44 protein-coding genes and 1 pseudogene are annotated in these 50,547 nt (G+C 59.8%); 22 read left to right on the top strand and 23 right to left on the bottom strand.

Annotated elements, in window-relative coordinates; translation table 11 throughout:
* Both B7Y89_RS13860 and sucC read right to left on the bottom strand, forming a co-directional pair.
* Window positions 1-174 (bottom strand): annotated as a pseudogene (locus B7Y89_RS13860) (electron transfer flavoprotein subunit beta/FixA family protein); the annotation flags it as partial.
* A gap of 174 nt (window positions 175-348) precedes the next feature.
* Entirely contained in the window at window positions 349-1,548 is a 1,200-nt protein-coding gene (sucC, locus tag B7Y89_RS13855; RefSeq protein WP_292939086.1) for an ADP-forming succinate--CoA ligase subunit beta, read from the bottom strand.
* 223 nt (window positions 1,549-1,771) lie between these two features.
* On the opposite strand from sucC, the gene B7Y89_RS13850 reads away from it, so the two are divergent.
* Window positions 1,772-2,551: a 3'(2'),5'-bisphosphate nucleotidase CysQ gene (locus tag B7Y89_RS13850; protein ID WP_292939085.1), complete on the top strand. Its 780-nt coding sequence runs from the start codon at window positions 1,772-1,774 to the stop codon at window positions 2,549-2,551.
* Here the strand turns inward: B7Y89_RS13850 and B7Y89_RS13845 are convergent.
* The gene (locus tag B7Y89_RS13845) at window positions 2,548-3,543 is read right to left on the bottom strand and encodes an aldo/keto reductase (RefSeq protein ID WP_292939084.1); all 996 of its coding nucleotides are present in this window, start codon (window positions 3,541-3,543) and stop codon (window positions 2,548-2,550) included. The genes B7Y89_RS13850 and B7Y89_RS13845 overlap by 4 nt on opposite strands.
* Window positions 3,544-3,676: 133 nt before the next feature.
* Complete coding sequence (locus tag B7Y89_RS13840; protein WP_292939083.1) at window positions 3,677-4,369, bottom strand: OmpA family protein; 693 nt, start codon at window positions 4,367-4,369, stop codon at window positions 3,677-3,679.
* A 176-nt stretch (window positions 4,370-4,545) separates the two neighbouring features.
* Between B7Y89_RS13840 and B7Y89_RS13835 the strand changes: the two genes are divergently transcribed.
* Window positions 4,546-5,874 carry a hemolysin family protein gene (locus tag B7Y89_RS13835; protein ID WP_292939082.1) on the top strand — a complete coding sequence of 443 codons (1,329 nt, stop codon included), beginning with the start codon at window positions 4,546-4,548 and terminating at the stop codon, window positions 5,872-5,874.
* Between the two features lie 234 nt (window positions 5,875-6,108).
* Here the strand turns inward: B7Y89_RS13835 and B7Y89_RS13830 are convergent, their stop codons facing one another.
* The 4 genes from B7Y89_RS13830 to B7Y89_RS13815 form a co-directional block, all read right to left on the bottom strand.
* Window positions 6,109-7,542 carry a glutamate synthase subunit beta gene (locus B7Y89_RS13830; RefSeq protein ID WP_292939081.1) on the bottom strand — a complete coding sequence of 478 codons (1,434 nt, stop codon included), beginning with the start codon at window positions 7,540-7,542 and terminating at the stop codon, window positions 6,109-6,111.
* Between the two features lie 13 nt (window positions 7,543-7,555).
* Window positions 7,556-12,196, bottom strand: a complete 4,641-nt coding sequence (gene gltB / locus B7Y89_RS13825; RefSeq protein WP_292939080.1) for a glutamate synthase large subunit — start codon at window positions 12,194-12,196, stop codon at window positions 7,556-7,558.
* Between the two features lie 222 nt (window positions 12,197-12,418).
* Window positions 12,419-14,437, bottom strand: coding sequence for a hypothetical protein (locus tag B7Y89_RS13820; protein ID WP_292939079.1), 2,019 nt, complete (start codon window positions 14,435-14,437; stop codon window positions 12,419-12,421).
* A gap of 61 nt (window positions 14,438-14,498) precedes the next feature.
* Window positions 14,499-15,728 carry a TIGR04063 family PEP-CTERM/XrtA system glycosyltransferase gene (locus B7Y89_RS13815; protein ID WP_292939078.1) on the bottom strand — a complete coding sequence of 410 codons (1,230 nt, stop codon included), beginning with the start codon at window positions 15,726-15,728 and terminating at the stop codon, window positions 14,499-14,501.
* Between the two features lie 68 nt (window positions 15,729-15,796).
* Here B7Y89_RS13815 and B7Y89_RS13810 point away from each other — a divergent pair, with 68 nt between their 5' ends.
* Window positions 15,797-15,961, top strand: coding sequence for a hypothetical protein (locus B7Y89_RS13810; RefSeq protein WP_292939077.1), 165 nt, complete (start codon window positions 15,797-15,799; stop codon window positions 15,959-15,961).
* Window positions 15,954-17,342 carry a putative O-glycosylation ligase, exosortase A system-associated gene (locus B7Y89_RS13805; RefSeq protein ID WP_292939076.1) on the top strand — a complete coding sequence of 463 codons (1,389 nt, stop codon included), beginning with the start codon at window positions 15,954-15,956 and terminating at the stop codon, window positions 17,340-17,342. Before B7Y89_RS13810 ends, B7Y89_RS13805 begins: the two co-directional genes overlap by 8 nt.
* Here B7Y89_RS13805 and B7Y89_RS13800 read toward each other — a convergent pair.
* Window positions 17,326-19,200: an acyltransferase family protein gene (locus tag B7Y89_RS13800; protein WP_292939075.1), complete on the bottom strand. Its 1,875-nt coding sequence runs from the start codon at window positions 19,198-19,200 to the stop codon at window positions 17,326-17,328. The genes B7Y89_RS13805 and B7Y89_RS13800 overlap by 17 nt on opposite strands.
* 194 nt (window positions 19,201-19,394) lie before the next feature.
* On the opposite strand from B7Y89_RS13800, the gene B7Y89_RS13795 reads away from it, so the two are divergent.
* Window positions 19,395-19,856: a MaoC family dehydratase gene (locus tag B7Y89_RS13795; protein ID WP_292939074.1), complete on the top strand. Its 462-nt coding sequence runs from the start codon at window positions 19,395-19,397 to the stop codon at window positions 19,854-19,856.
* Window positions 19,857-19,954: 98 nt separating this feature from the next.
* On the opposite strand, the gene B7Y89_RS13790 is transcribed toward B7Y89_RS13795, so the two are convergent.
* Complete coding sequence (locus B7Y89_RS13790) at window positions 19,955-20,902, bottom strand: family 16 glycosylhydrolase (RefSeq protein ID WP_292939073.1); 948 nt, start codon at window positions 20,900-20,902, stop codon at window positions 19,955-19,957.
* 232 nt (window positions 20,903-21,134) lie between these two features.
* Window positions 21,135-22,391, bottom strand: a complete 1,257-nt coding sequence (gene phaZ / locus B7Y89_RS13785) for a polyhydroxyalkanoate depolymerase (protein ID WP_292939089.1) — start codon at window positions 22,389-22,391, stop codon at window positions 21,135-21,137.
* A gap of 162 nt (window positions 22,392-22,553) precedes the next feature.
* On the opposite strand from phaZ, the gene B7Y89_RS13780 reads away from it, so the two are divergent.
* The 4 genes from B7Y89_RS13780 (at window position 22,554) to B7Y89_RS13765 (ending at window position 25,921) form a co-directional block, all read left to right on the top strand.
* Window positions 22,554-24,341: an ABC transporter transmembrane domain-containing protein gene (locus B7Y89_RS13780; RefSeq protein WP_292939072.1), complete on the top strand. Its 1,788-nt coding sequence runs from the start codon at window positions 22,554-22,556 to the stop codon at window positions 24,339-24,341.
* Window positions 24,342-24,368: 27 nt separating this feature from the next.
* On the top strand, window positions 24,369-25,181 hold the full coding sequence (locus B7Y89_RS13775) for an undecaprenyl-diphosphate phosphatase (RefSeq protein ID WP_292939071.1): 813 nt from the start codon (window positions 24,369-24,371) through the stop codon (window positions 25,179-25,181).
* 105 nt (window positions 25,182-25,286) lie between these two features.
* On the top strand, window positions 25,287-25,553 hold the full coding sequence (locus tag B7Y89_RS13770; RefSeq protein WP_292939070.1) for a GlsB/YeaQ/YmgE family stress response membrane protein: 267 nt from the start codon (window positions 25,287-25,289) through the stop codon (window positions 25,551-25,553).
* 92 nt (window positions 25,554-25,645) lie between these two features.
* Window positions 25,646-25,921, top strand: a complete 276-nt coding sequence (locus tag B7Y89_RS13765; RefSeq protein WP_292939069.1) for a hypothetical protein — start codon at window positions 25,646-25,648, stop codon at window positions 25,919-25,921.
* A 98-nt stretch (window positions 25,922-26,019) separates the two neighbouring features.
* Here the strand turns inward: B7Y89_RS13765 and phhA are convergent, their stop codons facing one another.
* Complete coding sequence (gene phhA, locus B7Y89_RS13760) at window positions 26,020-26,910, bottom strand: phenylalanine 4-monooxygenase (protein WP_292939088.1); 891 nt, start codon at window positions 26,908-26,910, stop codon at window positions 26,020-26,022.
* Window positions 26,911-27,134: 224 nt separating this feature from the next.
* Between phhA and rpmG the strand changes: the two genes are divergently transcribed.
* From rpmG to ribA, 4 genes are all read left to right on the top strand, one after another.
* Window positions 27,135-27,302: a 50S ribosomal protein L33 gene (gene rpmG / locus B7Y89_RS13755; protein ID WP_011446825.1), complete on the top strand. Its 168-nt coding sequence runs from the start codon at window positions 27,135-27,137 to the stop codon at window positions 27,300-27,302.
* 95 nt (window positions 27,303-27,397) lie between these two features.
* Window positions 27,398-28,057, top strand: a complete 660-nt coding sequence (locus B7Y89_RS13750) for an outer membrane lipoprotein carrier protein LolA (protein ID WP_292939068.1) — start codon at window positions 27,398-27,400, stop codon at window positions 28,055-28,057.
* 408 nt (window positions 28,058-28,465) lie between these two features.
* A complete protein-coding gene (locus tag B7Y89_RS13745; RefSeq protein WP_292939067.1) occupies window positions 28,466-29,257 on the top strand; it encodes an exodeoxyribonuclease III in 792 nt (263 codons plus the stop codon).
* Complete coding sequence (gene ribA, locus B7Y89_RS13740; protein ID WP_292939066.1) at window positions 29,206-30,318, top strand: GTP cyclohydrolase II; 1,113 nt, start codon at window positions 29,206-29,208, stop codon at window positions 30,316-30,318. Before B7Y89_RS13745 ends, ribA begins: the two co-directional genes overlap by 52 nt.
* Here the strand turns inward: ribA and B7Y89_RS13735 are convergent.
* Both B7Y89_RS13735 and B7Y89_RS13730 read right to left on the bottom strand, forming a co-directional pair.
* Window positions 30,315-31,277, bottom strand: coding sequence for a right-handed parallel beta-helix repeat-containing protein (locus tag B7Y89_RS13735; RefSeq protein ID WP_292939065.1), 963 nt, complete (start codon window positions 31,275-31,277; stop codon window positions 30,315-30,317). The two genes, ribA and B7Y89_RS13735, sit on opposite strands and share 4 nt — an antisense overlap.
* A gap of 70 nt (window positions 31,278-31,347) precedes the next feature.
* On the bottom strand, window positions 31,348-32,244 hold the full coding sequence (locus B7Y89_RS13730; RefSeq protein WP_292939064.1) for an SPFH domain-containing protein: 897 nt from the start codon (window positions 32,242-32,244) through the stop codon (window positions 31,348-31,350).
* Window positions 32,245-32,531: 287 nt separating this feature from the next.
* Between B7Y89_RS13730 and B7Y89_RS13725 the strand changes: the two genes are divergently transcribed.
* A complete protein-coding gene (locus B7Y89_RS13725) occupies window positions 32,532-32,708 on the top strand; it encodes a DUF465 domain-containing protein (protein WP_292939063.1) in 177 nt (58 codons plus the stop codon).
* 64 nt (window positions 32,709-32,772) lie between these two features.
* Window positions 32,773-33,780, top strand: coding sequence for a TerC family protein (locus tag B7Y89_RS13720; RefSeq protein WP_292939062.1), 1,008 nt, complete (start codon window positions 32,773-32,775; stop codon window positions 33,778-33,780).
* Window positions 33,781-33,959: 179 nt separating this feature from the next.
* Here B7Y89_RS13720 and recQ read toward each other — a convergent pair whose 3' ends face one another.
* Complete coding sequence (gene recQ, locus B7Y89_RS13715; RefSeq protein WP_292939061.1) at window positions 33,960-35,861, bottom strand: DNA helicase RecQ; 1,902 nt, start codon at window positions 35,859-35,861, stop codon at window positions 33,960-33,962.
* A gap of 43 nt (window positions 35,862-35,904) precedes the next feature.
* Window positions 35,905-36,363 carry a nuclear transport factor 2 family protein gene (locus B7Y89_RS13710; RefSeq protein ID WP_292939060.1) on the bottom strand — a complete coding sequence of 153 codons (459 nt, stop codon included), beginning with the start codon at window positions 36,361-36,363 and terminating at the stop codon, window positions 35,905-35,907.
* Between the two features lie 217 nt (window positions 36,364-36,580).
* On the opposite strand from B7Y89_RS13710, the gene B7Y89_RS13705 reads away from it, so the two are divergent.
* Window positions 36,581-36,850: a hypothetical protein gene (locus tag B7Y89_RS13705; protein WP_292939059.1), complete on the top strand. Its 270-nt coding sequence runs from the start codon at window positions 36,581-36,583 to the stop codon at window positions 36,848-36,850.
* A gap of 111 nt (window positions 36,851-36,961) precedes the next feature.
* Here the strand turns inward: B7Y89_RS13705 and metH are convergent, their stop codons facing one another.
* The 4 genes from metH to B7Y89_RS13685 all read right to left on the bottom strand — a co-directional run bounded on the left by metH (window position 36,962) and on the right by B7Y89_RS13685 (window position 42,737).
* Window positions 36,962-39,607: a methionine synthase gene (gene metH / locus B7Y89_RS13700; protein ID WP_292939058.1), complete on the bottom strand. Its 2,646-nt coding sequence runs from the start codon at window positions 39,605-39,607 to the stop codon at window positions 36,962-36,964.
* A 119-nt stretch (window positions 39,608-39,726) separates the two neighbouring features.
* Window positions 39,727-40,788, bottom strand: a complete 1,062-nt coding sequence (locus B7Y89_RS13695; RefSeq protein ID WP_292939057.1) for a homocysteine S-methyltransferase family protein — start codon at window positions 40,786-40,788, stop codon at window positions 39,727-39,729.
* On the bottom strand, window positions 40,785-41,726 hold the full coding sequence (gene metF, locus B7Y89_RS13690) for a methylenetetrahydrofolate reductase [NAD(P)H] (RefSeq protein ID WP_292939056.1): 942 nt from the start codon (window positions 41,724-41,726) through the stop codon (window positions 40,785-40,787). Before metF ends, B7Y89_RS13695 begins: the two co-directional genes overlap by 4 nt.
* A gap of 3 nt (window positions 41,727-41,729) precedes the next feature.
* Entirely contained in the window at window positions 41,730-42,737 is a 1,008-nt protein-coding gene (locus B7Y89_RS13685; RefSeq protein WP_292939055.1) for a metalloregulator ArsR/SmtB family transcription factor, read from the bottom strand.
* A gap of 204 nt (window positions 42,738-42,941) precedes the next feature.
* Here B7Y89_RS13685 and B7Y89_RS13680 point away from each other — a divergent pair, with 204 nt between their 5' ends.
* Both B7Y89_RS13680 and B7Y89_RS13675 read left to right on the top strand, forming a co-directional pair.
* The gene (locus tag B7Y89_RS13680; protein ID WP_292939054.1) at window positions 42,942-43,244 is read left to right on the top strand and encodes a hypothetical protein; all 303 of its coding nucleotides are present in this window, start codon (window positions 42,942-42,944) and stop codon (window positions 43,242-43,244) included.
* 63 nt (window positions 43,245-43,307) lie between these two features.
* Window positions 43,308-43,508: a hypothetical protein gene (locus B7Y89_RS13675; protein ID WP_292939053.1), complete on the top strand. Its 201-nt coding sequence runs from the start codon at window positions 43,308-43,310 to the stop codon at window positions 43,506-43,508.
* On the opposite strand, the gene B7Y89_RS13670 is transcribed toward B7Y89_RS13675, so the two are convergent.
* The 3 genes from B7Y89_RS13670 to B7Y89_RS13660 all read right to left on the bottom strand — a co-directional run bounded on the left by B7Y89_RS13670 (window position 43,478) and on the right by B7Y89_RS13660 (window position 45,438).
* Window positions 43,478-43,738: a ribbon-helix-helix domain-containing protein gene (locus tag B7Y89_RS13670; RefSeq protein WP_292939052.1), complete on the bottom strand. Its 261-nt coding sequence runs from the start codon at window positions 43,736-43,738 to the stop codon at window positions 43,478-43,480. The two genes, B7Y89_RS13675 and B7Y89_RS13670, sit on opposite strands and share 31 nt — an antisense overlap.
* Window positions 43,739-43,793: 55 nt before the next feature.
* Window positions 43,794-44,516, bottom strand: a complete 723-nt coding sequence (phbB, locus tag B7Y89_RS13665; protein WP_292939051.1) for an acetoacetyl-CoA reductase — start codon at window positions 44,514-44,516, stop codon at window positions 43,794-43,796.
* A 136-nt stretch (window positions 44,517-44,652) separates the two neighbouring features.
* Window positions 44,653-45,438, bottom strand: a complete 786-nt coding sequence (locus B7Y89_RS13660; RefSeq protein ID WP_292939050.1) for a hypothetical protein — start codon at window positions 45,436-45,438, stop codon at window positions 44,653-44,655.
* A gap of 463 nt (window positions 45,439-45,901) precedes the next feature.
* Here B7Y89_RS13660 and B7Y89_RS13655 point away from each other — a divergent pair, with 463 nt between their 5' ends.
* The 4 genes from B7Y89_RS13655 to holA are packed head-to-tail and all read left to right on the top strand — an operon-like array spanning window position 45,902 to window position 50,427.
* Window positions 45,902-46,297 carry a DUF3576 domain-containing protein gene (locus B7Y89_RS13655; RefSeq protein WP_292939087.1) on the top strand — a complete coding sequence of 132 codons (396 nt, stop codon included), beginning with the start codon at window positions 45,902-45,904 and terminating at the stop codon, window positions 46,295-46,297.
* 54 nt (window positions 46,298-46,351) lie between these two features.
* Complete coding sequence (gene leuS, locus B7Y89_RS13650) at window positions 46,352-48,907, top strand: leucine--tRNA ligase (protein ID WP_292939049.1); 2,556 nt, start codon at window positions 46,352-46,354, stop codon at window positions 48,905-48,907.
* On the top strand, window positions 48,900-49,394 hold the full coding sequence (lptE, locus tag B7Y89_RS13645) for an LPS assembly lipoprotein LptE (protein ID WP_292939048.1): 495 nt from the start codon (window positions 48,900-48,902) through the stop codon (window positions 49,392-49,394). The genes leuS and lptE overlap by 8 nt, the downstream gene beginning before the upstream one ends.
* Before the next feature lie 10 nt (window positions 49,395-49,404).
* Window positions 49,405-50,427 (top strand): DNA polymerase III subunit delta, encoded by a 1,023-nt coding sequence (gene holA, locus B7Y89_RS13640; protein WP_292939047.1) that lies wholly within the window; start codon window positions 49,405-49,407, stop codon window positions 50,425-50,427.
* Window positions 50,428-50,547: the final 120 nt, after the last annotated feature.

Genomic DNA, 50,547 nt, shown 5'->3' with positions numbered 1-50,547 from the left:
AATCTCGGTCACAACGCCCTTTTCCTTCAGGCGAATGGCTTCCTCAACCGCGATCTCGTCAAACGGGTTCATGCTCATCTTCACGTTCGCAAGATCAACGCCCGTGCCATCCGCCTTCACTCGCGGCTTCACGTTGTAATCGATCACGCGCTTCACGCAGACCAGGGCTTTCATCGGCCAGCAGTCCTTTCCTTGCATCCAATGGGTGCGGCATAATTCACGCTTACGTAAGCGTTAACCGCGCTTGTTGTGGCGATAGCGAATCACGCCTTCTTCCATACGCCCAGAATGCAGAAAGGGGCGCCGGTTGCCCAGCGCCCCTTTCGTTCATTCGCGTTGTGCCTCGGTTCAGGCGACCGCGCGCACTTCGGCCACGATCTTCTTCGCGGCATCGCCCAGATCGTTGGCAGCGACGATTGGCAAACCGGAATTTGCCAGAATGTCCTTGCCCTGCTGGACGTTGGTGCCTTCGAGACGGACGACCAAAGGAACCGAAAGATTCACTTCCTTCGCTGCGGCAACGATGCCTTCAGCGATGATGTCGCACTTCATGATCCCGCCGAAGATGTTGACGAGAATGCCCTTGACCGCTGGATCCTTCAGGATGATCTTGAACGCCGCTGTCACCTTTTCCTTGTTGGCGCCGCCGCCAACATCGAGGAAGTTGGCCGGAAATTCGCCGTTCAGCTTGATGATGTCCATCGTTGCCATGGCAAGACCAGCGCCGTTGACCATGCAGCCGATGTTGCCATCAAGCTTGATGTAGGCAAGGTCATACTTCGATGCTTCGATTTCAGCCGGATCTTCTTCGGTTTCATCGCGCAGCGCGAAAACGTCTGGGTGACGATAGAGCGCGTTCGAATCGAAGCTCATCTTGGTGTCGAGGACGAGCAGGTTGCCATCCTTGGTTTCGACCAGAGGGTTGATTTCGAGCATGTCGCAATCGAGCGCGACAAACGCGTTATAAAGCTGGTTTGCAATCTTGGCGGCCTGCTTATGCAGTTCACCCGACAGGCCCAGCGCGAAGCCGACAGCACGGCCGTGGTGCGGCATGAAGCCTTCGACCGGATCGATCACGATGGTGGCGATCTTTTCAGGCGTGGAATGCGCGACTTCTTCGATGTCCATGCCGCCTTCGGTCGACACGATCAGCGCGATGCGGCTGGTGCCACGATCAACGACCATCGAGAGGTAATATTCCTTGGCGATATCAACGCCATCAGTGACATAGAGGCGGTTGACCTGCTTGCCTGCTTCACCGGTCTGGATGGTGACGAGCGTGTTGCCGAGCATTTCCTTGGCGAAAGCTTCGACTTCTTCGATGCTCTTGGCCAGACGTACGCCGCCCTTGGCATCGGGGCCGAGTTCCTTGAACTTGCCCTTGCCGCGTCCACCGGCGTGGATCTGCGCCTTGACCACGTAAAGCGGTCCGGGAAGCTGCTTTGCAGCGGCGACAGCTTCTTCAACCGTCAGCGCAGCGATGCCTGCTGGAATGCCGACGCCAAACTTCGCAAGGAGTTCTTTGCCCTGATATTCATGAACGTTCATGCGTGATCCTCGCTATGCAATGGGCCCCGGCCGCGCGACCAATAGAGCCAACGAACGCCGCCGTTGGCGCAAAGGTATGCACCGCCGTTGGTGCTTTGAGTCCCGATGCCTTAAGCACAGCAAAGAGGGCTTGAAAAGGGGCGTAAACGCCTCCCTAAACCAAAGTCGAGGGGGAATGCGTCTTGCGCCGCCGTTTAAGAAGGCCCACCTGACGAAAAGTAGCATGATCGACCACAACCGCCTCAACCAGATTGTCGCCCAGGCAGGAGCCATGGCTCTTGCCAAATGGCCAGGCCACGGACACGCCTTGAAAGTGTGGGAAAAGGTGCCAGGCAGCCCGGTGTGTGAGGCCGATATCGCGGTGGACACCTTCCTGAAGCGAGAACTTGGTGCGCTTCTGCCTTCTGCTGGCTGGCTTTCCGAAGAAACCGTCGATCACCCGGAACGGCTTGAGCGCGGCCTGTGCTGGTTGGTTGATCCCATTGACGGAACACGCGATTTTGTTGGCGGGCGCCCCGGTTGGTCGGTGTCAGTGGCATTGGTCAGCGAAGGCCGCCCGCTGTTCGGCATTTTGAGCGCGCCTGCCCGCGGCGAATACTGGTCCGCGATTGCCGGGCAAGGTGCGATTCGCAACGGCCAAAGGTTGATTGCCAGCAACCGGATGCAATTGGCAGGATCGCGCGTCCCCGCCGACAGCTTGGGGCGAATCGATTCGGACCTTGTAACAGTCGATAAACCCAATTCCATCGCGCTGCGCATCGCCATGGTCGGAGCAGATGAGGCAGATTTGCTCGCCACGATCCGCTGGGGTTTCGAATGGGATATTGCCGCCGCCACGCTGATATCCCGCGAGGCGGGCGCAGCGGTCAGCGATGTGTTCGGCAAACCGATCAGTTTCAACAAACGCGATCCGCGCGCATTCGGCCTGCTGGTGACCGCACCTGCCATTCATGCAGCAGCCGTCGAGCGCCTGAGCGACCGCGCAGCGAAGGCCTGGACTTAAGCGAAGTCTTCTGTGTCAATCGTCGGCATCATTGCGCCAGCATAGCGATGGCCTGCAACGGTCTGCTGATTAATCAGCGCGTTGACTTCAACCGCCACTGACGCGGGAATGTCCCAGTCCCATCGCGCGATGTTTTCTTCCAGATGCGCAATCTTGCCAGTGCCGGGGATGGTGACGATGTGATCCCCCCGCGACAGCACCCAAGCCAGTGACAATTGCGCAGGCGTTACCCCCTCACGCAAGGCTATAGCGTTGAATTGCTGGATCAACGCCAGATTTCCGGGCCAATTATCGCCCATAAAACGCGGCATGGCGCGGCGGATGTCTTTTTCTTCCAAGGACGCAGGATCGCTCACCCCATTGGCAAGCGCCCCGCGTGCAACGGGCGAAAACGCGACAAAAGTGGTGCCAAGTTCACGACATGCATCCAGCACGGCGATTTCCGCCTGCCGGGTCCACAGCGAATATTCGGTCTGCATCGCTGCAATTGCATGGACTGCATGGGCTTTGCGCAATGTGTCTGCAGACATTTCGGACAGGCCAATGCTGCCAATTTTGCCTTCTTTGACAAGATCCGCCAGCGCGCCCACCGAATCTTCGATCGGCACGGTGAAATCGCGGCGATGCAAATAATACAGGTCGATATGATCGGTCCGCAAAAGCTTCAGCGAGATTTCAACCTCGCTGCGGATCGTATCTGGATGGCAATCTATTCCGCGCTTTTCGCCCGAGGCAAAGATGCCCATTTTCGAGGCGAGAAAGACTTTATCACGTCGCCCTTCAAGCGCGATACCGACCTGCGTTTCGTTATGGCCAAGGCCATAAAGCCGCGCTGTATCGAAGTGATCATAGCCGATGTCGATGGCGCGATGGAGCAGAGCAATGCCGTCCTCCTCGCTTGGCCGCCCACCATAGGCCCAGCTTAGCGACATGCAGCCAAGGCCCACCGGATTGGTCAGGTGGCCATTGATCGCGCGGCGTTGGATCGGCATGTCGTCAAATCTCCTGCTGTCGCTGCCGATGCCAGTGCGCAGGCGCGGCAGTCAACCGCGAATCGTATGCCCAGCATAGCAAACGGCGCCGCCCCTGTGGGAGCGACGCCGCTGCATTCATGCCAGTTTGTGATCAGTTGCCGGTGCGGGCAGCGTTCACATCATCTTGGCTGATCGGGACAATCTTGATTTCAACGCGGCGGTTGGCCGAACGACCCTGTTCTGTGTCGTTCGATGCAATCGGCTGCGATTCACCAAAGCCCTGACTGCGGATACGGGCATAACCAACACCGCGCGAGATCAGGTAGTCTGCAACGGCGCGGGCGCGACGTTCCGAAAGCGCCTGGTTGTATGTGTCAGAACCGGTTGAATCGGTGTGGCCATAAACGTCGATTAGCGAATCGGGATATTGCATCAGCGATTGTGCAACACGATCGAGCGTAGCTGCAAATGCAGGGCGCACGGTCGAGCTATCAACATCGAATGTGACGCCGTTGGGCAAGTTGACGAGAATGGCATTGCCGCCATCGGTTTCGCTTACGTCAATCCCGGTACCTGCGGTCTGTTCGCGCAGTTCCTTGATCTGCTTGTCTTTTTGATAGCCTATAACGCCGCCTGCAACGCCGCCGATGCCTGCACCAACGATACGCCCGGTCTTGCCGCCAATCAGGCCGCCCAGCAATGCACCGCCCAGCGCACCGCCGATTCCGCCAATTGCCGTGCGTGAAACCTTGCGCTCACCCGTGTTCGGATCAGTCACGCAGGCTGACAACCCGATCAGCGAAACCGCGCAAACGCTCGACATCATAATGCGACGAATATTCATTTCCTGTCCCCTTGGATCAACAATCCAGCATGATCATATGCAACGGAATGCGTCTTTGACAGTTGAGATAAGCCCAAATCAACTGAACGGTTCCCGAACGACAATGGCAGCAAGCATCTTGCAGAACTTTATCAGCACTCTTCGCCTTCACGTTCAAATCTGTTAGAGCCTGCCGCGTGACACCTTATCCTTGGTCCGATGTGCTGCTAATTTTGGGCCTCGTTGTGCTCAATGGCCTGTTTTCTATGTCAGAACTGGCGATCGTCTCTGCGCGCACAGCGCGGTTGAAAGTCGCGGCTGAAGAGGGCAGCAAAGGCGCAAAGGTTGCAATCGAACTTGCCGCCGATCCCGGAAAATTTCTTTCGACGGTCCAGATCGGCATAACGCTGGTCGGCATTATTGCGGGTGCCTATTCCGGGTCGAGCCTTGGCGGACCAACGGCAGAGCGTTTGATCGTGTGGGGCGTGCCCGAACGCTTCGCCGATGACGCAGGTTTTGCCATTGTCATCGCAATTACCACGTACCTCAGTCTGGTCGTCGGCGAATTGGTGCCCAAGCAATTGGCCCTGCGCGCGGCCGAACCCATCGCCAAGATTGCAGCGCCTGCCATGGCGATGATGTCGCGCATCACCGCGCCGTTTGTGTGGACGCTCGATAAATCATCAAGCCTGCTGATCCGCATGATGGGCCTTAAGGCCGCGACCGATCAGGACGTTACCGCCGAAGAACTGCACATGATCTTCGCAGAGGCCACGCGTTCGGGCGTAATTGAGGAAGAAGAGCGCGCGCTTATGAGCGGCATCATGCGGCTGGCTGAACGCCCGGTGCGCGAAGTGATGACTCCGCGCACGGAACTGCACTGGATTGAGCGCCGCGCGCCTGAAACCGAATTGCGCGCCGCGATTGAAGACTCACCCCATTCGCTGCTGCTGGTGGCCGATGGTTCGGTCGACAAGATTGTCGGCGTGGTCAAAGTGCGCGATGTGCTCTCGACGCTGCTGCGCGGGCGCCGCGTGCAATTGGGCCGGTTGATGAAAAAGCCCGCCATTGTGCCAGACCAGCTTGATACGATGGACGCGCTGACCATGATCCAGCAGGCCGAAGTGGCGGTGGCGCTGGTGCATGACGAATATGGCCATCTTGAAGGCATTGTAACACCGGCTGATTTGCTGGCAGCCATTGCCGGCAATTTCGTTGGCCATGGCGATGCCGGTGACAGCCCGATGGTGATTGAGCGCGAGGATGGCTCGCTTCTTGTTTCAGGCGCGCTGCCCGCCGATGCGATGGCCGACCGTCTGGGTATCGAACTGCCCGACGACCGGGAATTTGCGACGACCGCCGGATATTGCCTGTCCGTGCTGAAAAAGCTGCCGAGCGAGGGCGAGCATTTCCACGATCAGGGCTGGCGCTTTGAAGTGGTGGATATGGACGGCCGCAAGATCGACAAGCTGCTGGTGAGCAAGCGCAAAGCGGCAGTGGTGGTTGAGGCGCAAGCCGACGGCTGAGGCCGCCAACATTCGAACACTTCACGACCGTCACTTCGGCGCAGGCCGGGGCCCATGGCCTTGCGTTTTTACGCGGCTTTAGCCTCTGATCGCAGAGGTTATGGATCCCGGCCTTCGCCGGGATGACGGAGGATGGGTTTAGCGGTAGCCAATTCTGCCCGTGTCGAACGGGTGAGCAATCAAAAAAGGGGCGCCCGGTTGGACGCCCCTTTTAATTCTGGCTGGCGATCAGCCTTAGCGTGGCAGTTCGCTGACGCCCATCAAGGCTTCATCCACTGCGCGGGCGCATTGCCGGCCTTCGCGGATGGCCCAGACGACAAGGCTTTGGCCGCGACGCATATCGCCACAGGCAAAGACGTTTTCGACGCTGGTCTTGTAATCGACGACGTTGCCTTTGACGTTGCCGCGCGCGTCAAGCTCGACACCAGCCTGTTCGAGCAGGCCCTGCTTGCGCGGGCCGACGAAGCCCATAGCGAGGAGGATGAGGTCCGCCTTGATCGTGAATTCGCTGCCGGCAACTTCCTGCATCTGGCCACCCACCCACTCGACGTGGACGCATTCGAGGCCAGCGACATCGTTTTCGCCAACAACACGCTTGGTCAGCACGGCGAATTCGCGCTCGCAACCTTCTTCATGGCTGGAAGACGTGCGCAACTTCAGCGGCCAGTTCGGCCATGACAGCGCCTTGTCTTCCTTTTCAGGCGGTTTGGGCATGATTTCAAGCTGGGTGACCGAAGCGGCACCCTGACGGTTTGACGTGCCAACGCAGTCAGACCCGGTATCGCCGCCACCGATGACGACAACGTGCTTGCCGGTGGCGAGCAGCGAGCCGCGCGGGGCGGCGCGCAGTTCATCATCGCCTGCATTGCGCTTGTTCTGCTGGGTCAGGAATTCCATCGCCATGCGCACGCTGGGCAATTCCGCACCGGGAATGCCAAGGCCGCGAGGGTCTTCAGCGCCGCCCGAAAGGACGACCGCATCGAAGTTTTCCTGCAAGCTGGCGAAGGAAACGGTCACACCCACTTCGACGCCGGTGCGGAACTGGACGCCTTCGGCCTCCATCTGCATCGCACGACGGTTGATGTGCGTCTTTTCCATTTTGAAATCAGGGATGCCATAACGCATCAAGCCGCCGATCCGGTCGCTCTTTTCAAACACCGTGACGGAATGACCGGCGCGCGCCAATTGCTGTGCGGCGGCCATGCCTGCGGGACCGGAGCCTACCACGGCGACCGACTTGCCCGTCTTTTTGGCGGGAACCTGTGGTTCGATCCAGCCTTCTTTCCATCCCTTGTCGACAATCGCGCACTCGATCGATTTGATCGTTACGGGCTGATCGACAATGTTCAGCGTGCACGCTGCCTCGCACGGGGCGGGGCAGATGCGACCGGTGAATTCGGGAAAGTTGTTGGTCGAATGAAGGTTGGTCAGCGCCTCACGCCAATCGTCTTCATAGACCAGGTGATTCCAGTCAGGGATCTGGTTGTTCACCGGACAGCCGTTGTGGCAGTACGGAATGCCGCAGTTCATGCAGCGCGCCGCCTGCCCCTTCAGCCCCGCAGCATCGTGCGGGATCACGAATTCGCGATAGTGCTTCAGCCGTTCCGCAGGCGCATCATATGTGCGGTCCTTACGTTCGATTTCGAGAAAGCCTGTTGCCTTGCCCATTGTAATCTAACCCTTATTCAGCTGCGACAGAAGCAGCTTCGAGGCGCTCGGCCTCCATCTGGCGCAGGGCGCGTGCATAATCGCGCGGCATTACCTTGACGAACTTTGGCAGAGCCTGCGCCCAGTTATCAAGGATTTCGCGGGCACGCTTGCTGCCGGTGTAGAGGTGGTGGCGTTCAACCAGCACGCGCAGACGTTCTGCATCATGATAGAGCATGTCGCCCATGCCGAAGTCATAGACATCAACGCCGCGCTGTTGCGGACGGCCAGCTCCATCATCCTCGTCACGCTCTGCGGATACCGGCAGCAGATCGACCATTGCCTTGTTCGCCAGTTCGGCGAAGTTGCCGTCGATGTCATAGACATAAGCGACACCGCCCGACATGCCTGCGGCAAAGTTGCGGCCGGTCTTGCCCAGCACCGCGACAACGCCGCCGGTCATGTATTCGCAGCCGTGGTCACCCGTGCCTTCGACCACCGCAACGGCACCTGAATTGCGCACGGCAAAGCGTTCACCGGCAACGCCGTTGAAATAGGCCTCACCCGCAATCGCGCCGTAAAGCACGGTGTTGCCAACGATGATGTTTTCTGCCGGATCGCGTTCGACGTGTGCCGGTGGGCGCACGATGACGCGGCCGCCCGAAAGGCCCTTGCCGACATAGTCATTGGCATCGCCAACCAGATCGAGCGTGATGCCGTGGGCGACAAACGCGCCGAATGACTGGCCTGCCACACCCTTGAACGAGACGTGGATGGTGTTGTCCGGCAAGCCCTTGTGGCCGTACTTGCGGGCAACTTCGCCCGAAAGCATTGCGCCGACCGTGCGGTTTACGTTGATCACATTGCGTTCAAGGCGCACCGCCTGCCCGCTTTCCAGTGCCGCAGCACTGGCCTTGATCAGGTCCTGATCAAGCGCAGCTTCAAGGCCGTGGTCCTGCGTGCCGCTCCAGTTCAGGGTCGTGCCCTCAACCGGTTGGACCTGGTGCAACAGCTTCGACAGATCAATGCCTTCAAGCTTCCAGTGATGGATCGCCTTGTTGGTATCAAGCCGGTCAACCCGCCCGACCATTTCGGCGATGGTGCGGAAGCCCATCTCGGCCATGATCGCGCGCAGTTCTTCGGCAACGAAGAAGAAGTAGTTGATCACATGTTCCGGCTGACCGGTGAAGCGCGCGCGCAGCACAGGGTCTTGCGTGGCAACGCCGACTGGGCAGGTGTTCAAGTGGCACTTGCGCATCATGATGCAGCCCGCCGCAATCAGCGGTGCGGTGGCAAAGCCGAACTCGTCCGCGCCGAGCAATGCGGCAACAGCCACATCGCGACCGGTGCGGATACCGCCATCGGCCTGCACGCAAATGCGGCTGCGCAAGTTATTGAGCAGCAGCGTTTGCTGGGTTTCGGCGAGACCGATTTCCCACGGTGAGCCCGCATGCGTCAGCGATGTCAGCGGCGATGCGCCGGTGCCACCTTCATAGCCCGAAATCGTCAAGTGGTCGGCACGCGCTTTGGAAACGCCCGCAGCCACGGTGCCAACGCCCACTTCGGACACGAGCTTGACCGAGATACGCGCGGTTGTGTTCACGTTCTTGAGATCGTGAATGAGCTGCGCGAGGTCTTCGATCGAGTAGATGTCGTGGTGCGGCGGCGGCGATATGAGGCCGACGCCCGGTGTCGAATGGCGGGTCTTGCCGATGGTCTTGTCGACTTTGTCACCCGGCAACTGGCCGCCTTCACCGGGCTTTGCGCCCTGTGCCATCTTGATCTGCACATCGTCTGCGTTGACGAGATATTCGGTGGTCACGCCAAAGCGGCCCGAGGCGACCTGTTTGATCGCAGAGCGCATCGAATCTCCGTTGGCCATGGGCGTAAACCGCGCAGGGTCTTCGCCGCCTTCGCCGGTGTTCGATTTGCCGCCGATGCGGTTCATCGCCACGGCCAGTGTCGTGTGCGCTTCCCAGCTGATCGAGCCATAGCTCATCGCGCCGGTGGCGAAGCGCTTGACGATTTCGCTGGCGGGTTCGACTTCGGAAATGTCGAGCGGCGTTTCGGCCTTCTTCAGTTCCATCAGCCCGCGAATGGTCAATTGCCGTTCGGACTGGTCATTGATCGACTGCGCGAATTCGGCGTACTTTTCAGACGTATTGCCGCGCACTGCATGTTGCAGGTTGGCGATGTTTGCTGCCGTCCACGCATGCTCTTCGCCGCGCGTGCGCGACTGGTACATGCCGCCAACGTCGAGCATCTTCTTGTAGATCGGGTTATCGCCATAGGCCGTGGCATGGCGGCGCACGGTTTCTTCGGCGATTTCCTTGAGGCCTACGCCTTCGATGCTGGTCGCGGTGCCGGTGAAGTACTTTTCGATGAACTCGCTCGACAAGCCGACCGCGTCAAAGATCTGCGCGCCGCAGTATGACTGGTAGGTCGAGATGCCCATCTTGGACATGACCTTGAGAATGCCCTTGCCGATGGCCTTGATGTAGTTCTTTTTTACATCCTTGGGCTCAAGCGGCAGTTCCTTGGCAACGCGGATTTGCTCCAACGTTTCGAGCGCAAGGTACGGGTTGATCGCTTCTGCGCCATAGCCCGCCAGCACGCAGAAGTGATGCACTTCGCGCGCTTCGCCAGTTTCAACCACAAGGCCTGTCTGCATGCGCAGGCCCTGACGGACAAGGTGTTGATGCACCGCCGCTGTTGCCAAGGCCGCAGGCATGGGGATGCGGTCTTCGTTCTGGCCGCGGTCTGACAGGATCAGGATGTTCTTGTCTGCCAGCACCGCTTCGGTTGCAGCCCAGCACATTTCCTTGATCGCCATTTCAAGGCCATCAGCGCCGGCAGAAGCGGGCCATGTCGTATCAATCGTACCGGTGCGGAAGGCACCGTCCAGCGCCGCTTCGACCGAACGGATCTTGGCGATATCTTCGTTCGTCAGGATCGGCTGATCGACTTCGAGGCGCTTGTGGCTGCCGGCATCCTGACCCAGCAGGTTCGGACGCGGGCCGATCATGCTGACAAGGCTCATCACCAGTTCTTCGCGGATCGGATCAATCGGCGGGTTGGTGACTTGCGCGAAGTTCTGCTTGAAATAATCGTAAAGCAGGCGCGAACGCTTCGACAGCACCGCAATTGGCGTGTCGGTGCCCATCGAACCCAGCGGATCATCACCCGCAATGGCCATCGGCTCCAGGAACTTGGAGATGTCTTCCTGCGTGTAGCCGAACGCCTGCTGGCGATCGAGCAACGAGGTGGTCTGTACCGGCAGCGCGGCCAGCTCAGGCTCGATCACGTCGAGTTCCTTGAGCTTGTACTGCGCCTGTTCCAGCCATTCCTCGTAAGGTTCGGCAGCGGCCAATTCAGCCTTGATCTCTTCGTCTTCGATGATCTTGCCCTGCTCCATATCGATCAGGAGCATGCGACCCGGCTGGAGACGCCACTTGCGGACAATGTCTTCTTCGCGGAACGGCAGAACGCCGCTTTCCGACGCCATGCAGATCAAGTCATCACGCGTGATCGAGAAGCGCGCAGGGCGCAGACCGTTGCGATCCAGCGTGGCGCCGATCTGGCGGCCATCGGTAAAGGCCACCGCGGCAGGACCGTCCCAAGGCTCCATCAGCGCAGCGTGATATTCATAGAATGCACGGCGCGCAGGGCTCATCAATGGATTGCCGGCCCATGCTTCGGGGATCAGCATCATCACCGCGTGGGCAAGGCTGTAGCCCCCTGCCAGCAGCAGTTCGAGCGCATTGTCGAGGCTGGCGGTGTCTGACTGACCATGCGGGATCAGCGGCCACATCTTGTCGAGATCAGGGCCGAGCAGCTCTGATTCCATCGTGCGGCGGCGCGCATTCATCCAGTTCACGTTGCCGCGAACCGTGTTGATTTCACCGTTGTGGGCGATGAACCGGAACGGGTGCGCCAGCTTCCAGCTTGGGAAGGTGTTGGTGCTGAAACGCTGGTGAACAAGGCCCAAGGCCGAAACGCAATCGGCATCGCGCAGATCATCGTAGAACGTGCCGACCTGATTGGCGAGCAACAGGCCCTTGTAAACGATGGTGCGCGTCGAGAAGCTGGGCATGTAGAGCTGGGTTACGCCCGGAAGCCCGTGCTTTTCCGCCATCATGGCGAGCGGGTTTTGCGTCTGCTTGCGGATGGCGAGCAGCTTGCGTTCGAACGCGGCCTGATCCGGCGTGTTCGGCCCGCGCTTGATGAAGCACTGGCGAATGACCGGCATGGAATCGACCACAGCCTTGCCCAAGCCGTCCATCGTCACTGGCACATCGCGCCAGCCGATCAGTTCCTGACCTTCCTTGGCGATGAACTTTTCGAAGAATTCGGTGACGAACAGGCGTGCGGCTTCATCCTGAGGCAGGAAGCACATGGCCACGGCGTAATCGCCCGGCTGCGGCAGTTCCTTGCCTTCGGATGTTGCCCATTTGCGGAACAAAAGGTCCGGAATCTGGATCAGGATGCCCGCACCATCACCCAGCAACGGATCAGCGCCCACCGCGCCGCGGTGGTCAAGATTGCGCAGAATTTCCAGTGCCTGATCAACAATGGAATGACTTTTTCGGCCTTTGATATGGGCAACAAAGCCCACGCCACAGGCGTCATGTTCATTGCGTGGATCGTAAAGGCCCTGAACCGGCGGAAATCCCATTTCGATGATCGTCCTACATCCATAAAGAGGAGTGACGCGCGAATCACGACGCCCGAAAGGCGACGAAAGTTGCGCGAAGGACCCCCATGACTGCAGGAAAGTTATTTTGCAACTGCGCTACAAGGGTAAGCGCAGGGTTTAGCCCGGAAATACGGATGCGATACGGCAAAAAGGGTCGACTTTCCCGGCTTTCGCAGCGGAAAATCTGCCCTGATCGGCAGATCAGCCCCGCGCGGTCATCCGTTGAAGTGTGGCCAGCGCCGCCCGCAAAGCACGGTCGGCCTCTTCGGCATCTGGCATGCCCAGCGCTTGACCGGCATTATCCGGTTCATACGCAACCGGCACTTGCGCCGACGGTGCCGCACGGCCCGGAGATGCGAGGGGTGATCCGGGCACGGGGATAACTGATGGCCGTTCAAACGGACGCGATGGGGCAAGAGAAGGTGGGGCAGCAGTGATCGCCGCAGATGGCGTTGGAGCAACCCTTGCCGCTTGCGCAGACCAAGGCGCTTCCTGACCGGGGAACACGACAGCCGGTTCAATTATGACATCGTCTTCAAAAGCGCTGTCTTCGATGCGCAATGGCTCTCGCCGTGGAACGACGGGCGCCATATCGAGCAACGAGGGATAGCAATCTTCAACCACTTCGGGTTCGGGCGCAGTATCGGACGTTACGCCAAAAGCTTCGGCAATTTGATCAGACTTGCGGGCCAGTAGTGGTGACATCCGCAGGAAACGTTCAAGACCCGCGTCATGCTCTGGCTCTGGTTCATCATCAGGCGCTTGCGGATCGAGCGCCAAATCGGCGAATGATGGCAAAGGCTGGAGCGTGGACGGGCGCAGATGCACAATGCGTTCCGCTTGTTCCGGCGCATCGGCCTCCGTTGAAAAAGCGTCGTCCTGAATGAAAGAGGCCGTGCCAAACGCACTATCGGCGTCCTCATCGGGCAGTTCGGTAAGAGGTGCAGCGCTTGGCGCTTTTTCAAAGCGCGCCATTGCCGGCGGTGCCATTGGCGCTGATACCACGTAATCCGGCGCGCTTGGCGCAGGGGCGGTAAAGGCCGGTGCGGTGAACTCGGGCGCATTGAACTCTGGCGCGTCTGGCTCAACCAGGCTTGTTTCAGGCATCATTGGCTCGGCCATGACAGGCTCGGCTATCACAGGCTCGGCTATGACAGGTTCGGCCATTTTAAGTTCGGACAGTTTTGGCTGCACTGGCTCGAATCGCTCTGCCGGTGCCGCGCGGCGAGAGATCGCCAAAGCCAGACGTTCAACAAGCTGGACCAACCCGAGGTTGTCGAGCGGAGCACGGTCAATCGGCAGCGCATCCACCGCACGGGCCTGAAGGAAAGGCATGGGTTGGGCAAGTGCCGGTTGGGCAAGTGCCGGTTGGGCAAGTGCCTGCTGCAAGCGCGTTGGCTGAACGGGCTCTGGTTCAGCAGAGTGGGGCTCAGCGGTCGCAACCGCTTCCATGATTGGTTCGAATGAAGTTCCGTACCCCTCACTTTCAGGCTCGTCCGCAAATTCGGCGTCATCGGGCTCAAATTGCGCAATTGCAGCCTCATGCTCGGGCGTTTCTTGCGGGGCAGCGAACGCCGGGGGCGAGGTTGTGAATGGCGCAGGCTCTGTTGCGCTGGCCTCTTCCAGAAACAGATCCAGCCCGAGCGGGTCAGCGACCTTGTCCGAAGGCGGGGCGGTGTTATCAGCGGCAGAAGGCTGGAATTCCTGCCTTTCCTTGAACACTGGCGCGTGATCGGTCGGTGAAGCTATGAAAGCAGGCGTTGCGGCAACAGGCGCTTCATCGCTTTGCGTCAGGGCACGGCGGCGTGGTGCAGCCGCGTCCGTGACGGGCGCGTCCAGCGGTGCGCCAAGATCTTCGTTGGCGTTGATCGGCCGCCATGCTTGCGCAGATGCCGCCGCGCTGTCTTTTTTGCCAGGCCCGCGTGCCCGCACAGGCGATGCAGTTTTGTCGCGGCCCAGAAACTTGCCCAGATTGTAACCGAACACGGCGCCAAGGCCCAGCATGGCAACTGCAAAGATCGCTCGTGTGGTGAATCCCAGCGGCGGTGCGGCCGCCGGTATCCATGCGGGGATGCCCAGTGCCACAACCGGCCCTTCCAACAGCGCAGGCGCAGTGGCAAAGCTGCCCAATCCCAGAAGCGTCGCAAACCACAAAGCGGTTACGAGCGGAAACAGCGGGTTCGCAGTGATGGGCTTGGGCTTGCGCTTTGTCGCGGTCACGGGCGGTGCATCCTGTCTTTCAAGTTTATGGAACAGCTTGGTATTCATAAGGCCGTGCGGATTACGCCGCCGCAGCCATCAATTTGAAATGTGGTATCAGCGCTTGGTAAACGACTTGATAACGTCTGACGTTCGCGGCCCAATCGTGATGCTCACCCACCCACTGCCGGGCGCGGTTTCGCTGCTCGGGCCAGTCGGCTTGCGCTGTCAGCATTTGCGTCATGGCTGATGCCAAGCCGGCGGGATTATCGGCGGGGAACAGGGTGCCGGTCACCCCGTCGCGGATCAGTTCGCGGTGGCCACCGACGTCTGATGCCGCCACCAGCTTGCCCTGCGCCATTGCTTCCAAGGGCTTTAACGGCGTGACCAGTTCGGTCAGGCGCATGGCTTTGCGCGGATAGCAGACCACGTCGACCAGCGAATAATAGCGGTCAACCTGCGTGTGCGAAACGCGCCCGACAAAGCAGATTGCATCAGCCGCAGACGATGCAGCGGCTTGGGCGCGCAACGCAGCCTCGGCAGGGCCGCCGCCGACCATCAGCAAACGCGCGCCGGGCACCTTGTCGACAATCGCCGGCATCGCCGCGATCAGATCATCAAGGCCTTCATAGGGGTAAAAGCTGCCAAGGAAGCCGATGACCGGCCCGTCACCCAGCGCCAGTTCCCCGGCCAAGGCCTGATCACGCGGCAAAGGATCACCAAACAATTCAAGATCAACGCCATTGGGCATGATCGAGATTTTCTCGGGCGCAAAGCCGCGTGCAATCAAATCATGGCGCAGCCCTTCGCAGATCGTGACGACGCGGTCGGCGCCGCTGACCACATCGTTTTCCAGCACGCGCGTCAGCCAGTACTTGGCGCTGCCTTCGCGGCCCGTACCATTGCCAGCGGCGGCATCTTCCCAGAATGCGCGGATTTCATAGACAACCGGTATGCCCAGCCGCCGCCCGGCCTTGACCGCGGCCAGTCCGCACAGCGAAGGTGAATGGGCATGAAGGACATCGGGCCGCCATTCGCGGGCGACGTGGACAATACGTTCGGCCAGCGCTGAAACTTCGCCCCATTCGCGCAAGAGCGGTAGTCCCTGTGCCACGCCGGGTGTGCGATAGAACTGCAAGCCATCGACCGTATCGGATGGGGCACCGGTTGCAGGCCCTTCTTGCCGCAAACCGGTAACCGCGCGCACTTCAAATCCCATGGCCTGTTGCGCCTTGAGAATCGCCCGGGTGCGAAAAGTGTAGCCGCTTTGCAGTGGCAGCGAATGGTCTAGGACGTGCAGAATACGGATCATGGTCACTATACCTGCCACAACAAGGCTTAACGCGGCGTCAACCTCGATGCTTTAGCGGGGATGCAGCCATGATCGACAAGTTCACGCTCTTCCTGCCGCACCTGCTGATGGCGATTGCCGTCTGGCGGTTGTTGCGCCGCGCGGATCTGGACGATGATCCCTCGCTGCCGGAACGCAGGCCAGCCTTTCGGCCCAAACGCGAATCGCACGACCAGGGCGGGCGCGATGCTTGATCTGTTTCTGCTCGGCTGTGTGCTGGCCTTCATCGGGGCAGGCTTTCGCAAGCCGTTCATCTTCGTGCTGGCCTATACGTACATCGACATTGTCTCGCCGCAGAAAGTTAGCTGGGGCATCCTGAGCCATATCCCCGTATCGCTGATCGCGTTCCTGTGCGCTTTCGGTGCGTGGTTCGTGGCTGATGACAAAAGCGGTACGCGGTTTTCATTGCGCCAGCTTTTGCTGTTGCTGCTGCTGGTCTATTGCGGCCTGACCACGCAATCAGCCGATTTCCCCGTGGAAGCGGGTGAAAAGTGGGCCTGGGTGTGGAAGGCGCTGCTGTTTGCTCTGTTCCTGCCGCTGACTTTGCGCACCCGGCTGCGCATTGAAGCACTGACCGTCATCATGGTGCTGTCGATTGGCGTAATCGTGATCGGCGGCGGCATCAAAACGCTGACCGGCGGCGGCGGCTATGGCGAATTACGCCTGCTGGTGAACAACAATACCGGCTTGTACGAAAGCTCGATCATATCGGCGGTGGCGATTGCCGTTATCCCGCTGGCACTGTGGGCATCGCGGTTCGGCACCATCTTCCCGCCAGAGTGGCGCGTGACCGCGTTTGCATGGGCGCTGTGTTTTGCCTGCGCGCTCATGCCGATTGGTACAGGCGCGCGCACCGGATTGGTCTGCGTTGTCGTTCTGGCCGCGCTGATCCTGCGCACAGCCAAGCGGCGGATGCTGATTGTGTCGCTGATGGCAACGGGCGCGCTGCTATCAATCCCGCTGCTGCCCGCAGATTTCGTCGCGCGGATGAGCACGATCAACAATCACCAGTCCGATCAATCCGCCTCTACCCGCGTGGCCGTGTGGCGGTGGACGCTGGAATTTGTCGAAAACCGTCCATTCGGCGGCGGCTTTGACGCCTATCGCCAGAACCGCATCGAATACGATACGGTCGAGGCCAAATCCGCTGGCGAAAACAATACAGCGCTGGAATACAAACCTGTCGTCGATCAGGCGCGGGCATATCATTCAAGCTATTTCGAGATGCTGGGCGAACAGGGCTATCCCGGCCTTGCGCTATGGCTGGCGTTGCACTTGCTGGGGGTGTGGCAAATGGAAGTGCTGCGCCGCCGTTACCGCAAGAACACGTCAGAAGAATTCCGCTGGGTATCCCCTTTGGCAGAAGCGCTGCAACAAGCGCAGATCATCTATCTGGTAGGCTCAACTTTCGTCGGCATCGCGTTCCAGCCGTTTTGCTACATGCTGGTCGGCCTGCAATGCGGATTGTGGAGCTATATTAAACGCGTCACCGCCGCCAAACCTGAGCCATTCCGTAAGGCATCATCGCCGCCGATGAAGGTGCAAAGCCGCGGCCCCGTCACTGCGCAACGTTGATAAGCGAGACGACGGCGGCGGCTCCGCTAACGCTCAAATGGTGCGAATCGAAATAGAGCGGCTTGTTATTGATCATAAGCTGCGTGTGACCGTTGCTTGCCAGCACCTGAAGCGGATCAACAACTTGAACGCCGCTGCGCTGCCACCGCGCATAATGGCCCGTAAACCAGGCCGTTTCGTCATGATAACGCCCAAGGCTTGTCCCTTGTACAGATGCCAGCGCGCCTTTCGCTGCGGCATGGGCAAGGCCGCGCGGCACATCGAATGATTGCGGCGGAACCGGGCCAATCACCACGACCTGTTTGCCCGCTGCCTGAAGTTGCGCAATCGTTGCATCGATAAGGCCTGGCATGTGGGGCTTGCGATAGAGCGGGCTGGCCCAGAACCCGGCAAGATAAACCGTGCGCACATTGGGCGATGCCCGCAATTGCTGTATGACGCGAACATTGGTGCGGGCACAGTCTGGATCATTGTCGATCCGGTAGCCTATTACAGGCGGGCAGCTGGCACGGGTGTGCTGCACAAGCGCACGTCCGCTACGGCCAAACTTTTGCCCCAGCGCCCACGCCAGTTCAATGCCGTGGCTGTCCCCCCACAGCGCTGCTGCGGGCGGGACTGCTGCGCCAAGCACGCATTGTGGCCACGTGGCCCCTGAAGCATTCTTTACCGTACAGCCATCGCGTTTTGGACTGATGTCATGGGCCGCGCTTGCCAGCGCGATGACTTGCGGCGAAAAGCGCGTCGTCCAGCCCCCCAAAGGCAGCATGGCGAGCGAAACGCCAGCCACCACGGCTATGCTTGCGGCGCTGTAAACAAAGATCCTGCGCTGGTTGATTCGCCGGGAATCGCGGAAAGGCCGTTCAATGAAGCGCCAGCTGACCCACGCGGCCACAAAACACGCCGCGACAATCACAATTTGCTCAACACCATCAAGCGGACGGTCGCGTGTGTATTCGGCAAAGACGATCAGCGGCCAATGCCACAGATACAGCGAATACGAGATCAAGCCGACCCCGACCAGCGGGGCGGTCGACAGCAGCTTTCCGACCACCGTCCCCGGCGCGAACCGGATCAGCAGCGATGCTCCCAAAACGGGCGGCAGCGCGGCCAAGCCGGGGAAAACGGTGTGGCGATCATAGGTTATGACTGACCAGACGATCAGCACAAGTCCGGCAAAAGCAACCAATTGTCGTGGCACGCGGCTGGTGGGCGGAACCGGCGCGGCAAGTGCCAGCAGGGAACCTGCCATCATTTCCCACGCCCGTGTGGGCAAAAGATAAAAGGCAAAGCCATCCGTATCGGCCTGCTTCCACCACGCCAAAGCAAAGCTGAGCGCAGCGACCAGCGCAATAACCGTCCAACGCCGCTTGTGCCCACATTTGGCGCACGCCCACAATAACAGCGGAAATACGACGTAGAACTGCTCTTCCACAGCCAGCGACCAGCAATGCAGCAGTGGCATCGTTTCGGCCGGACCGCCGAAGTACCCCGTCTTGGTAAAAAACCAGACATTGGCCAAAAAGAACAACGTCATCAGCGCCGAGCGCGGTACAGATGCGAAATCATCTGGAAGATAAAGCCACGCTGCCAGTGCCAGCACGGCGGCAATCATGACGAGCAATGCCGGCAAGATGCGCCGGGCGCGGCGTTCATAGAACCGGACCAGCGAGAACGAGCCGTTATCCACTTCGCGCGCGACGATCCCGGTTATCAAAAATCCCGATATGACAAAGAATAAGTCAACGCCAACAAATCCGCCGGAGAAACCCGGTATCTTGGAATGAAATGCCAGAACCGGAAGAATTGCCAAGGCTCGCAAGCCATCTACATCACGACGATAAGGCGCACTTTCAGACATTCATTGCTCAGATTCGTTATTTTATACGAGAATAGCCGTAGCACTATGCTGACCGTGACGCACTACCTCCGTAAAGTTATGCGTTTGGTTACATTAGGTTATAGGAGTGATTACTTTAAGTAGGCAGACGCTTGTGCCAGACATGGCCAGCGCGCATTGTCGGCAACATCCCTCGTGAAGAGTTGCGCTCAGCCATGGCCAAATTCGTTTCCGCCGCCGAAATTGCCACGATGGTTGGCACAACCATTGGCACATCACCCTGGATTGAAATCACGCAGGACCGCGTGAACACCTTTGCCGAAGCGACCGGTGATTTCCAATTTATTCATGTCGATCCGGAGCGGGCAAAGCTGACCCCGTTCGGCGGGACGATTGCACACGGGTTCCTTACGCTTTCGTTGCTATCGCTCATGGCCGAACAAAGCGATTGTCCGAAAGTGGGGGACATCAAGATGGGCGTCAATTATGGCACCAACCGCACGCGCTTTCTGGCGCCGGTGCGTGTCGGCAAACGCATCCGTGGCGTGTTCAAGCTGCTGGAAATGGAAGAAAAGCGGCCCGGCCAATGGCAGCAAACGATGGAAGTCACCGTCGAGATCGAAGGCGAAAGCAAGCCTGCCTTGATGTGTGACTGGATCGCCCAGTTCTTTGTCTGAACCGGACTTATACCAACCTGCAGGGCCGGTCAGCAAACGCAAAATCATGATCCCGGCAGAGTTGCTGCCGAGATCATGATGTGATGCTGGAGGCAACGTCAGGGGGCCGTGTAGCGGTAGCCGTGGGCGACCATGACAATCTTCTCGGTCGATGTCAGCGGCGTCCATTTGCCCACCCATTGGACAAAGTTGCTCCAATCCGACCGCGCGGGCCACATCGAGATGATGGGCCGCATGTCAGAGGTCGGGAAGTAGCCCATCGTCTTCTTGTCGAACGTGTGCACCAGCACGCCATCGACGTACATCTTGATCGTTCCCAGGCTTTGCGAAACCTGGATGCCGAACCGTTTGCGCTGGCCCGACATGTCAACGCCTGCAAACAACCGATGCGTCTTCGACACATGCAGGCCGTTGACGTATTTGTGCACCGTCACGTCCAGACCCTTGCGCCCGGCATATTCAAAGTCGATTTCGTCCTTGGTGCTGTTGTTGTAAAGCCATAGCGGTGCAACCACGAGGCCGTCGCGCAAGGCGGGCACGGTAACGTCGGCTTCCCACAAACCATCCTTGGCGGCGCGGATACCGGCTTCTGCCTTCAGTTCAGGGGCACCGGTTGCATCCAGGGTAAAGCGAACGTCGCCGTTCGTAGCCTTTACCACGCGGCTGTACCGCCATGGCGTGAAGCTTAGCGCGTTGCCCCATTCGGATGCGTGCCAATTGCCGGCGTAATTCCACAGACGCATGTTGGACAAGTCTAATGGCGGCAATGCTGCCAGACGCGCCGGTGCCGCGGTTTGCGTGGCTGTGGGTGTCGGCGTTGCGGTTGGTGTAGGCGTTGCTGTCGGCGTCGGCTGCGCGACGGGTGTGGTGGTTGCCTGAACCACTGGCAAAGTTACCAGCGATGCAGTTTTTTCAGCCTGCCTGGCAGCTTTTTTCGCAGCTTTGGCAGCAGCCTTTGTCGTGGCAGTCGTTGGCAATGTGGCCGCATAAGCGCCCATTGTAAAAATGCACAGCGTCGAAGCTGCAATTAAAGCACGCGTCTTCATTCCGCCCTCCTTGAACATGTGCACGGAGGTAACTGTCAGAAATTCCAAACAAGTTTCGGAGTATCGCTACCGCTTCTTAACTTTATCCGGATGTAGTTATGTCCAATGCGGACTTATCGCGAATGCCTCAACGTACGCGCGCAACATGAAAGTCTGTGGTCAGGGCGTAAAGAAAAGGGCCGGCCAGACATATTGTCCAACCGGCCCTGTTCTCTAAATTTTCCGGCAAATTTTACGCCACTGCGGTCAACTTGCGGCCCTTGCCCTTCTTTTCGAATTTGGCGATCCACTGGTCCACCACAGGCGCGATGGAATTGCGCCAGCGCGAACCGTTGAAGATGCCGTAATGGCCGACTTCGGGGGCAAGGAAATACTGCTTCATGTCATCGGCAAGGTTCGGTGTGACTTTCAGTGCAGCCTTGGTCTGGCCGATGCCCGAAATGTCGTCACGTTCCCCTTCGATACACAAAATGGCCGTATCGGTGATGGCGTTCAGATCCACAACCTTGCCGCGATGGAGCATTTCGCCCTTGGGCAATGCGTGACGCTGGAACACCAGATCGACCGTTTGCAGGTAGAATTCTGCCGGAAGATCGCAGACCGCGCGATATTCGTCATAGAACGTCTTGGTCGCTTCGGCATTATCGTCAGCGCCCTGCATAAGATGCTGATAGAGCTTGTAATGGCTCATCATATGGCTGCCCAGGTTCATCGACATGAAGCTGGCGAGTTGCACGAAGCCGGGATAAACGCGGCGGCCTTCGCCGGGGTAATTGGCAGGAACTGTGGTGATCACGTTGTGCTTGAACCACACATGGGGTTTGGTAATCGCGTGATCGTTCACCGCCGTAGGGCTTTCACGTGTATCGATTGGCCCGCCCATCATCGTCAGCGTAACCGGGCGGCAAGGATTGTTATCGGCACCCATGATAGCCGTTGCGGCTAGCGCTGGAACCGACGGTTGGCACACCGCCATCATATGCGCACCGGGGCCGATATGTTCGAGGAAACCGGTCAGATAATCGATGTAATCGTCAAGATCGAAGATGCCTTCAGCCATCGGCACATACTTCGCATCAGCCCAATCGGTGATATAGACCACGCAATGTTCCAGCATGCGTTCAACCGTGCCGCGCAGCAACGTGGCATAATGCCCGCTCATCGGCGCAACCAGCAGCAGGCGCGGCGCATCCTTGGGCAGGCCATCGTGCGTGAACATTTTCAGATCACCGAACGGGCGCGTGATGACGGTCGTTTCCTTGACCGCGTGTGCGGCACCATCAACATGGATCACGCGCAAACCGAAAGCAGGCTTGCCGCGCGGCGCAGCGGCATGCGCGAACACATCAAGCGCATTGGCCATCATCTGAGTCGGGCCAATTCCGGCCCAGGGGTTACGCTCATGATTCAGCATATCTGCCGTCATCGAAGCCATCGCGCTGCTCGCGTTCATCAGCGAGCGCTGTATCTCGTAAGCTTTGTATAGCACTGCGAACACCTTTTTGGTTTTGTTGCCGGGCACAACAACTGGCTGTTCACCCGGACTCGTAAGCATAGATTGCCGCGATTCGCTTGATTGTGCAACGCAACAATTTCATTCTGAGCTATCCGCCCCCTTTCGGCATCGCGCGCCATAGGCTAGGCGGGCGCCATGGACGAGGAACTCAAGCCCGCCGAACCCGCCCGCGCGCGGACATTAGGCCCCTTGCGCATGATCTGGCGTGAGGCGATCAAATACCCCGGACGGCTTGCTGCCGCTTCGGGCGCACTGCTGGTCACATCCGGGGCGACGCTGGCGATTCCTGCCGGTTTCCGGCTCATCATTGACAAGGGCTTTGCCGCAGGAGCCAATGTCGATGAACTGGGACGCTGGTTCCAGTATTTGCTTCTCATTGTCCTCGTGCTGGCCATCGGCACAGCCTGCCGCTTCTATTTCGTATCGTGGCTGGGCGAACGCGTGGTCGCGGACATCCGCCTGCGCGTACAGGGCAATCTGCTCCGCCTGCCTCCCTCGTTCTTCGAAAGCAACAGCCCGAAAGAAATCTCATCGCGGATGACCTCGGACACCGCGATCATCGAACAGGTTGTCGGCACCACGGTATCGGTGGCCCTGCGCAACACGATCACGGCCATCGGCGGCCTGATCTATCTATTCTATCTGGCACCAAAGCTGACCGCGATCCTGCTGGTCGGCATTCCGCTGGTCGTCCTGCCCATCGTCGTCATCGGGCGGCGGGTGCGCAATGTTTCGCGCTCCAGCCAGGACCGCGTCGCCGGAATCGGTGTGATCGTGGCAGAAGTGCTGGGCGCGATGAAGATCGTGCAGGCTTTCGGACAGGAACAGCGCGAACTGGGCCGCTTTGCCGAAAAAGTCGAAGCCACCTTTGAAACCGCGCTCCGTCGCATATCATTGCGAGCCGGGATGACGGCCATCGTTATCCTGCTGATCTTCGGCGGGATCACCATGCTGGTGTGGGAAGGCGCGCTGGGCGTGGCGCAAGGCACGATCAGCGGCGGCACAATCTTTGCCATCGTCATCACCGCAGGGCTTGTGGCTGGCGCGGCTGGCAGCTTGTCCGAAGTCTATGGCGATCTTCTGCGCGGTGCTGGCGCGGCTGGACGGTTGAACGAACTGCTCCGCGAAGAACCGGACATTGCCCCCCCTGCCCGCCCCACTGCACTGCCGGTGCCCCCGCGCGGCCAGATCGCATTCCAGAATGTCGCCTTCCGCTATCCTTCACGCCCCGAAGTGCTGGCGCTGGACGATTTCACGCTGACGGTTGAACCCGGCGAAACAGTCGCCATCGTCGGCCCGTCGGGCGCTGGCAAATCGACGCTGTTCCTGCTCGCACAGCGTTTCTACGATCCGCATGGCGGCATGGTGCGCATTGATGGCGTGCCGTTGACCAGCGCTGATCCTGCCGAAGTGCGCGCCCGCAGCGCGCTTGTGCCGCAAGACGCCACGCTGTTTGCCGCTTCGGCGCGTGACAATCTGCGCTATGGCAACTGGTCCGCCAGCGACGAGGAAATCTGGGAAGCGGCACGCACCGCCAATGCCGAGACGTTCCTGCGCGATCTTCCCCAAGGCCTCGATACGTTCCTTGGCGAAGATGGCGCGCGCCTTTCAGGTGGCCAGCGCCAGCGCATCGCCATTGCCCGCGCGGTGCTACGCAAATCACCGATCCTGCTGCTGGATGAAGCCACCAGCGCGCTGGATGCCGAAAGCGAACGGCTGGTGCAGGAAGCACTGGACCGGTTGATGAAGGACCGCACCACGCTGGTCATCGCGCACCGTCTTGCCACGATCCGGGCGGCAGACCGGATCATCGTGATGGACGGCGGGCGTATTGTCGAACAAGGCACGCATACCAGCCTGTCTGCCGCCGATGGTCTCTACGCACGCCTTGCCAAATTACAGTTCGAAGGCATCGCGGCCTAAGGCCAGCCTGCCGGAACAGGGAAGCCCATGGATACGATCGTCACCGCCATTCTGCTCGGCATTGTCGAGGGGCTTACCGAATTTCTGCCGGTGTCATCGACCGGCCACCTGATTCTGGCGACCGAACTTTTCGGCTATGACCCGCACCAGTGGGCCATGTTCAATGTGGTGATCCAGCTGGGCGCGATCCTTGCGGTCGTCGTGCAATACTGGCGCACGTTCTGGGCCGTGGGCATGGGGCTGCTGCGGCTTGAACCGATCAGCTTGCGCTTCCTGCGCAACTTGCTGGCCGCATTCATCCCTTCGGCAATCCTTGGGCTTTTGCTCAAAGACCAGATCGACATGATGCTTGGCAGCCCGATGATCGTGTGCTGGGCGCTGGTCATCGGCGGCGTGGCGATCCTCGTGATTGAAAAGCATGCAAAAACAGGCGAACTGACCGGCATCGGACAATTGCCTTTGCGACAGGCGCTCGGCGTTGGCCTTGCCCAATGCATTTCGATGATCCCCGGCGTCAGCCGTTCGGGCGCAACCATCATGGGCGCACTGGCGATGGGGATTGAACGGCGGACGGCGGCTGAATTCAGCTTCTTTCTGGCCATTCCGACAATGCTGGGCGCAACCACGCTGGAACTGATCGACAACCGCGAGGCTGTGATGGCCGGCACGCTGGGCGTTGGCTGGAGCGAAATCGCGGTCGGGTTTGTCGTGTCGTTCGTTGTGGCACTGGCGGTGATCCGCTTGTTCGTCGCTTACGTCAGCCGTTCAGGTTTCAAGCCCTTTGCATGGTACCGGATTGTCGCCGGAGCCGCCGCGATCATCTGGCTTTCGCTTCGGTAATTCCGCCCTGAATTCCAGAATCTGAAAAACGCCCCACCGCTTTTGCGGAACAAAGTGCCGTGTCCGGGATTGACCAGACAGACAGTACTTCAAGGGGTTATCCAAATGAGCCTAATTATTCTTCTCATCGTAGGCGGCATTCTCGGCTGGCTCGCAAGCATCGTAATGCGCACAGATGGCCAGCAGGGCATTTTCCTTAATATCGTGGTCGGCATCGTCGGCGCCATGCTCGGCGGTTTCCTGCTGGCACCTCTCGTAGGCGGCGGCAGCATCACCAACGGCATCTCTGCGCCGACGCTGATCGTGTCATTCCTGGGCGCGCTGATCCTGCTTGCGATCGTCAACCTGGTTCGTCGCGGGTCGGTCCGTTAATTCCGGCTGACATTGCTTCAAACTTACATTGAGGGCGGTCCGCAAGGGTCGCCCTCACCACGCCAAAACAAATTATCAAGAAGGGGACTACCATGAATCCTATATTCAAAAGCGCGATGATGGCTTCGGTCGTTGCAATGGGCCTTGGCCTTTCCGCATGCGATAGCGCCAAAGAAAACGCTGCTGAAGATCAGGCAGGCGAAGTGCGCGCATCGGCCGAAGCCACTGCTGATGCGATGGAAGACCGGGCCGACATGATGGGCGGCGCTTCAGAAGACGCCATGGAAAACAAGGCTGAAGCCGTGCGTGATGCCGGTGAAGCCAAGGCCGACGCCATGGAAGACAAAGCCGACAAGATCCCGGGCTAATCGCCTGACGAAATCCGGTTGGGACCGAACGGGCAACCGCTACGATCCATCAACCGAAAAACCCGGCCCGCCCCCGCGCGGTGCCGGGTTTTTTGCGTCTATACCGGCTCTGCCTGCGATCCTCGCCCGCCGCGCAGATGGTATTCCAGCGTCCCGCAATGCAGGGCATCATCCACATCAATGACCGCCGTATTGGCATAAGTGAACCCCGGCCCCAGCGCTCTATAAAGCCGGTCAAAATCGCGCTCTACGGTCTGGTGGTAAAGGTCAGAGAAACTTTCGATCACGAAGTAAGTCGGTTGCAGATCATCGATCACGTAATCGGTCCGCATCACCCGATCGACATTGAGCATGATCCGGTTGGGCGACCCGGCCTCCAGCGCAAACACCGCCTCACGCGGGCCGGACAGGATACCCGCACCATAAGCGCGCAATCCGCCCGCCTCCTGCACCAGCCCGAACTCCACCGTGTACCAGTAAAGCGCGCCCAGCGCCTTTAACCGGTTGTGATGCATCGCCTTCCATCCGGCGCGGCCATATTCCTGCATGTAATCGGCATATGTCGGGTCCGTCAACATTGGCACGTGGCCGAACACATCATGGAACACATCGGGTTCTTGCACATAATCAAAGCTGTCACGCGTGCGGATGAAATTGCCCGCAGGGAACCGGCGGTTGGCAAGGTGCCAGAAAAATACGTGATCCGGAATCAGCATCGGCACCGGCACCACGCTCCAGCCTGTCAGCGCGTCCAGCGCAGACGATAGCTGCGCAAAGTCGGGCACCCCGCCCCGCCCCAGATCAAGCCGCTCCAGCCCTTGCAGAAAGGCGGTGCAGGCCCTTCCCGGCAACACGTCCAGTTGGCGCGCATACAGCGCATCCCAGATCGCATGCTCTTCGCCGTTATAGCGGGTCTGCGCAGGCTCAAGCCAATCCTCGCCAACATGATCGGGACGGCGCAACGGTGCAGTATAAACGCCATCGGGCATTTTGGGCAGGCAGGTGTAATCGAAGGGCACAGGCGCGTTCGCTTGATATGGTTTCCAATGCAACCAATATCATGCAAAACCGGTGCGGGCAAATGACGCTTTGCATGACTGCGCGCTTGACTTTGCCCTGATTCTACACCAACTGCCCGCCCACATGACGGCGGCGTGGCGACGCGCCGCCACATTCGTTTCAGAATCGCGCGCGAAAAGTTCAGGATAGAGCAATGGCAAAGCCAACCACCGTCAAGATCCGTCTGGTCTCGACCGCAGACACCGGCTTCTTCTACGTAACCAAGAAGAATCCCCGGAACACGACCGAGAAGATGACCTTCCGCAAATACGATCCCGTCGTGCGCAAGCATGTCGAGTTCAAGGAAGCCAAGATCAAGTAAGCGCGCTTTTGCGCCCTTTCCCGTCTGAACCGCCATTCCATTCAGGAACCCGGCGGTTCACGGCGAGTTCAACGCCGACACTGCAAGGAACGGCGATGAACATGATTTTGACCACATTCCGCAAAATGGGCCGCCCTTTGGTGGCCCTTTTGCTTGTCCTCGGCACAGCGGGCGCTGTCATTGCGCCTGGGGCTGTATCGGCACAAGCGACCTCCCCTGAAATTGACCGTGCGGTGGCCGCTTTGCGCGGCATTTCCACGCTGAAAGCCAACTTCGTCCAGACCGACCGGTCGGGCCAGAACACCTCTGGCGCCTTGACGATGAAGCGCCCGGGCAAGATCCGCTTCCAGTACCAAAAGGGCGTGCCCCTGCTGATCGTGGGCGATGGCAAAGCGCTGACCATGGTCGATTATCAGGTCCGCCAGGTGCAACGCTGGCCCATCGGCAACAGCCCGCTGGGTGCTTTGTTGAACCCCAGCAAAGACGTTGCGCGTTTTGCCAAATTGCTTCCCACCGGTGATCCCGGCGTGATCAGCCTGCAAGTGCGCGATCCCAAGCATCCCGAATATGGCACGATCACGATGATCTTCGTGCGCAGCGCTGCAGCTCCGGGCGGATTGCAACTCGATTCGTGGGTCGCGCTCGATTCGCAGAACAAACGCACGACGATCCGCCTGTCTGGCCACCAGTACGGCATCGCGGTGGACGACAAGACCTTCAACTGGACCGACCCGCGCCGCCCGACCACACGCTGAATCGCCGTACCTATTTATTTTTGCCGTCACCCCGGGCTTGAGCCGGGACGACGTATGGCGAGTGACGCAGCCAACGTGATTCGAGCACCTATCAGCCCCGTCACAACCCGTCGCCCGTCCGCCTCGCCTCACCCGCCAAGCGTGCCTTTGATGCGACAACTTGCGACAAGCCTGTCAGCCTTGTTCATCCAAGGGCAAGCGACAGAGGCCTATTACAAATCTCGACGCAGCGGTTGAGACAGGTTTCCCCCCTGTTGCCGGTCTCCAATAAACCGCCAAGTCAGCGTGACGAACGCAAATGGAACCCTCGGACCAATGCCCCCGGTCCGGGGGTTTTCATGTTCTGGGCATTCGTCACCCCTATATCCCATCTAGCAATCGCCCACCCGCAACCCTAAAGCCCTTGGCATGATCTCTATTGCCACTTGGAACATCAATTCGGTCCGCTTGCGCGCCGATCAGGTCGAACGCTTTCTTTTGCAGGAAGCGCCTGATGTGCTGTGCTTGCAGGAGATCAAGACGCCGGAGAACCTGTTTCCGCACGAAGTGTTTGAAAAGCTGGGCTATACCCACCGCGCAGTGCATGGGCAGAAGGGCTATCACGGCGTGGCCACGGTCAGCCGCATACCGTTTCGCGATTTTAGCAAGCATGACTGGCAAGACAATGGCGAGGCACGGCATATTGGCGTTGAGTTGACTGGACCGGGTAAGGGGCTGATCGTCGAGAACGTCTATATCCCCGCAGGCGGCGATGTCGCCGACCGCGACGTGAACGCCAAGTTCGGCCAGAAGCTGGATTTCCTTGAACGCATGACGCGCTGGGCCGAGAAGATCGAGCGCCCCACGCTGATCGTCGGCGATTTCAACATCGCGCCGCTGGAATGCGACGTTTACAATCACAAGGCGCTGCTCAAAGTCGTCAGCCACACCCCGCTTGAGGTTGAAACGCTGCAACGCTTTGCCGATGCGCATGGCTGGGTGGACCTTGGCCGCAAGCATATCCCCGCGCCGGAACGCAATTATTCGTGGTGGTCGTACCGCTCCTATTGGCGCGCGAAGGACCAAGGGCGGCGGCTGGATCACATGTGGGCCTCGCCAGAAGCGGCAGCGCAAACGCGCGGACACCGGTTTGTCGAGGAAACGCGCAAATGGGAGCAGCCTTCGGACCATATCCCGCTGATCACCGAGATCGACCTTTGAGCCGGTCGCGCAACGTCGCTTTGGCGCTTGACGCCCTGCGCCATGGCTGGGCGATCCGCGTCACCGGCAAGGACGGCGAACTTGATCTGCTGCCTGCCGAAACCGCATTCGTGCAACCCGGTATTTACGCAGCGCGCCTGCTGATATCCGACGCCCGTGCCGCCACGCTGAAGCTGGCGAACCAGCGCGATGCCGCCGTGCCGGAAGCACCCGTGCTGATTCGCGGGGCCGAGCCGTTCAGCCTCTCTGCCGCGCGTAACCTTGCCGATCCCGCCCAAGACCTTGGCAGCCCCATGCGCGGGCCCTTCAAAGCCGACCCGATCGAACCGGTTGAAGCGGCCACTGCGGCGATGGAACTGGCGCGGTTGGCAGGTATCCTGCCCGCGTTCATGGTCTCGACCGGCATTGAAACCGCCGCCGAAGTGTCTGCCGCTGATCTGGCGCAGTTCAAAGATCCACTGAACCTGACCATCCAGGCACGCGCCCGCTTGCCTGTCCATGCTTGCGAACATGCCGAAATAGTCGCCTTCCGCGCGCGTGACGATCTGCGCGAACACGTCGCGCTTGTCATCGGCACGCAAACCAGCGAGCGTGATCCGCTGGTACGTCTCCACAGCGAATGCCTGACCGGTGACGTGCTGGGCAGCCTCAAATGCGATTGTGGCCCGCAGCTTGACGCAGCGCTATCCCAGATGGCGCAGGAGGCCAATGCAGGCGGCTGGGGCGTCCTCTTGTACTTGCGGCAGGAAGGCCGCGGGATCGGCCTTGTGAACAAGCTGCGCGCCTATGAATTGCAGGATCAGGGCTTTGATACGGTCGATGCCAACGAACGGCTTGGCCTGCCCAGCGAAGCGCGCGATTTTCCGGTGGCGGCGCGGATGCTGGACTTGCTCGGCGTGAACCGCCTGCGCCTGTTGACCAACAATCCGCAAAAGGTGGCCACCTTGCAGGAACTGGGCGTGGAGGTGACCGAACGCGTGGCGCACCAGCTTCCCGCCAACCCTCACAACCAGCGCTATCTCGATACCAAGCGCGACCGCACCGGGCACTTGCTGCGTTAGCGTTTGTCGAAGCGCGTAAGGCCGCTGCCCAGAGCATTGCCGCCGATGGCCAAAGGATCGCCAGACCAATCGGCTACGAATGCGGACGAACGGCTGATGCCCGGTGCAAAGCGTGCGTTGTTCCCGGCGATGGAAAGGCCTGCCGAACTGTGCACCCGGCCCTCTGCTGCCACCGCGATGAAGGCACTGTAGTTTTCCTTGTCGCGCCCTTGCACGAACACGTTGTCGGCAATGCGGCCTGTCGCGCCTGCTGGCACGTCGATCATGTAATTGGTGGTGGAACCCGCTGTATCGTCAAAGCTTGATTCGGTGACTTCGATCCGGCCTGCACGGCTTTTGACATAGTGGCCGCCGCGCCCCGCCTCAAACCGGCTGCGGCGTATCGTGACACTGCCATAATCACCGAAATAAACCGAATGCGCACACGACAACCCGCGGTCACAGCGGCCCAACCGCGAGAACGTGGACTTTTCGATCAGGACGGCAGCAGTGGGATCATCGGCGGACAGGATGCCCTGTTCACTATCGCGGAACCACGATTGGCGCACGGTCAGGTTGCCGCGCTCCAACCGGATGCCAGAGCCGTTGGCATCGGGGACGGTGATGTTCTGGAAGATCAATCCCTCAACCCGGGTGGACCGACCGCGCGCGACGATGGTGGCCTTGCCTTCGCAGGCCGCACCATCGAACACCGTCTGGCCGGCCACTTGCGCCACAAACCCGACATCGCCCGCCACCTGAACCGCGCAATCGCGATAAGTGCCGGATTCGATACGGATCGTGCCCGTACCCTCACCAATCGCGTTCACCGCTTCTTGCAGCGCGGCAAAGCTGCGCCCGGATTCGATCACGGTATAGGGTGCGCGCGCGCCTTGTGCCCATAGCGCCGAGGCAGGAATGGCGGCGATCATGCCGATGGCGGCAAGCGCAGGCTTAAAGGCTTTGGGGGTGTTCATCATGCGCTATCCGCTCCGATTATCTGCCGCAGAAGATAGCGCGCAATGATTTACAGGCAGTTGCCGTAGCTGATCAAATCGATCCGGCGTTCAGGGTGGGTTGCGCATCGCGTTCCCCGCACAGCACGACCATCAGGTTCGACACCAGAACGGCGCGCTGCGTAGGGTTCAATTCTACCACGCCCTTTTCCGACAACTGGTTCAACGCCAGTTCGACCATCGAAACCGCGCCTTCCACCAGTTTGCGCCGTGCCGAAATGACCGCTTCGGCCTGTTGGCGGCGCAACATGGCACCTGCAATTTCAGGGGCATAGGCAAGGTGCGTCAGCCCGCATTCGTCCACGGTAATGCCTGCCAGCACCAGCCGCGCATTAAGTTCGGTGCGCAATTCGGCGTTGATCTGGTCGTGATTGCCACGCAGCGTCACTTCCATGTGTTCAATGTCGTCATAGGGATAACGCGAACCGATGGAACGCACCGCGCTTTCGATCTGGACGAAGACAAACGCCTTGTAATCATCGACATCGTACAGTGCTTGCGCCGTATCGGATACGCGCCACACCACGTTGCAGGCAATCTCGATAGGATTGCCGCGCAGATCGTTGACCTTCAACTTTTCGGACACGACGTTGTTGGCGCGCACCGAAATGCGGGTCTTGCTCATCCACGGCCACACCCAGCGCAAACCGTGGCTGCGATCCGTGCCGCGATAGGAACCGAACATGGTGATTGCGGCGGCCTGATTGGGCTGGATAATGTAAAAACCCTTGGCAATCAGGATAAAACCGATTGGCCCCAGAATCATGCCAAGCAGATAGCCCAGGATATCGCCATCGGAGACATTCCCGGCTGCAATCCCCATGAAACGCGCCGCCGTCAGCACGAACAGGGCAATGAGGATAACCAGCATAAGATAGCCACTGGTTGTCCAGGCAGGCGTTTCTTTGCTTGATGTGTGCATGTCAGTCATCAATGTACCCCCCAAGGTCGTCCCCGAACGTATAGCAGATTCCCTGGTAGCAACAAAAAGTTGCGATTTTGACCTTGTCATGCCGATGAACTTGGCCCATTTTAATCAAGCGGACCGGGCCCCTCTGGCGCGGCGATGATGCCTACATTGGCAATCGCTGCGTGATGTCGGACCGCATCGGGTAATGCCGATGTCTTGTGGTCCGGGTTCTGTTCCTTCCCCCAGCCTTATGGCCCAAGCTGCCGACATACCTGATCGTTGCAACACGCTTCGATAGGGAGCTTTAAATGTCCGACCGTTACTTCACCTTGCTTGAACGCCACCAGAAACTGGACGAGGCGCTGCGCCTTGCCCGCCGCAAACGCTGGGTGGACCCGTTTGAAATTGCGCGGATCAAGAAGCTCAAGCTGGTGGTAAAAGACCGCCTTTCCCCCATGTTTCCTCGCAAATCAGCAATCAACTAAACAGAGGAACGCCGCCCGCGCTGGTGCATTGGCATCGGTGTGGGCCGGTTGATGGAGATGCGTGATGGAATTTCTTTTCGCCGACTGGCTGATCTCTGATTGGCTGGGCACGCCTGCCTGGTTCTGGCTTGCCTTTATGGGGCTGGTGGTTCTGCTGACCGCCTTTGACCTTGGCGTCCTGCATAAAGAGGACAAAGCCATGGGCATTGGTGAATCGCTGCGGCTGACGGCGTTTTACATCACCATCGCGCTGGCATTCGGTGCCTGGGTCTGGGCTGAAAAGGGCGCGGATCTCGGGATGAAATACTACACGGGCTTCTTCATCGAAAAGGCGCTGTCGATCGACAACGTGTTCGTGATCAGCCTGATTTTCACCTTCTTCGCGATCCCCGCAAAGTACCAGTATCGCGCGCTGTTGTGGGGCATCATTGCGGTGATCTTCCTGCGTGGCGGGATGATTGCGGGCGGTGCTGCGCTGGTCGAGCGGGCCTATTGGGTATTGTATATTTTCGCCGCGTTTCTGGTGTTTACCGGCATCAAGATGTTCTTCACATCGGATCATGATCCCGACATCGGCAACAATGCGGCGGTGCGCTGGATCAGCCGCCACATGCGCGTAACCAAGGAACTGCACGACCAGCACTTCTTCGTGAAAGTGACTGATCCCAAGACCGGAAAACTGGTCAATGCCGCAACGCCGCTGTTTCTGGCGCTGGTCGTTATCAATCTGGCCGACCTCGTGTTCGCAGTGGATTCGGTTCCGGCGATCTTCGCGATCACCACCGATACCTTTGTCGTTTACACGTCAAACATCATGGCAATTCTGGGCCTGCGCGCGCTCTATTTCGCCCTGGCCGCGATGATCGACCGCTTCGCTTACCTCAAATACGCACTGGCTGCGGTGCTGGTGTTCATCGGATCGAAGATCTTCGTGTCCGACTTCCTGTTGGGCGGAGACAAGTTCCCGCCGGTGATGAGCCTGCTGGTAACGATTGCCCTGATCGCAGGCGGCGTGGTGTTCTCGCTGTGGAAAACGCGGGGACAAGCGCCGAAAGATATGACCGAAGCGTAAGCCTTGTGCTCCTCGGTTAAAAAGAGTGTTTCGCGCAGAGGCGCAGAGGAAGCAGAGACAGTTGCGGACGTGCAAAGCGTCGGGAACAACTGCGACGCTTTGAACACCTCGGGCTCTGCCGGATCTCTTCAAGACTCCGCGCTCTCTGCTTCCTCTGCGTCTCTGCGCGAAACCTGTTCTTAAAACTGCCGGATCACCTCAAGGAACCTGTGGCCATAGGCCTCCAGCTTGCGGCCGCCCACACCACCAATCTGGCCCAGTTCTGCAAGGTTGGCAGGTCGCGTTCCGGCCATTTCGCGCAAAACAGAATCGTGAAAGATCACATAAGGCGGCAGCCCCGCCTCGCGCGCCATATCGCGGCGCAGGGACCGCAGCGCATCGAACAGCGGATCGCCCACGGGATTGAACGCAGCACCCGGAGACGCGCGGCGGCGGCTGGTGCGCTCCTTTTTGGGGACGACCACCAGCGGCACTTCGGCCTCACCCTTCAGGATCGCGCGCGAATCACCGCCCAGTGCCAGCCCGCCATGTTCAGTGGCAACCAGCGCACCGCGCGCCTGCAACGCGCGCGCAAGCGGGCGCAGCAGCGGCGCTTCATCCGCGGTGACAATGCCGAACACCGAAAGCTGGTCATGGCCGCGCTGGGTGATGCGTTCATCCGCGACACCCGTCAGCACTTTTTCCAGATAGCCGAAACCGAACGATTGTCCGGTGCGATAGACCGCCGACAGCAGCTTTCGCGCCACATGGGTGCCATCGGTAATGCCCGGAGCTTCAAGGCAATTATCGCAATTGCCGCACTTTTCCGGCGGGTCTTCGCCAAAGTGGCGCAGCAGGATGGCGCGGCGGCAGTGCGGCGTTTCCACCAGCATCGCCAGCGCATCAATCCGTGTGCGTTCACCCGCACGGCGGTGCTCCTCTACCTCGGCCACACGCTGGCGGGCGCGGACAAAGTCTTCGGCACCCCACAGCATGACGGCCACCGCAGGGTCACCATCGCGGCCCGCGCGGCCGGTCTCCTGATAATAGGCCTCGATCGATTTGGGGCAGGCGGCATGGGCCACAAAGCGCACGTCGGGCTTATCAATGCCCATGCCGAACGCCACCGTGGCAACCATCACCATGTCTTCAGACGCCACAAATGCCGCCTGATTGCCCGCGCGCACCTGCGGATCAAGCCCCGCGTGATAGGGCAGAACCCGGCGATGACCGGTGCTCAATTGCCCGGCCAGCTTCTCCACTTGCGCGCGGGTGGGAGCATAGACGATGCCGGGTCCGGGATGCTCCTCCATCAATTGCTTGATCTGGCGCAAGGGGTTGTCACGCGGGCGGATGGCATAGCGGATATTGGGCCGGTCAAACCCCGAAACGATCAGGCCTTCAGCCGGAATGCCCAGTTGTTCAAGGATATCGGCGCGGGTGTGACGGTCTGCCGTTGCCGTCAGCGCCAGCCGCGCGACATCCGGAAAGGCGTCCATCATCGGACGCAACAACCGGTAATCGGGGCGGAAATCGTGGCCCCATTCCGAAACGCAGTGTGCCTCGTCAATCGCGAACAGCGAGATCCGCCCGCGCGAAAGCAGATCACGGAAATGCTGCTGGCTGGCGCGTTCGGGCGCCACATAGAGCAGATCAAGCTCGCCATGCGCAAAGCGCGCAATCGTCTCGTCGCGGTTGGTATCAACGCTCGTGAGCGTGGCGGCCCGGATGCCGTTGGCGGTGGCGGCGCGTAATTGATCGTGCATCAGCGCGATCAGCGGCGAGACAACAACGCAGGTGCCCTCCATCATCACCGCAGGCAATTGATAAGTCAGCGATTTGCCAGCACCAGTGGGCATCACCGCCAGCGTTGATTGTCCCGCCAGCACGCGATCCACGACAAGGTTCTGCACCCCGCGAAACGCCGGAAAGCCGAACACCGCATGAAGCGCCTCCTGGGCATCGGCATAAACGGGCGGCGGCGGTGCGGCGGGCCGGGGTGGCGCAACCTCGTCGTCATCAGGAAAGCCCGAAAAGATACCTTCGGCAAAGGCATCGTCGGGGGGAAAGTCGAGGTCGTAGGGGTCGTCGCCAGCAGTCACGTCCGGCTCTATGCCAGATCACACGCGCCAAGCAAAACCCGGATCACCCCAAAATAATGTGAAGCCGGCTGATCCGCGACGTCAGGATGCGCCACTGTCCGGCATCCTTGCGATAAGTCTCGTGATAATGGCCCATGCCGTGCAGCACCACATTCGTGCCGGTGATGTCCCAGATCTGGTCTTCCATCGCGATAACGCCGCGCGCTTGCGTGTCGGAAAGCACTTCGATTTCATGGCAATGGCCGTGATGCACAGTGCGTAACGGAGCAACCGCCGCCTCGACAAAGGCCGCAATAGCATCACCCCCGGTATGCACCCATTGCGCAAGATCCTCAGCCGGTTCAATGCTGAGCGAACAACTGGCATCGAACGTCGCATCATCGGCAAAGACAGCGCGCAGACCGACGAAATCCTTGGTGTCCATGCAACGGAAATAGCGCGCTTTAAGCTGCTTGATCTCTTCAATGGCGATCAGGCGGGTGACGGGATCTAACTGGGCCACCTTGGTATCCTCTTGTTATGGTTTCCCACACCCTAGATCACCGTTTGACCGCAGATGCCTGTCACTTGTGCGAGAGGGGCGCAATTGTGAGTTACCGCTTAACCATGATGGCGCTCCGTCATTACGCACGGGTGAGCCTTAATCGCCCATTGGGCACATTGCCGCACCATTGCAGATATTGCGGGGACCCTTCCCGCGGGGAACGGGAGACGAGTCGATGGGCTTTGAAATGCGGGCTGCGTTCGTAAAGCGCGAAGAATGCAAAGCTGCCTGGGAAAGCGAAGCTGAATTTTCCGAAATGGCGCGCGTGCTGAAATCGCTCGCCGCCGAACTGGGGCAGGATACCGACGCAGCAATTGACGAACTGGCCCACCACGGCCTTGGCGCGGCGCTGGGCGTTCTGGCCGGACAAGCGGGCGGTGATGTCGAAGCTGACTACTTGCGCCAGCGCGCGCAATCGCGCATTGCAGCCAGCGGCATGCAATAAGCCATGCTATTCCCGCTGGTGCGGGGATGACGACGCTGGGGTGGTAGGCCTGCGACGTCCGGTGTGGTGGCTTGTGGAGGGCCACCGCACCATTTTGACAAACTTTCTGGTTCAATCCAGGTTGGGGCGCAGCCAGCGTTCCATTGTGGGCACATCCATGCCGCGTCGGCCGGCATAATCTTCCAACTGGTCGCGCCCGATGGTGGCAACGCCGAAATACTGGCTTTCGGGATGCGCAAAGTAGAACCCTGATACCGCCGAAGTAGGCAGCATCGCCTGCGATTCGGTCAAGGTGATGCCCGCCGTGTTGGTTGCATCCAGCAGATCGAACAGGATCGGCTTCAATGTATGATCGGGGCATGCGGGATAACCCGGCGCAGGGCGGATGCCACGATACTGTTCGCGGATCAGCGCTTCGTTGGTCAGCTGTTCGCCGGGCGCATAGGCCCACAGCGTGGTACGGACATACTGGTGCAGGCGCTCGGCAAAGGCTTCGGCAAAACGGTCTGCCAAGGCTTTCAGGAGAATGTCGGAATAGTCATCATTGTCCGCCTTGAAGCGGGCAAGGTGTTCATCAATGCCATGAATACCCACGGCAAATCCGCCCAGCCAATCGCCCGCCGGATCGATGAAATCTGCCAGACAGAAGTTCGCCCGATCACGGCTTTTGATCACTTGCTGGCGCAGGAATGGCAGGCGAACCGATAGTTCATCATCATTCGGGTGCAGCACCACGTCGTCACCGTGGCGCGCGCAGGGCCAGAACTGGACGACGCCCTTGGCGGTCAGCCACTTTTCGCTGACGATCTTTTCCAGCATGGCGCGGGCATCGGCATAAAGCCCGCGCGCAGATTCGCCAATCACCTCGTCTTCAAGGATAGAAGGCCAGTTTCCGGCCAGTTCCCACGCGCGGAAGAACGGCGTCCAGTCGAAGCAATCGACCAGATCATCCAGATCCCAGTCTTCAAACACATGCCGCCCCGGCTGTTCCGGCGGCGGTGCCTTTTCGGAAAAGTCGGGCGCATAGGCATTCAGCCGCGCATCTTCGAGGCTGAGCAGCTTGCTCATCCCCTTACCCGCGCGCGCATCACGCACATGCTGGTATTCAGCCGCCGTCGCCTTGATAAACGGTTCGGCCTGCGTATCTGACAGCAGTTGCGAGGCAACGCCCACCGCACGGCTGGCATCCAGCACGTGCACGACTGCGCCTTCATAAGCCTGATCGATGCGCAGCGCGGTGTGAACTTTGCTGGTGGTCGCCCCGCCGATGAGCAGCGGGATGGTCATGCCCGCCCGCTGCATTTCTTCGGCAACAGTCACCATTTCATCCAGCGACGGCGTAATCAGGCCGGACAAGCCGATGATATCCACGCCTTCCTTCTGCGCCGTATCAAGGATGGTTGACCACGGCACCATCACGCCAAGGTCAATCACTTCATAGCCGTTACACTGCAGCACCACGCCAACGATGTTCTTGCCGATATCGTGTACGTCACCCTTGACCGTGGCCATGATGATCTTGCCCTTGGCCTTGGCCCCGGGCTGTTTGGCCGCTTCGATATAGGGGATGAGGTGCGCGACGGCCTTCTTCATCACACGCGCGGATTTCACCACTTGCGGCAGGAACATCTTGCCCGATCCGAACAGATCGCCAACCGTGTTCATGCCTTCCATCAGCGGGCCTTCGATCACCTCGATGGGCCTGCCGCCACGCGCATCAATCGCCGCGCGGGCTTCTTCGGTATCTTCGACGATATAGGCGTCGATGCCCTTGACCAGCGCATGTTCAAGACGGCGCACCACGTCCCAGCCGCGCCATTCCTCGGCGGCTTTTTCGGCCACCACGTCCTTGCCCTTGTAGCTTTCGGCAAGCTCGATCAGCCGCTCGGTCGCGGTCAGGTCACCACCCGCTGCGGGCTTGCGGTCAAGCACCACGTCTTCGCAGGCCTCGCGCAAAACAGGGTCGATCTGGTCATAGATGTCCAGTTGCCCTGCGTTGACTATGGCCATGTCCATGCCCGCCGGAATCGCGTGATAGAGGAACACCGAATGCATCGCGCGGCGCACGATTTCGTTGCCACGGAACGAGAATGACAAGTTGGAAAGCCCGCCCGAAATGTGGACGTGCGGGCAGCGCGCCTTGATCTCGGCAGTGGCTTCGATAAAGTCCAGACCATAGCGGTCATGCTCTTCGATGCCGGTGGCAACTGCAAATACGTTGGGGTCAAAGATGATGTCTTCGGGCGGAAAACCGATGCCGGTCAGCAGCTTGTAAGCGCGGGCGCAGATTTCAACCTTGCGCTCCTTGGTATCGGCCTGCCCCTTTTCGTCAAACGCCATCACGACCACTGCCGCGCCATAATCCATGCACTTGCGCGCGTGGGTCAGGAACGCTTCCTCGCCCTCCTTCATGCTGATCGAATTGACGATGGGCTTGCCCGAAACGCATTTCAGACCGGCTTCGATCACGTCCCATTTGGAACTGTCGATCATGATCGGCACGCGCGCGATATCCGGTTCTGCCGCGATCAGTTTAAGGTACGTGGTCATCGCCTCGACCGCGTCGAGCAAGCCCTCGTCCATATTGACGTCGATTACTTGCGCGCCGTTTTCCACCTGCTGGCGCGCGACTTCGACCGCGCGGGTGTAGTCGCCCGCAAGGATGAGTTTCTTGAACGCGGCAGAGCCGGTGACGTTGGTGCGTTCACCGACATTGACGAAGCGCGAGCCGGATGGGGTAGAGGCGGTGGTGTTCATTTTTTGCTCTCAAGCCCCTCCTCTTCAGGGGAGGGGTTGGGGTGGGGGTTCTCATGCAAGCGCAAGGTATGGGGATAGCCCCCACCCCTGCCCCTCCCCTGAAGGGGAGGGGGAACAAGTCAGGCCGCCATGATGAACGGCTCTAATCCGGCCAGCCGCGTTGCGGTTTCGGGCACCGGCAGCTTGCGCGGGGGTAACCCTGCAACCGCCTGTGCCATCGCCGCGATATGCGCTGGCGTCGAACCACAGCAACCGCCCAGAATATTCACCTGTCCATGATCGGCCCATTCCTTGACGAGGCCCGCCGTGGTGGCGGGCATTTCGTCATATTCACCCAGTTCGTTGGGCAGGCCAGCATTGGGATAGACCATGATCAGTGTATCGGCGATTTCCGACAATGACTTCACATGCGGGCGCAACTGTGTGGCCCCGAACGAGCAGTTAAGCCCGATGGTCACCGGCTTGGCATGGCGCACGGCATACCAGAACGCCTCGACCGTATGGCCCGAAAGGTTGCGGCCCGAAAGATCGGTCAGCGTCATCGAAAGCATGATCGGGATTTCGCGGCCAAGCGCTTGTTCCACATGGCGAACCGCCATGATCCCGGCCTTGGCGTTCAGCGTATCGAACACGGTTTCGATCAGGATGAAATCCGCACCGCCTTCAACCAGCGCATGGACCTGCTCGGCATAGACATCCACCATGCCGTCCCAATCCACCTCGCGGAAACCCGGGTCATTCACGTCGGGCGAAAGCGACAGAGTCTTGTTGGTCGGGCCGATGGCCCCTGCCACAAAGCGCGGACGCCCGTCCTTGGCAGTGAATTCATCGGCCACGCGGCGAGCGAGCCTAGCCGATTCTACGTTGATTTCACGCACGAGATGTTCGGCGGCGTAATCGGCCTGGCTGATGCGGTTGGCGCTGAAAGTATTGGTTTCGGCGATGTCTGCGCCCGCTGCAAAATAGGCGCGGTGGATGGATTCGGGCACTTCGGGCTTGGTCAGCGCGAGGATATCGTTGTTGCCCTTCTGGTCCTTGGCAAGGCCCAGCGTTCCCGCATAGTCGGCTTCGGACAGCTTGAAGTTCTGGATCTCGGTGCCGAATGCGCCGTCAGTAATCAGAATGCGCTGCTTGGCCTGTTCCAGCAAAGCGGTGCGCGCCGTGGAAGGAGCGAGTGTCATGCGGCTTTCTCCAGCCCAGGGCGTGTCGGGCGAAGGCCAAGCAAGTGGCAGATCGCGTAAGACAGTTCAGCGCGGTTGAGGGTGTAGAAGTGGAAATCGCGGACGCCACCGGCATAGAGGCGGCGGCAAAACTCAGCGGCGATAGTGGCGGCAACAAGCTGGCGCGATCCGGGATGCGTATCCAGCCCTTCGAACAGGCCATCCATCCACGCCGGGATTGCAGCACCGCACGCAGCGGCAAATTTGCGGGTTTGCGCCACGTTCGAAACGGGCAGAATGCCGGGAAGAACCGGCGCATCGATACCGGCGGCCGCCAGCTTGTCACGGAACCGGAAGAAGGTTTCGGGCTCGAAGAAGAACTGGCTGATCGCGCGGGTCGCGCCTGCGTCCAGCTTGCGCTTCAGATTGTCGATATCGGCCTGGTGGCTGGGCGAATCCGGATGCGATTCAGGATAGGCCGCGACCGAGATTTCGAACGGCGCAATGCCTTTCAGCCCCGCAACCAGTTCTGCCGCATTGGCATAACCATCGGGGTGCGGGGTAAACGGCACGCCGGGAGCGCCCATATCGCCGCGCAGCGCCACGATGTGCCGCACGCCTGCTTCCCAATAGCTTTCTGCCACTTCGCGGATTTCAGCCTTTGTAGCATCAACGCAGGTCAGGTGCGCGGCGGCGGGAAGTTTGGCTTCCTTGATGATCCGCGCCACGGTGCCGTGGGTGCGATCGCGGGTTGATCCGCCTGCGCCGTAGGTCACCGAAACGAAATGAGGTTCCAGCGGGGCCAGCGTTTCCACCACATCCCACAATTGCGCCATCAGCGCATCGGTCTTGGGCGGGAAAAACTCGAACGAAACGTTGATATCGCCCGGCAGCCCGGCAAACAGTGGGGTATCAAGAGCGGTGCGCGCTTCACGCAACTGGTCGTAGCTGGCGTTCATCTATCAGGTCTTCCGGGCAAGCTGGCGGGGTTCGAATTGGGTAACACTGTCTTCGCGGCGGATGCCGGTCCACAGTTTGACGACGAGTTCATGGCCCGCCAATGCGCGGGTGGCATGCGGGACAAAGCCGCTGTCGAGCAGCATCGCTTCGATCTGCGCATCGGAAAAGCCGAGGCGGGCATGGGCATGCGTCTGGCGCAAATCTTCGCGGTCATGCGCCGCGAAATCAACGATGGCGACGCGGCCTCCGGGGGCGGTGACGCGGGCAGCGCCAGCCAGCACCGCTTCGGGCGCTTGGGCATAATGCAGCACCTGATGCAGCAAGACGGTATCGAAGCTGCGCTGTGTAAACGGCAACTGCGCGAAATCACCCTGCACCAGTTCCACGCTATTAGCAGGCAAATGTTGCAGTCGGGCGCGCGCAATGCGCAGCATATCGGGGCTTTTGTCGAAGGCGACGATGTGCGCGGCATGGGGACCGAACAGTTCGGCGATGCGGCCTGTGCCAGTACCGACATCAAGCAGGCGGCCCAGCGAGCCATTGCCCGCCATCTCCAGCAGCATTTCCGTCAGTGCAGCCTCAACCGGCCCATCGGCGATATGGAGCGAGCGCAGTTCGTCCCATTCTTCGGCGTGGCGCGAGAACCAATCGAGCGCATGGCTCTCGCGCGCGGCACGAATGGCATCAAGATGTTGGCGATCTTCGGCACAACGGCGTCCAAAGGCGGTATCTTCGTGTTCGGCCACCGCCAAAAGACGCGCAATGGCAGCGGCGAGCGGGTTGTCGGAAGCTTCACCAACCGAGCTGCGCAGGAATACCCAGGCACCTTCCTTGCGCCGTTCGGCAAGGCCGCAATCGCACAGGATACGAATATGCCGGGACACGCGTGGCTGGCTTTGGCCGAGCACTTGCGCCACTTCGCCGACCGCCAGTTCCATGCTGGCGAGAAGACGCATGATGCGCAGGCGCGTTGTGTCATCAAGCGCGCGAATGGCGTCGTGTATATTCATGGGCGTAGCCATATAAGGAAACCTTTATATCCGTCAATAGACTTAAAGATGCCTTTATATCAGATGTTAGCGAACGCGTAGAGCCGTGATGCAGGATGCATTTGCCTTCACCGCTACCCGCCGATAATAACGCCTTATGTGTGCCGCAGGAAAGCTTGCGGTTGATGCGTCATTTGGACGCGTTACCCATGAGAGGGAAGTTTCATGAAGAAGTACGCCAGCCTCGCCATCGTTGCCGCAGCCAGCCTTGCGATCACGGCCTGTGGCCGTTCCGACGATGCATCGGAAGCAGCGTCGGAAGACACGGTTGAAATGCCTGCCGATGAACTGCCGCCGATGGAGCCTTCGGCGGCGGCTGCCCCTATGGCACCAGCACCTGATGCATCATCTGCTGCTGATGCCGAAGCCAACGCGGTGCGCGACACGGCCAACAATGCCGCTGCGGTTGCCGCTGCTGTGCAAGCCGCCGAAGCTGAAGGCGATGCCGAGGCAAAGCCTGCTCAATAATTCGACCTGCTCACTAATCGGGTTCAATTGCGGGTGACGATCCGCAAGCGAAAGACACTGACAATGCGCGCCCTGCCCGTTTTTCCTCTGGCCCTTATGCTGGTCGCTTGCAGCGCAAGCGAAGAGGAAAAGCCGGGCGGGGTGACGCAAGACGAGGCCCGCGCTTTGGACGCTGCGGCAGAAATGCTGGATAAGCGCGAATTGCCGGAACTGCCCGAAGCAGAGGTAACGGCTCAGCCTGCGCCAGCGCCCTCGGCGTCCTGATCCAATCTGTTTGAGACAAGCCAGATCCGAATAGCCCCGGCCAGACCGGGCGGGGTCGAGCTGGCGATTCTTTCGACATCGATCCGCGCGACGAGCGCGTTAAGCGGAACGCCTTCGCGCAGGGCGGCACTGCGCAACATATCCCAAAACAAAGGTTCAAGACTGATCGAGGTCTTGTGCCCGGCAATCTCTACCGAGCGTTTGACCGGGGGGTGATAGGGTATGGTCATGACAAGGCGGGGCAGCATGAGGCGGGGCAGGCACACTGGCACCTGCCCCGCACCATCAGTACATGTGCTGTCCGCCGTTCAGCGACATGGTCGAACCCGTGACAAAAGCGCCGTCATCGGCGGTAAGGAAAGCGACGCCGCGCGCGATTTCGTCGGCATGACCAAGTCGGCCGACCGGAACCTTGGCGACAATCTTTTCCAGGACTGCCGGGGGAACTGCCGCAACCATGTCGGTATCGATATATCCCGGCGCAATTGCGTTGACAGTTACGCCGAACTTTGCGCCTTCCTGCGCCAAAGCCTTGGTAAAGCCGTGGATCCCGGACTTTGCTGCGGCATAGTTGACCTGACCGTACTGGCCGGACTGACCGTTTACCGAACCGATGTTGACGATGCGGCCCCATCCGCGTTCGCGCATGCCGGGAAATGTTGCCTTGGCCATGTTGAAGCAACCGCCAAGATTGATGCGCATGACCTCGTTCCAGTCATCGAAGCTCATCTTGTGGAGCACGCCATCGCGGGTGATGCCGGCATTGTTCACGACAATGTCGATTGGTCCGACTTCAGCGGCGATACGCGCACAGCCTTCAAGCGTTGCTTCATGATCCCCAACATCAAAGCGGTAAGCGGGAATTCCGGTTTCGGCAGTGAAAGCGCGAGCCTTTTCCTCGTTCCCGGCGTAATTGGCCACCACCGTGCGTCCTTGCGCTTTTAATGCAAGACAGATGGCTTGGCCGATCCCGCGGCTACCACCGGTGACGACTGCAACTCGCGTCATAGTATTGCTCCCAATATTCCCGTTTGAGGGCCTATCGTAAGTCGATGAACGCAAAGCTACAAGTTATAGAATGGCTTATGCTGCAGGTGCAGCACCGAATTGGTGCATAGCAGCAAATTGAAACTGCGGCCTTTTATTAAAAGCGGAACTGTGTTCCGACATAGACCGCCTGATTATCTTGCTTGCCATCTGTAAGTGGCAGAATACGATCACGTTCCGGCGAATAGCGCACACCGGCGGTGACATTCAGATTGCGGGTCAGGCGATAGCTTCCGCCAAGATCGAGCTGGTAATCACCCTGCCCCTCAAGGGTGCGTGGCGCACGGCCCGCACGATCACGGCCATCCATTTCAACCCGCGGGGCAAAGCGTGACGGGGCCGAAGGTGCGGATGCAACCGGCTTAAGCTTTGCAAGATCGGGCATCTCGATCCGCTGCAGGTCAAGAAGCGATGATGACGAAGGTGCAGCAAAGCTGGCAAAGCCGCGTGCCATTCCCAGATTGTAAGCCACCGGCGCGATACGCACCGGCGAAGCGCCCGCCTGTGCAGCGCCATCAGCCAATGTGCTGCGTACCGAGAAAGCACGCGCGCTTTGCGAATCAAGACGGACCGCCACGGTGACCGCGCGGTTAGTGCGCGTTTCATTGCCAGCCGGGGTAAAGCGGAACAACCGGCCCGTCTTCAAAGCGCGGACAGTGATTTGCGAAGCCAGCCGTTCATCAACCGAAGCGGGCGTGAACGAGCCGATACCGCCGCGCGCCGCAAGGCTGACCGGCGTTGCATCAAAGCCGCTGGAAAAAGCGCTGCTGACGGTTGGTGCCAAAAGCAGGCCCACGACAACCGAAACGGCCATGGCGACCGGCGCACGCAAGCGGCGGCCCTTGGAGCCTGCTGCGTTTGAACTGTTGCCAATGCCCGTCATGATAAACCTGTTTCGACCCCGAAAAGCGCCGTACTACAACGCTGTTTTCAAACATTCTTTGTCTGGCAAAGCCTGTATGGCCGAGTCTCGCGGAATGTCTCCTATCTCTTCTACTCGCGCGGGATTTAAAATTCTATAGCCCGCACCACATTCCGACTCTTCCTTTGCGAGTGTGGCGAAGACTCCACAGTGCAAAGTGCATTCAGCAAGTGTTCACGGCCGCGGCATGCATTTGCCGCCAAGCCATGCCTGTGCATTCATCGTGCTTGCGGCACGGCGCGCGGGGGTGATAGAGGCCTTTCAAACGCTGTATTGCACGATACGGCCTTGTTTGAACGGAACGGCTTTGCGCCGGTCTGTTGTTCAAGGCCGCCAAGCCAAGGACTGTGACCAAGTGACCAAGACTTTCAAGACCGCGCGCAACACCCGCACTTTGGTCATTCGCGGCATCGTGATCGGGGCCATGGCCCTTCTGGCCACTGGCTGCGGCAAGAAAGAACGGCCCAAGGCAGATCTTGCCGCAAGCCAGGTGACGACCATCGGCGTGAACGCCTATTTGTGGCGCGCCAGCCTTGATGCGCTTTCGTTCATGCCGCTGCTCCAGACAGACAGCAATGGCGGGGTCATCGTGACAGATTGGTACACCAACCCCAAGAACCCCGGCGAGCGGATGAAGGTGACGGTTTCGATCGTTGACAAGGACTTGCGCGCCGATGCCCTGCGCGTTGCCGCCAGCCGCCAGATCTCGACCACCGGCCAATGGGTGGATGCCCCCGTTCAGGCGGTGACCGTGCAAAAGCTGGAAGACATCATCCTGACCAAGGCGCGCGACCTGCGCCGCGCCTCAATCACCGGATAACCCACCTGAAGGCGAATCTTGCGTGTCATGGCTGCTCTGCCTAGAGGAGCGTCCATGACCGCATCTGCCACAACGCCGCCAGCCACTCCCGCGCCAGACCGCTTTGACCCCGCTGTTGCCGACACGCGTTGGCAAAAAGTGTGGGACGATCAGCAATCATTCCGCGCAGATGACGCCAGCACAAAGCCGCGCAGCTTTGTTTTGGAGATGTTCCCCTATCCTTCGGGGCGCATCCACATCGGCCACGTGCGCAATTACACGATGGGCGACGTTCTGGCGCGCTATAAGCGGATGCGTGGCCACGAAGTCCTGCACCCGATGGGCTGGGACGCTTTCGGCATGCCGGCTGAAAACGCTGCGATGGAAAAGGGCGTTCACCCCGGCGGCTGGACGCGCGAAAACATCGCCAACATGAAAGCGCAATTGAAGCGGCTCGGCTTTGCGCTCGATTGGAGCCGCGAGATTGCGACGTGCGAGCCGGAATATTACGGTCACGAACAGGCGCTGTTCCTTGATCTTTACGCAGCAGGCCTGGTTTACCGCAAGGAATCGACGGTCAACTGGGACCCGGTGGATCACACCGTGCTGGCCAACGAACAAGTGATCGACGGGCGCGGCTGGCGGTCGGGCGCGCTGGTGGAAAAGCGCAAGCTGAGCCAGTGGTTCCTCAAGATCACCGACTTTGCTGACGAATTGCTGGAAGGCTTGTCGACGCTGGACAACTGGCCCGAAAAAGTCCGCACGATGCAGGAAAACTGGATCGGCAAAAGCCAAGGTTTGCAGTTCGCGTTCGATCTTTCCAGCGGTGAAAAGCTGGAAGTCTACACCACACGGCCTGATACGATTTTCGGCGCAAGCTTTGTGGCCGTGGCCGCCGATCATCCGGTGGCGCAAGGTGTGGCGGTTGATAATCAAGCCGCGCAAGACTTCATCGCGCTGTGCAAGCAGGGAGGCACGACCGCTGCGGAACTGGAAACCGCCGAAAAGCTGGGCTTCGATACCAAAATTACCGCAAAGCATCCGTTCACCGGCGCGGACCTGCCCGTCTACATCGCCAACTTCGTATTGATGGAATATGGAACCGGCGCGATCATGGCCGTGCCCGGACACGACCAGCGCGATTTCGATTTTGCGACGAAGTACGATCTTCCGATCCTGCGCGTAGTGGCCAGCGACCCTGCCGACGCGGACAAGCCGTTTGGCACAGAAGCCGAGGCGGGCGACGGCGTTCTGGTGAACTCGGACTTCCTTGATGGCATGAGCGTGGCAGACGCCAAGGCTGAGATCATCAACCGCATGCAAGCCGGCGGCTTTGGCGAAGGCAAGACGGTATGGCGCCTGCGCGACTGGGGCGTGTCGCGCCAACGCTATTGGGGTACCCCCATCCCGTTCATCCACTGCGAAGTGTGCGGCGTGGTGCCGGTGCCGAAAAAGCACTTGCCCGTGGTCCTGCCCGAAGACGTAACCTTCGATGTGCCGGGCAATCCGCTCAACCGGCATCCCACATGGAAGCATGTCGATTGCCCGCAATGCGGCCATGCGGCGCGGCGCGAGACCGATACGCTCGATACTTTCGTCGATTCGTCGTGGTATTTCCTGCGCTTTGCCAGCCAGCCCGCCGACCGCCCGTTTGATCCTGAAGAGATCAAGCGCTGGCTGCCGGTGGAACAGTATATCGGCGGCATCGAACACGCGATCCTGCACTTGCTCTACGCCCGCTTCTGGACCCGTGCGCTGGCCCGGATCGGCAAGATCGAGGTGACCGAGCCGTTCGCCAGCCTGTTCACACAAGGCATGGTCACGCATGAGACGTATGAACGGCGCAATCCGGAAAACGGCCAGCCGATCTTCTTTTCACCGGGCGAAGTGGAGCGCACCAGCGAAGGCGCAACGCTGAAGGCCGATGGCGCGGCGGTCGAAGTCGGCCGCGTGATCAAGATGTCCAAGTCCAAGAAAAACGTGGTGGACCCGGACGAGATCGTGGCAAAATACGGCGCGGACGCAATCCGCTGGTTCATGCTGTCCGACAGTCCGCCCGAGCGCGACTTGCCGTGGTCAGAAGCCGGGATCGAAGGTTGCGCACGGTTTGTGCAGCGGTTGTGGCGCTTGTTCGGCCAGCTTGATGCAAGTGCGGTGGGCGAAGACAAATCGCTGGACCGCAAGACGCACCAGATCGTGTTCGCGGTTGCAGGCGACATCGAGGCACTGGGCTTCAACAAGGCCGTGGCGCGCATCTATGAATTGACCGGCGCGATTGAAAAGGCCGCGCCATCGGCCAGCCGCACCGCTGCCATCCGCAGCCTGCTGCTGCTGGCGGCGCCGATGATGCCGCATCTGGCCGAAGAAGCCTTTACGCACCTCAATGCAGGCCTGATTGCCGATGCCGCATGGCCCGAAGTCGATCCCGCGCTGCTGGTCGATGATGAAGTGACCGTTGCCATTCAAGTCAAAGGCAAGCTGCGCGATACGGTGACCGTGGCCAAGGGCACGTCGAAAGAAGAGCTTGAGCGCCTTGCCCTTGCGTCCGAGAAAGTGCAGCGTGCGCTGGAAGGGGCGGAAGTGAAGAAGGTGATCGTTGTGCCTGACCGTCTGGTGAACCTCGTTGCGTAAACGCCTCGCCCTGTTCGCTGCGCTGGCCCTGTTGGGCGGGTGCGGATTGCAGCCGATGTATGCAGGCGGCGGCAGCGGTGGTGTGGCGCGCGCGCTATCCGATGTCAGCGTCGGCCCGATCGAGGGGCAATCAGGCTGGCTGGTGCGCAATGCGCTGACCGACCGCTTGGGGGCAGGCCAGGACAATGGCGCGGCGCGCTACCGGCTCGACATCCGGCTGGATGACAAGGTCGAAGGGCTGGGCCAGTTATCCAATGATACGACCACGCGTGAACGGCGCACCTTGCGCGCACGCTATCAGCTTGTCGATCTGACGACCGGCAATGTCCTGCTGGATGCGACCGCAGGATCGGACGCCGGTTTTGACGTGGTCAACAGCGAATATGCAGTCATCGCGGCCGAACAGACCGCGCTTGAAAATCTGGCACAGGAAGTGGCCGACCAGATTGTGACGCGCGTTTCGGTGCGCATGCGCGACGCAAAATGATGCGGGCGCAGTGAAGCTTACCCAGAAGACATTCCTGTCCGGCGCTGCCAAAGCGGCGCGTGAATGCCGGATTTTCTATTTTTGCGGACCTGATGAAGCAGGCTCAACCGATGCCGCAAACCGGATCGCCAGCCTGTTGGGCGACGCCGAAAAGGTGGAACTGACTGGCGCGGAACTGAAACGTGATCCGGTAAAACTGGCGGATGAGGCGCGGTCGGTTTCGCTGTTTGGCGACAAGCGGATCATCCACATCCGCGCAACCGGCGATGATGCTTTCGATGCCGTAGAGGCGCTGCTGGAAAGCCCGGTTGATGGCTGGCCGGTGTTGATTGTGGCGACATCAGCCACCGACAAATCCCGCATCGCCAAGTTGCTCGACAGCAAGCCGGGCGCGATGGTTGCGATGTTCTATTTGCCCGAACTCAAATCGGTGACCGACGCCGTGCGCGACATGGGTGATGCGGTAGGGGTCAAGCTGAACGGTGCCCTTGCCGAACGCCTCGCCAGATCAACCGGTCTGGATACGCGAATGGCACGAAGCGAGATCGAGAAGCTCGCGCTCTATCTTGATGCAGCACCACACGCGCCGCGTGAAGCCACCGCTGCAGCGCTTGATGAAATTTGCGCGACGAATGAAGATGATAGCTTCATGCCGCTGGTCAATGTGGTGCTGGGCGGGGAAGCGCGCAAATTGCCCGCTGAACTGGCGCGCATGCGCGAGATGGACCTTAATCCGGTTGGCTTGCTGCTGGCTTTTGAACGCCGCGCGGCACAATTGGTGCAGCTGGCAGCGCGCATGGGCGAGCGCGGCGATGTAAGCAGCTTTATGGAACAAGAGGTTGTATCAAAGCGCATTTTCTTCCGGGACCGTGCAGACCTTACCGCGCAATTGCGCCGTTGGCGGGGCGCAAGGCTTGTCCGCTTGACCGAGCGGCTATCAATGCTGCACCGCACCCTTATTTCAGACAACCGCAACAGCGAACTGATGCTGGCACAAGGTTTGGCTGAAATTGCCCGTGCTGCAGTGCGGTAGAGCATTTTACCATTACGCTATTTTAGGCTCAGGACCCATTAAATCGCTTGCGCTGGCGGCGATGGCTTGATTCAATAGCGGCGTTGAGGAGGCGCTGCTTTTGTCGGAACTCTGGTTGTT

The organism is Novosphingobium sp. 32-60-15, assembly GCF_002280675.1.
In the GTDB taxonomy this organism is placed as follows: Bacteria; Pseudomonadota; Alphaproteobacteria; order Sphingomonadales; family Sphingomonadaceae; genus Novosphingobium.
The sequence above is the reverse complement of the archived record's forward strand: the minus strand, read 5'-3'. Positions and strand labels throughout refer to the sequence as shown.

Bases quoted from the DNA above. Each gene is read 5' to 3' on its own strand.
- sucC (WP_292939086.1), bottom strand. From the start codon at position 1,548: ATGAACGTTCATGAATATCAGGGCAAAGAACTCCTTGCGAAGTTTGGC.
- B7Y89_RS13850 (WP_292939085.1), top strand. From the start codon at position 1,772: ATGATCGACCACAACCGCCTCAACCAGATTGTCGCCCAGGCAGGAGCC.
- B7Y89_RS13845 (WP_292939084.1), bottom strand. From the start codon at position 3,543: ATGCCGATCCAACGCCGCGCGATCAATGGCCACCTGACCAATCCGGTG.
- B7Y89_RS13840 (WP_292939083.1), bottom strand. From the start codon at position 4,369: ATGAATATTCGTCGCATTATGATGTCGAGCGTTTGCGCGGTTTCGCTG.
- B7Y89_RS13830 (WP_292939081.1), bottom strand. From the start codon at position 7,542: ATGGGCAAGGCAACAGGCTTTCTCGAAATCGAACGTAAGGACCGCACA.
- gltB (WP_292939080.1), bottom strand. From the start codon at position 12,196: ATGGGATTTCCGCCGGTTCAGGGCCTTTACGATCCACGCAATGAACAT.
- B7Y89_RS13815 (WP_292939078.1), bottom strand. From the start codon at position 15,728: ATGATCCGTATTCTGCACGTCCTAGACCATTCGCTGCCACTGCAAAGC.
- B7Y89_RS13810 (WP_292939077.1), top strand. From the start codon at position 15,797: ATGATCGACAAGTTCACGCTCTTCCTGCCGCACCTGCTGATGGCGATT.
- B7Y89_RS13805 (WP_292939076.1), top strand. From the start codon at position 15,954: ATGCTTGATCTGTTTCTGCTCGGCTGTGTGCTGGCCTTCATCGGGGCA.
- B7Y89_RS13800 (WP_292939075.1), bottom strand. From the start codon at position 19,200: ATGTCTGAAAGTGCGCCTTATCGTCGTGATGTAGATGGCTTGCGAGCC.
- B7Y89_RS13795 (WP_292939074.1), top strand. From the start codon at position 19,395: ATGGCCAAATTCGTTTCCGCCGCCGAAATTGCCACGATGGTTGGCACA.
- B7Y89_RS13790 (WP_292939073.1), bottom strand. From the start codon at position 20,902: ATGAAGACGCGTGCTTTAATTGCAGCTTCGACGCTGTGCATTTTTACA.
- B7Y89_RS13780 (WP_292939072.1), top strand. From the start codon at position 22,554: ATGGACGAGGAACTCAAGCCCGCCGAACCCGCCCGCGCGCGGACATTA.
- B7Y89_RS13775 (WP_292939071.1), top strand. From the start codon at position 24,369: ATGGATACGATCGTCACCGCCATTCTGCTCGGCATTGTCGAGGGGCTT.
- B7Y89_RS13770 (WP_292939070.1), top strand. From the start codon at position 25,287: ATGAGCCTAATTATTCTTCTCATCGTAGGCGGCATTCTCGGCTGGCTC.
- B7Y89_RS13765 (WP_292939069.1), top strand. From the start codon at position 25,646: ATGAATCCTATATTCAAAAGCGCGATGATGGCTTCGGTCGTTGCAATG.
- phhA (WP_292939088.1), bottom strand. From the start codon at position 26,910: ATGCCCGATGGCGTTTATACTGCACCGTTGCGCCGTCCCGATCATGTT.
- rpmG (WP_011446825.1), top strand. From the start codon at position 27,135: ATGGCAAAGCCAACCACCGTCAAGATCCGTCTGGTCTCGACCGCAGAC.
- B7Y89_RS13750 (WP_292939068.1), top strand. From the start codon at position 27,398: ATGAACATGATTTTGACCACATTCCGCAAAATGGGCCGCCCTTTGGTG.
- B7Y89_RS13745 (WP_292939067.1), top strand. From the start codon at position 28,466: ATGATCTCTATTGCCACTTGGAACATCAATTCGGTCCGCTTGCGCGCC.
- ribA (WP_292939066.1), top strand. From the start codon at position 29,206: ATGGGAGCAGCCTTCGGACCATATCCCGCTGATCACCGAGATCGACCT.
- B7Y89_RS13735 (WP_292939065.1), bottom strand. From the start codon at position 31,277: ATGATGAACACCCCCAAAGCCTTTAAGCCTGCGCTTGCCGCCATCGGC.
- B7Y89_RS13730 (WP_292939064.1), bottom strand. From the start codon at position 32,244: ATGACTGACATGCACACATCAAGCAAAGAAACGCCTGCCTGGACAACC.
- B7Y89_RS13725 (WP_292939063.1), top strand. From the start codon at position 32,532: ATGTCCGACCGTTACTTCACCTTGCTTGAACGCCACCAGAAACTGGAC.
- B7Y89_RS13720 (WP_292939062.1), top strand. From the start codon at position 32,773: ATGGAATTTCTTTTCGCCGACTGGCTGATCTCTGATTGGCTGGGCACG.
- B7Y89_RS13705 (WP_292939059.1), top strand. From the start codon at position 36,581: ATGGGCTTTGAAATGCGGGCTGCGTTCGTAAAGCGCGAAGAATGCAAA.
- metH (WP_292939058.1), bottom strand. From the start codon at position 39,607: ATGAACACCACCGCCTCTACCCCATCCGGCTCGCGCTTCGTCAATGTC.
- B7Y89_RS13695 (WP_292939057.1), bottom strand. From the start codon at position 40,788: ATGACACTCGCTCCTTCCACGGCGCGCACCGCTTTGCTGGAACAGGCC.
- metF (WP_292939056.1), bottom strand. From the start codon at position 41,726: ATGAACGCCAGCTACGACCAGTTGCGTGAAGCGCGCACCGCTCTTGAT.
- B7Y89_RS13685 (WP_292939055.1), bottom strand. From the start codon at position 42,737: ATGAATATACACGACGCCATTCGCGCGCTTGATGACACAACGCGCCTG.
- B7Y89_RS13680 (WP_292939054.1), top strand. From the start codon at position 42,942: ATGAAGAAGTACGCCAGCCTCGCCATCGTTGCCGCAGCCAGCCTTGCG.
- B7Y89_RS13675 (WP_292939053.1), top strand. From the start codon at position 43,308: ATGCGCGCCCTGCCCGTTTTTCCTCTGGCCCTTATGCTGGTCGCTTGC.
- B7Y89_RS13670 (WP_292939052.1), bottom strand. From the start codon at position 43,738: ATGACCATACCCTATCACCCCCCGGTCAAACGCTCGGTAGAGATTGCC.
- phbB (WP_292939051.1), bottom strand. From the start codon at position 44,516: ATGACGCGAGTTGCAGTCGTCACCGGTGGTAGCCGCGGGATCGGCCAA.
- B7Y89_RS13660 (WP_292939050.1), bottom strand. From the start codon at position 45,438: ATGACGGGCATTGGCAACAGTTCAAACGCAGCAGGCTCCAAGGGCCGC.
- B7Y89_RS13655 (WP_292939087.1), top strand. From the start codon at position 45,902: ATGGCCCTTCTGGCCACTGGCTGCGGCAAGAAAGAACGGCCCAAGGCA.
- leuS (WP_292939049.1), top strand. From the start codon at position 46,352: ATGACCGCATCTGCCACAACGCCGCCAGCCACTCCCGCGCCAGACCGC.